This is a genomic window from Clostridium sp. AM27-31LB (assembly GCF_003480745.1).
Taxonomy (GTDB): Bacteria; Bacillota; Clostridia; order Lachnospirales; family Lachnospiraceae; genus Butyribacter; species Butyribacter intestini.
This window is the reverse complement of record NZ_QUJS01000001.1, coordinates 692,059-749,729: the sequence shown is the minus strand read 5'-3', so window position 1 is coordinate 749,729 and position 57,671 is coordinate 692,059. Positions and strand designations below refer to the sequence as shown.

General features: G+C 37.6%; 48 protein-coding genes and 1 CRISPR repeat array (2 of these 49 only partly in view). Of the genes, 3 read left to right on the top strand and 45 right to left on the bottom strand.

Going from position 1 to position 57,671, the window contains the following annotated elements:
- From hisIE to mraZ, 36 genes are all read right to left on the bottom strand, one after another.
- Window positions 1–1,234, bottom strand: the 5' portion of a protein-coding gene (gene hisIE / locus DW721_RS16575) for a bifunctional phosphoribosyl-AMP cyclohydrolase/phosphoribosyl-ATP diphosphatase HisIE (protein ID WP_082440698.1). It extends 38 nt beyond the left edge of the window; the window shows 1,234 of its 1,272 coding nt (coding positions 1–1,234); it begins with the start codon at window positions 1,232–1,234; its stop codon lies beyond the left edge, outside the window.
- 5 nt (window positions 1,235–1,239) lie between these two features.
- A complete protein-coding gene (gene hisB / locus DW721_RS02970) occupies window positions 1,240–1,848 on the bottom strand; it encodes an imidazoleglycerol-phosphate dehydratase HisB (RefSeq protein WP_118744845.1) in 609 nt (202 codons plus the stop codon).
- Between the two features lie 163 nt (window positions 1,849–2,011).
- On the bottom strand, window positions 2,012–3,307 hold the full coding sequence (gene hisD / locus DW721_RS02965; RefSeq protein WP_022014601.1) for a histidinol dehydrogenase: 1,296 nt from the start codon (window positions 3,305–3,307) through the stop codon (window positions 2,012–2,014).
- Between the two features lie 118 nt (window positions 3,308–3,425).
- Window positions 3,426–4,070, bottom strand: coding sequence for an ATP phosphoribosyltransferase (gene hisG, locus DW721_RS02960; protein ID WP_055943344.1), 645 nt, complete (start codon window positions 4,068–4,070; stop codon window positions 3,426–3,428).
- 10 nt (window positions 4,071–4,080) lie between these two features.
- On the bottom strand, window positions 4,081–5,331 hold the full coding sequence (gene hisZ / locus DW721_RS02955; RefSeq protein ID WP_022014599.1) for an ATP phosphoribosyltransferase regulatory subunit: 1,251 nt from the start codon (window positions 5,329–5,331) through the stop codon (window positions 4,081–4,083).
- A gap of 201 nt (window positions 5,332–5,532) precedes the next feature.
- Complete coding sequence (gene ilvA, locus DW721_RS02950; protein WP_022014598.1) at window positions 5,533–6,753, bottom strand: threonine ammonia-lyase; 1,221 nt, start codon at window positions 6,751–6,753, stop codon at window positions 5,533–5,535.
- 116 nt (window positions 6,754–6,869) lie between these two features.
- Window positions 6,870–7,841, bottom strand: coding sequence for a signal recognition particle-docking protein FtsY (gene ftsY / locus DW721_RS02945; protein ID WP_055945550.1), 972 nt, complete (start codon window positions 7,839–7,841; stop codon window positions 6,870–6,872).
- Between the two features lie 645 nt (window positions 7,842–8,486).
- On the bottom strand, window positions 8,487–12,050 hold the full coding sequence (smc, locus tag DW721_RS02940; RefSeq protein ID WP_118744735.1) for a chromosome segregation protein SMC: 3,564 nt from the start codon (window positions 12,048–12,050) through the stop codon (window positions 8,487–8,489).
- A gap of 16 nt (window positions 12,051–12,066) precedes the next feature.
- Window positions 12,067–12,753 (bottom strand): ribonuclease III, encoded by a 687-nt coding sequence (gene rnc / locus DW721_RS02935; RefSeq protein ID WP_118498414.1) that lies wholly within the window; start codon window positions 12,751–12,753, stop codon window positions 12,067–12,069.
- Window positions 12,754–12,876: 123 nt separating this feature from the next.
- Window positions 12,877–13,095 carry an acyl carrier protein gene (locus DW721_RS02930; RefSeq protein ID WP_022014594.1) on the bottom strand — a complete coding sequence of 73 codons (219 nt, stop codon included), beginning with the start codon at window positions 13,093–13,095 and terminating at the stop codon, window positions 12,877–12,879.
- Between the two features lie 11 nt (window positions 13,096–13,106).
- Window positions 13,107–14,114, bottom strand: a complete 1,008-nt coding sequence (plsX, locus tag DW721_RS02925; protein ID WP_022014593.1) for a phosphate acyltransferase PlsX — start codon at window positions 14,112–14,114, stop codon at window positions 13,107–13,109.
- A gap of 355 nt (window positions 14,115–14,469) precedes the next feature.
- Complete coding sequence (locus DW721_RS02920; protein WP_118744734.1) at window positions 14,470–15,252, bottom strand: protein-glutamate O-methyltransferase CheR; 783 nt, start codon at window positions 15,250–15,252, stop codon at window positions 14,470–14,472.
- A 76-nt stretch (window positions 15,253–15,328) separates the two neighbouring features.
- On the bottom strand, window positions 15,329–16,420 hold the full coding sequence (rpsA, locus tag DW721_RS02915; protein ID WP_055943358.1) for a 30S ribosomal protein S1: 1,092 nt from the start codon (window positions 16,418–16,420) through the stop codon (window positions 15,329–15,331).
- Window positions 16,404–17,252 (bottom strand): 4-hydroxy-3-methylbut-2-enyl diphosphate reductase, encoded by an 849-nt coding sequence (gene ispH, locus DW721_RS02910; protein ID WP_022014590.1) that lies wholly within the window; start codon window positions 17,250–17,252, stop codon window positions 16,404–16,406. Before ispH ends, rpsA begins: the two co-directional genes overlap by 17 nt.
- Window positions 17,253–17,460: 208 nt before the next feature.
- Window positions 17,461–18,135 carry a (d)CMP kinase gene (cmk, locus tag DW721_RS02905; protein WP_022014589.1) on the bottom strand — a complete coding sequence of 225 codons (675 nt, stop codon included), beginning with the start codon at window positions 18,133–18,135 and terminating at the stop codon, window positions 17,461–17,463.
- Window positions 18,136–18,188: 53 nt separating this feature from the next.
- Complete coding sequence (locus DW721_RS02900) at window positions 18,189–19,418, bottom strand: NAD(P)/FAD-dependent oxidoreductase (RefSeq protein WP_118744733.1); 1,230 nt, start codon at window positions 19,416–19,418, stop codon at window positions 18,189–18,191.
- A 20-nt stretch (window positions 19,419–19,438) separates the two neighbouring features.
- Window positions 19,439–19,987, bottom strand: a complete 549-nt coding sequence (gene pgsA / locus DW721_RS02895) for a CDP-diacylglycerol--glycerol-3-phosphate 3-phosphatidyltransferase (protein WP_118744732.1) — start codon at window positions 19,985–19,987, stop codon at window positions 19,439–19,441.
- Between the two features lie 12 nt (window positions 19,988–19,999).
- Window positions 20,000–21,325 carry a 30S ribosomal protein S12 methylthiotransferase RimO gene (gene rimO / locus DW721_RS02890; protein WP_022014586.1) on the bottom strand — a complete coding sequence of 442 codons (1,326 nt, stop codon included), beginning with the start codon at window positions 21,323–21,325 and terminating at the stop codon, window positions 20,000–20,002.
- Window positions 21,326–21,345: 20 nt separating this feature from the next.
- Window positions 21,346–22,185: a bifunctional methylenetetrahydrofolate dehydrogenase/methenyltetrahydrofolate cyclohydrolase FolD gene (folD, locus tag DW721_RS02885; protein WP_118744731.1), complete on the bottom strand. Its 840-nt coding sequence runs from the start codon at window positions 22,183–22,185 to the stop codon at window positions 21,346–21,348.
- 28 nt (window positions 22,186–22,213) lie between these two features.
- Entirely contained in the window at window positions 22,214–23,866 is a 1,653-nt protein-coding gene (locus DW721_RS02880; protein WP_118744844.1) for a nucleoside kinase, read from the bottom strand.
- Window positions 23,867–23,901: 35 nt separating this feature from the next.
- On the bottom strand, window positions 23,902–24,675 hold the full coding sequence (locus DW721_RS02875; protein ID WP_055943370.1) for a class I SAM-dependent methyltransferase: 774 nt from the start codon (window positions 24,673–24,675) through the stop codon (window positions 23,902–23,904).
- Entirely contained in the window at window positions 24,668–25,798 is a 1,131-nt protein-coding gene (gene rpoD, locus DW721_RS02870) for an RNA polymerase sigma factor RpoD (protein WP_055945552.1), read from the bottom strand. The genes DW721_RS02875 and rpoD overlap by 8 nt, the downstream gene beginning before the upstream one ends.
- A 139-nt stretch (window positions 25,799–25,937) precedes the next feature.
- Window positions 25,938–27,719: a DNA primase gene (gene dnaG, locus DW721_RS02865; protein WP_118744730.1), complete on the bottom strand. Its 1,782-nt coding sequence runs from the start codon at window positions 27,717–27,719 to the stop codon at window positions 25,938–25,940.
- 151 nt (window positions 27,720–27,870) lie between these two features.
- Entirely contained in the window at window positions 27,871–29,337 is a 1,467-nt protein-coding gene (gene miaB, locus DW721_RS02860) for a tRNA (N6-isopentenyl adenosine(37)-C2)-methylthiotransferase MiaB (protein WP_118744729.1), read from the bottom strand.
- A gap of 48 nt (window positions 29,338–29,385) precedes the next feature.
- The gene (locus tag DW721_RS02855; RefSeq protein ID WP_118744728.1) at window positions 29,386–30,744 is read right to left on the bottom strand and encodes an alpha-amylase family glycosyl hydrolase; all 1,359 of its coding nucleotides are present in this window, start codon (window positions 30,742–30,744) and stop codon (window positions 29,386–29,388) included.
- Between the two features lie 42 nt (window positions 30,745–30,786).
- Window positions 30,787–31,653 (bottom strand): type II CAAX endopeptidase family protein, encoded by an 867-nt coding sequence (locus DW721_RS02850; protein ID WP_182431412.1) that lies wholly within the window; start codon window positions 31,651–31,653, stop codon window positions 30,787–30,789.
- 89 nt (window positions 31,654–31,742) lie between these two features.
- Window positions 31,743–32,957, bottom strand: coding sequence for a cell division protein FtsZ (gene ftsZ, locus DW721_RS02845; protein ID WP_118744727.1), 1,215 nt, complete (start codon window positions 32,955–32,957; stop codon window positions 31,743–31,745).
- A 133-nt stretch (window positions 32,958–33,090) separates the two neighbouring features.
- Window positions 33,091–33,798 carry a cell division protein FtsQ/DivIB gene (locus DW721_RS02840; RefSeq protein WP_118498401.1) on the bottom strand — a complete coding sequence of 236 codons (708 nt, stop codon included), beginning with the start codon at window positions 33,796–33,798 and terminating at the stop codon, window positions 33,091–33,093.
- Window positions 33,795–34,961: an FtsW/RodA/SpoVE family cell cycle protein gene (locus DW721_RS02835; protein WP_022014575.1), complete on the bottom strand. Its 1,167-nt coding sequence runs from the start codon at window positions 34,959–34,961 to the stop codon at window positions 33,795–33,797. The genes DW721_RS02840 and DW721_RS02835 overlap by 4 nt, the downstream gene beginning before the upstream one ends.
- Window positions 34,942–36,300 (bottom strand): UDP-N-acetylmuramoyl-L-alanine--D-glutamate ligase, encoded by a 1,359-nt coding sequence (gene murD, locus DW721_RS02830; protein WP_118744726.1) that lies wholly within the window; start codon window positions 36,298–36,300, stop codon window positions 34,942–34,944. Before murD ends, DW721_RS02835 begins: the two co-directional genes overlap by 20 nt.
- A gap of 33 nt (window positions 36,301–36,333) precedes the next feature.
- Window positions 36,334–37,305 (bottom strand): phospho-N-acetylmuramoyl-pentapeptide-transferase, encoded by a 972-nt coding sequence (mraY, locus tag DW721_RS02825; protein WP_022014573.1) that lies wholly within the window; start codon window positions 37,303–37,305, stop codon window positions 36,334–36,336.
- Between the two features lie 96 nt (window positions 37,306–37,401).
- Window positions 37,402–39,141 (bottom strand): penicillin-binding transpeptidase domain-containing protein, encoded by a 1,740-nt coding sequence (locus DW721_RS02820; RefSeq protein ID WP_118744725.1) that lies wholly within the window; start codon window positions 39,139–39,141, stop codon window positions 37,402–37,404.
- Window positions 39,142–39,215: 74 nt separating this feature from the next.
- Window positions 39,216–41,201, bottom strand: coding sequence for a penicillin-binding transpeptidase domain-containing protein (locus tag DW721_RS02815; RefSeq protein WP_118744724.1), 1,986 nt, complete (start codon window positions 41,199–41,201; stop codon window positions 39,216–39,218).
- Window positions 41,202–41,273: 72 nt separating this feature from the next.
- On the bottom strand, window positions 41,274–41,801 hold the full coding sequence (locus DW721_RS02810; protein WP_055943399.1) for a hypothetical protein: 528 nt from the start codon (window positions 41,799–41,801) through the stop codon (window positions 41,274–41,276).
- Between the two features lie 22 nt (window positions 41,802–41,823).
- Window positions 41,824–42,759: a 16S rRNA (cytosine(1402)-N(4))-methyltransferase RsmH gene (gene rsmH / locus DW721_RS02805; RefSeq protein WP_055943402.1), complete on the bottom strand. Its 936-nt coding sequence runs from the start codon at window positions 42,757–42,759 to the stop codon at window positions 41,824–41,826.
- A 32-nt stretch (window positions 42,760–42,791) separates the two neighbouring features.
- Window positions 42,792–43,274 (bottom strand): division/cell wall cluster transcriptional repressor MraZ, encoded by a 483-nt coding sequence (gene mraZ / locus DW721_RS02800; protein ID WP_347560346.1) that lies wholly within the window; start codon window positions 43,272–43,274, stop codon window positions 42,792–42,794.
- A gap of 162 nt (window positions 43,275–43,436) precedes the next feature.
- Between mraZ and DW721_RS02795 the strand changes: the two genes are divergently transcribed.
- Together DW721_RS02795 and DW721_RS02790 are read left to right on the top strand one after the other, a co-directional pair.
- Window positions 43,437–43,919: a MarR family transcriptional regulator gene (locus DW721_RS02795; RefSeq protein ID WP_118744723.1), complete on the top strand. Its 483-nt coding sequence runs from the start codon at window positions 43,437–43,439 to the stop codon at window positions 43,917–43,919.
- An 86-nt stretch (window positions 43,920–44,005) separates the two neighbouring features.
- Window positions 44,006–45,337, top strand: a complete 1,332-nt coding sequence (locus tag DW721_RS02790) for an MATE family efflux transporter (protein ID WP_118744722.1) — start codon at window positions 44,006–44,008, stop codon at window positions 45,335–45,337.
- A 236-nt stretch (window positions 45,338–45,573) separates the two neighbouring features.
- On the opposite strand, the gene lgt is transcribed toward DW721_RS02790, so the two are convergent.
- The 5 genes from lgt to DW721_RS02765 all read right to left on the bottom strand — a co-directional run bounded on the left by lgt (window position 45,574) and on the right by DW721_RS02765 (window position 50,781).
- Window positions 45,574–46,437 (bottom strand): prolipoprotein diacylglyceryl transferase, encoded by an 864-nt coding sequence (lgt, locus tag DW721_RS02785; protein WP_118744721.1) that lies wholly within the window; start codon window positions 46,435–46,437, stop codon window positions 45,574–45,576.
- Window positions 46,438–46,463: 26 nt separating this feature from the next.
- Entirely contained in the window at window positions 46,464–47,564 is a 1,101-nt protein-coding gene (gene ychF, locus DW721_RS02780) for a redox-regulated ATPase YchF (RefSeq protein WP_022014564.1), read from the bottom strand.
- Between the two features lie 252 nt (window positions 47,565–47,816).
- Complete coding sequence (locus tag DW721_RS02775; protein WP_118744720.1) at window positions 47,817–49,943, bottom strand: SulP family inorganic anion transporter; 2,127 nt, start codon at window positions 49,941–49,943, stop codon at window positions 47,817–47,819.
- A 19-nt stretch (window positions 49,944–49,962) separates the two neighbouring features.
- Window positions 49,963–50,238: a hypothetical protein gene (locus DW721_RS02770; protein WP_118744719.1), complete on the bottom strand. Its 276-nt coding sequence runs from the start codon at window positions 50,236–50,238 to the stop codon at window positions 49,963–49,965.
- 15 nt (window positions 50,239–50,253) lie between these two features.
- Window positions 50,254–50,781: a nitroreductase gene (locus DW721_RS02765; RefSeq protein WP_118498382.1), complete on the bottom strand. Its 528-nt coding sequence runs from the start codon at window positions 50,779–50,781 to the stop codon at window positions 50,254–50,256.
- A gap of 403 nt (window positions 50,782–51,184) precedes the next feature.
- Here DW721_RS02765 and DW721_RS02760 point away from each other — a divergent pair, with 403 nt between their 5' ends.
- Window positions 51,185–51,979 carry a Cof-type HAD-IIB family hydrolase gene (locus DW721_RS02760; RefSeq protein ID WP_118744718.1) on the top strand — a complete coding sequence of 265 codons (795 nt, stop codon included), beginning with the start codon at window positions 51,185–51,187 and terminating at the stop codon, window positions 51,977–51,979.
- A gap of 253 nt (window positions 51,980–52,232) precedes the next feature.
- A CRISPR array of direct repeats spans window positions 52,233–52,469; the repeat unit is 37 nt; unit sequence AGTTGTGTTACCATTCAAAATTACATACACCTAAAAC.
- A 133-nt stretch (window positions 52,470–52,602) separates the two neighbouring features.
- Here the strand turns inward: DW721_RS02760 and csn2 are convergent.
- The 4 genes in view from csn2 to cas9 are tightly spaced (at most 11 nt apart) and all read right to left on the bottom strand, a layout consistent with a single transcriptional unit that may run on beyond the window.
- The gene (csn2, locus tag DW721_RS02755) at window positions 52,603–53,301 is read right to left on the bottom strand and encodes a type II-A CRISPR-associated protein Csn2 (RefSeq protein WP_118744717.1); all 699 of its coding nucleotides are present in this window, start codon (window positions 53,299–53,301) and stop codon (window positions 52,603–52,605) included.
- The gene (gene cas2, locus DW721_RS02750) at window positions 53,298–53,603 is read right to left on the bottom strand and encodes a CRISPR-associated endonuclease Cas2 (protein WP_118744716.1); all 306 of its coding nucleotides are present in this window, start codon (window positions 53,601–53,603) and stop codon (window positions 53,298–53,300) included. Before cas2 ends, csn2 begins: the two co-directional genes overlap by 4 nt.
- Before the next feature lie 11 nt (window positions 53,604–53,614).
- Window positions 53,615–54,484 (bottom strand): type II CRISPR-associated endonuclease Cas1, encoded by an 870-nt coding sequence (gene cas1 / locus DW721_RS02745; RefSeq protein WP_118744715.1) that lies wholly within the window; start codon window positions 54,482–54,484, stop codon window positions 53,615–53,617.
- A protein-coding gene (gene cas9, locus DW721_RS02740) for a type II CRISPR RNA-guided endonuclease Cas9 (protein WP_182436179.1) crosses the window boundary here: on the bottom strand, window positions 54,481–57,671 show its 3' portion. The gene runs 1,036 nt beyond the window's last position; the window shows 3,191 of its 4,227 coding nt (coding positions 1,037–4,227); its start codon lies beyond the right edge, outside the window; its stop codon occupies window positions 54,481–54,483. Before cas9 ends, cas1 begins: the two co-directional genes overlap by 4 nt.

The window sequence follows — 57,671 nt, the reverse complement described above, 5'->3', positions numbered from 1 at the left end:
AGTCAATATCACACTCTGCCATAAGAACCATCATGTGATAAAGGAAATCGGCAATCTCATACTTAAGCTCTTCCGAATCGGGATTTTTGGCAGCGATAACAATTTCTGTTGCCTCCTCGCCACATTTCTTCAAAATCTTATCTATCCCCTTATCAAAAAGATAATTTGTATAAGAGCCTTCCTTTGGATTTACTTTTCTATCCATGATAATTTTATAGTCTTCAAGCAATACTGTCAATGGGTTTGTTTCAATATACTCTTTTTGGGCAAGTTCCTTAAAGAAGCAGCTTCTGCTTCCAGTATGGCAGGCAGCTCCGACCTGACGAACTTTTGCAAGAATTGTATCATTGTCACAGTCGAGCATAAGTTTCTTTACATACTGATAATGACCTGATGTATCTCCTTTAAGCCACAATTCCTGTCTGCTTCTACTGTAGTAAGTCATTTTGCCACACTCGATAGTCTTTCCATATGACTCCTCATTCATGTAAGCAACCATGAGAACTTCGTTTGTGCGGTAATCCTGAACTACTACCGGGATAAGACCATTGTCCATAAGTTTAAAGTCTGAAAAATCAATAAGACTTTCAAACACTTCTACATCTATTCCTTTTTCTTTTAAGGCTCTTTTTGCCCTGTATATATCTCTGTCCTCGGTATCTTCAAAATAATTTGTTGATACGGCATCTGTTTTTTCAAATGATAAAAGCTCTGCAAGGTCATTTCTTATAAGACCATCCCTTATCATAATATCCATTTTTGTACTATTTATGGCATCAGTAAAACTCTTTGTGCAGTCGATATGTTTAAGCATCGCCGAACCTATTCCCATATCATAATATCTGTCAAGTGCTTCTGCATTCATAAAAGCGGCTTTCATGTCAACTTCAAGCATAAGCTTGTCCTTGTCAAACCTGGCTGTTATCTCGTCTATCACTTTCTGTTCCGGCAGAAGTGCATTTCTAAGCACAAGTTTGTATGCTCCGGTATAAAGTGCTTTTTTTGCATCTTCAAAACGCTCAACATACATTCCTATCATAAACGGAATGTCTATCTGTTTTTCAATCACTCTTGCCGTGCTTAAAAATTCATCTCTCGACGCCTCATCCCCGGTATAATTGTAGATAAACAATTCATCTGCACCCTTACACGCATATTCATCCGCAAGTTTTATAATGTTTTCCGGATATTCATTTTCCGCATTTATAAATGGGATTATTTTCTTCTTTTTCATATATCCTATTCTCCTAAACTTCCTTTTGTTGAGAGTACATCACTTATTCTCTCATCATACATAACTGCCCTGTCAAGTGCCTTTGCAAATGATTTAAACGCAGCTTCTATTATATGATGATTATTTGAACCGTCAAGCATCTTTAAATGCAGGTTCATACCTGCAGAATAGCTTACGGCATAGAAAAATTCATGTACCATCTCTGTGTCAAATTCGCCTACCTTAGATACGCTAAACTCCATATTTTCTACAAGATAAGGTCGGCCTGAAAGGTCAAGTGCACAAAGCATAAGAGTCTCATCCATAGGAAGAATACACTCACCAAATCTCTTAATACCTTTCTTGTCCCCGACAGCCTCCTTTATAGCCTGACCGAGAACGATACCTGTATCCTCAATAGAATGGTGGCAGTCAACCTCTAAATCTCCCTTAACCTTAACCGTAAGGTCAAAAAGGCCATGTCGTGCAAAACTGTTCAGCATATGGTCGAAAAAACCAATGCCTGTATCTATATCAGCTTTGCCACTGCCATCAAGATTTAACTTAACTAAAATATCAGTTTCTCCGGTCACCCTTGAAACCTCGGCCATTCTTGCTTTTACATTTTCATTCATAATAAAAACCAACCCTTTCCAATGCAGTTTCCTGCCCGTTTTTAGCAAAGCGGACATTCGCACTCCGCCTTTGCTGCCTTTCAGTAAAAGCTTACTCCCACTGACATAAGCATCCCATTTATACACCGCTTAGTGCTCTATACACCATAAGCTTTTGAAATGCTTATTTTTGTTCAAATCTGACAGCGATTGAGTTTGCGTGTGCCGTAAGTTTTTCGGCCTTTGCAAAGTCCTCAATATCCGTATGGATAAGTTTAAGTGCCTCCTCAGAGTATGAGATTATGCTTGATTTCTTTATGAAATCATCAACTGAAAGAGGTGAGAAGAACTTTGCCGTACCATTCGTAGGAAGTACATGGTTAGGTCCTGCAAAATAATCACCGAGCGGCTCACTGCTGTACTCTCCGAGGAATATTGCTCCTGCATTTTTTATTCTTGTCATAGTGTCAAAAGGATTTTTTGTCACTATCTCAAGATGCTCTGATGCTATCTCGTTTGCCGTGTCGATTGCTTCTTTCATATCATTTGCCACAAGTATATAACCGTATGAATCAAGCGACTTCTGTATTATCTCTTTTCTTGAAAGGACTTTTACAAATCCGTCAACTTCCTCTGATACTTTCTTTGCAAGTTCCTCACTTGTCGTTACAAGGATAGCTGATGCCATCTCATCATGCTCTGCCTGTGATAAAAGGTCTGCTGCCACATATCTTGGATTTGCCGTTTCGTCGGCAAGTACAAGTATCTCACTTGGTCCCGCGATAGAGTCAATGCTGACATGACCATAAACAGCTTTTTTTGCAAGTGCAACAAAAATATTTCCGGGTCCTACTATCTTGTCAACTTTCTTAATGCTCTCTGTACCAAATGCAAGTGCCGCAACAGCCTGTGCTCCGCCGACCTTATAAATCTCATCTACACCTGCTTCATGTGCTGCCACAAGCGTTATAGGATATACCTTTCCGTCTTTTCCGGGTGGTGTTGTCATAACTATCTTCTCAACACCTGCAACCTTTGCCGGTACGATGTTCATAAGCACTGATGACGGATATACCGCTTTTCCGCCCGGCACATAAACGCCTACTCTTGCGAGCGGTGTTATCTTCTGTCCGAGAAGTGTTCCGTCAGTCTTGCTGTCAAACCAACTGTAACGAACCTGTTTCTGGTGATAGTCCCTGATATTTACAAGAGCTTTTCTTATTATCTCAATAAGACGCTCATCCACCTTAGTGTAGGCTTCTTCTATCTCCTCATCAGTTACCTTGAATGTCTCCTCAGTAATCTTTACACCGTCAAATTTTTCAGTGTATTCAAATAATGCCTTGTCCTTGTTTGCTCTGACATTCTCTATAATGTCATTTACTGTATCTTCAAATTTACTGTACTGGTTCGGACTTCTCTTTAAAAGGTTTTCCAGTATATTATTTTTCTCTTTTTCTGTAAGTTTAACTATTCTCATAGCTGCCTCCCTTTTTATCACTAACCGGGTATTTGCGAAACCATTATAATATACTTTTATCACGGTATAATCAAAACAGTATATAATCGGCTCCTCAATCTCCTATTGTCATTTATTTCTAGTCATCAGGTATAACTTTCTTAAGGTCACGGATAAGTTTTGTTATCCTTTCATGCTGCATTTTCATGCTCACCTCATTTACGACTACTCTCGCCGATAAAGGACATATCTCCTCTAAAACTTCAAGACCGTTTTCTCTTAATGTAGAACCGGTTTCTACTATATCAACGATAACTTCTGAAAGTCCTACGATAGGTGCAAGTTCTACCGAGCCGTTAAGTTTGATTATCTCTACTGTCTGGTGCTTTTTATTATAGAAATAATCTTTTGCTATTCCCGGATATTTGCTTGCAACTCTTATAAGCGAGCCGTCATTTAACTTTTCTCTCGCACTCGCCGGTCCTGCCACACACATACGGCATTTTCCGCAATTTAAGTCTAATACTTCGTAGAGTTTTCTTCCGGCTTCAAGTATCGTATCTTTGCCAACAACTCCTATATCTGCTGCTCCAAGTTCAACATATGTAGGGACATCCGATGCTTTTGAGAGGAAAAACTTAAATCCCAGTTCCTCATTTACAAATATGAGTTTTCTTGTCTTTTCATCTTTCATTTCCTCACAGGTGATTCCTATCTTTTCCAAAAGACTTAATGTGTGTTTCGCAAGTCTTCCTTTTGCCAGTGCAAATGTTATATATTCCATCATGTCCCTCCTACTTGAATGTTATTTCTTCAACTACAGTCTTATCTTTTAAATACAAGAGTTTTTCCTTATTCATTCTCTTTGCATAATCTTTATACAAATCAATATCTTTCTGCGATGATTTGCGTACAAGCTGCACATTCTCACCCGATTTTCTGAGTGCGGCAGCTTTGTTTAATGCCTCTTCCCTAAGTTCTTTAGGATAGAGAAGAATACATCCTGATACAAGCTTCTCATCGAGAATATTCTGTCTTGTAAGTGCAAGCATAAGCTGGTCTAAAACAATGGCAAGACCGATGGCAGGCGTATCTTTTCCAAACTGCCCCACAAGTCCGTCATAACGACCTCCTGTTGCCACAGCTTCGCCCGTACCGTATGTATATGCCCTGAATATAATTCCTGTATAATAACTGTAATGGCTTAACATACTGAGGTCTATCGTAACATAATCTGTAAATCCATATATTTTTAATATGTTATCAAGTTTTGCAAGTCTGTCAAGAGCCTTTAAAACCCTTTCATTTTGGCAGCGTTCCTTTACAAACTTAGCAGCTTCATCAAAGTCATCTAAAAGGTCAGGAAGTTTTAAGATTACCTCCTTAAGTCCCTCTGATACTGTCAGATTGTCGAGAAGATCCTCAACACCAAAAAAATTCTTACTCTCAATAAGTTCATGAAGTTTTTCTGTTTCCTCAGGTGTAAAACCTGCCTCCTCAACTATTCCCCTGAACAAATCTGCATGACCTACCTCAAGCTGAAATCTCTTAAGACCACTGCTTAAAAGACTCTCGACCGTAAGTGCTATCATCTCTGCGTCTGCATCTGAACTTGCATCACCAAAAAGCTCTGCACCTACCTGTGTCACTTCCTGAAGTTTTCCCTTATAAGGATCTGTATTTACAAATGTGTTTGCCGTATAGCAAAGACGAACCTGCATCTGTTCCTCTCTGTAATACTTTGCAACGCATCTTGCTATCGGAGGTGTCATATCCGGTCTTAATACAAGTGTATTATTTCCCCTGTCAAAGAACTTAAACATCTCTTTTGAAGAAGCTGTTCCTCTCTCTTTGCTGAATATGTCAAAATATTCAAATGCAGGGGTCTGAATGTCATCAAAACCATAAGATTTCATAACATCATGGACTTTTCCCGCCACATTTAATTTATTTTCACACTCTACACCGTAAGTATCTCTCACTCCGCCCGGTGTATGGAGTAACTCGCTCCCTATATAACCTGTTGTATTTTTAAACTGACTCATCCTAAACCTCCACTTCTTAATTTATTTTTTCATTTGAAAAAACACACTTACACTTTTACAGTAACAGTTCAGCCTTTCATTTCTTACATTCATAAACCTGCCAGCGAGCTGTCAGCCGCTGCTTTGCAGCTTTTGTTGATATAGTCATTCCTGTGCAGTCAGACAGATTTTCATGGTACTCTCTGCTACCTGCTCATTGCATTATTCATATAATCCTGTCGGGCTTTCCTCTTTTGGATCATATCCATGTTTTTTCAATGCTTCGATAATCTCTTTCTTATGCTCATGTCCAAATGCCTCAAGCGTTATCCTGAGCTCAACAGCGGCATTTCTGTTTATGCTTACAAACTGATTGTGCTCAAGTCTGATTACATTTCCCTTAAGTTTTGCAATAACATTTGCCACATTTACAAGTTCACCCGGTCTGTCAGGAAGCTGCACCGATACCGTAAATACTCGTCCCCTCTCGATAAGACCATGCTGTACAACTGATGAAAGCGTTATTACATCCATGTTTCCACCGCTTAAGATAGAAACTATCTTTTTACCCTTGCAGTCAAGATGCTTAAGTGCAGCAACAGTAAGCAGACCTGAGTTTTCAACGAGCATCTTATGATTTTCCATCATGTCGAGGAAGTTTACGATAAGTTCCTGATCTTCTACTGCTATTATCTCATCAATGTTTTTCTGTATATACGGAAATACAATGTCTCCCGGTGTCTTTACTGCCGTACCGTCTGCTATGGTATTCACATCAGGAAGAGTAATTACCTTTCCTGCATCTAATGATGCTTTCATACAGCTTGCTCCTGCCGGCTCAACACCTATTACTTTTATATTAGGATTTAAAAGTTTTGCAAGTGTTGAAACTCCTGCTGCAAGTCCACCCCCTCCGATAGGTACAAGGATTATGTCAACAGTCGGAAGTTCCTTAAATATCTCCATTGCAATCGTACCCTGTCCCGTTGCTACAACTTCATCATTGAAAGGATGAACAAATGTTGCCCCCTCTTTTTTTGCAAGTTCAAGTGCGTACTGGCAGGCTTCATCATATACAGAACCGTGAAGAACTACTTTTGCTCCATAACCCTTTGTTCTGTTTACCTTGATAAGCGGAGTAGTTGTAGGCATGACTACCGTTGCAGGCACACCGTAAAGTTTTGCCGCATAGGCAACTCCCTGTGCATGATTTCCTGCTGATGCAGTTACAAGACCTTTCTCTCTTTCTTCCTCTGAGAGAGTGCTTATCTTATAATAAGCGCCTCTTACTTTGTAAGCTCCGGTGTACTGCATATTTTCAGGTTTAAAATAAACCTTATTTCCCGTCTGCTCTGAAAAATACTCACTATAGATAAGGTTTGTAGGCAGCACAACCTCCTTCACCTTTTCTGATGCTTCTTCAAATTTCTCTAATGTCAACATTTTTATATGCTCCTTTCAAGTTACTCTTAATTTAGGTATTTGCGAAACTATCATAAATCTTGATTAAATTGTGCACAGGTTTCTTTGGCATAATGTGAAATATGATATATTTCACACTACTCAGCTTTTGTCTCAAACAATGCATCTACAAACGCATCTGCATCAAATTTCTGCAAATCCTCGATATGCTCACCGATACCTATATATTTAACCGGAATGTTCATTTCCGACTGAATAGCTATGGCAATGCCACCTTTAGCTGTTCCGTCAAGTTTTGTGAGGATTATTCCCGTAATATCAGCAACCTGACTGAACTGTTTTGCCTGTGCGAGTGCATTCTGACCTGTCGTTCCGTCAAGTACGACAAATGTTTCTCTGTATGCGTCAGGATATTCTCTCTCAACTATCCTGTTTATCTTTTTTAACTCCTCCATAAGATTTTTCTTATTGTGGAGTCGTCCTGCCGTGTCACATATAAGTATATCAGCATTTCTTGCCTTTGCCGCATTAACTGCATCAAATACGACTGCCGCCGGGTCTCCGCCCTCCTGACCTGCGATAAGCTCAACTCCTGCTCTGTTCGACCATTCGGTAAGCTGTTCAATAGCTGCTGCTCTAAAGGTATCTGCTGCCGCAAGAATAACTTTCTTGCCGTCCGCCTTAAACTGTGACGCAAGTTTTCCAACAGACGTTGTCTTTCCGACACCGTTTACTCCTATAAGCATAACAACCGATTTTTTATTTTCAAAATCATATGCATCATCATGCACACGCATCTGTTCCTTTATTGAATCAATAAGAAGCTGTCTGCAAACTGCAACCTCTTTAATCTTATTTTCCTTAACCTTAGCCTGAAGATTTTCAATTATCTTCTCAGTTGTGGCAACACCTATATCCGCCATAATAAGGACTTCCTCAAGTTCCTCATAAAAATCGTCATCAATCTCAGAAAATCCACTGAAAACATTTTCAAGACCGGAAACAAAGCTGTCCCTTGTCTTAGTCAGACCATCGATAAGCTTTCCAAAAAATCCTTTTTTCTTAGGCTTTTTGGCAGACTCCTCCGCCTTATCTTCCTCCTCTGAAATAACTTCAGAAATCTGCTCAGCCTCCTCTGCCGTCTTGATTTCGCCATCATCAACATTCTGCGAATTATCCGCTGCTTCATTTGAAACATTTTCATTATCTGGAATGTTATTTTCACTTGAAATGGCTTCATTATCAGAACCATTGTTTTCATTTGATGCTTTTGCAGCCTCATCATGCGACAAATTTTCTGCCGCTTTATTTGAAACATTCTCGTCAGCCGAACTGTTACATTCATCAGCCGTATTTGTCACAGTACCGTAAGCCTTATCATCATCCTGTGTAACTTCGCCACTCTGTAAAGACTCAGTTTCGGAATGGATGTTTTTCTCGCTCTGTAAACTACTCTCCATATCAGAATTGGCATTTGTCTCCCCACTCTGTAAAGAGGCTTCAGCTTCCGAATTTGTTACTTCCTCATTCTGTAAGTTTTCCGTTTCAATTTTCTGTTCTTCCTCAATATGTTTATTTCTCCTAAACTTATTCTTAATACTTTCCCACATAATTCCTCCAAATTCTTTATTTAATTTATCTACACTTTACCATACCATACAAAATCATATGATAATATATATTCTTTTAATTTCATACTTCGCATACTATCTTATCTTTATTAAATATATCAATACAGCTTAAATCAAATCTCTTTAATTCGCAATCTCTTTCTCATCCAGCAGATTGACCGATACAAGTGTCGAAACACCTTTTTCCTGCATCGTTATTCCGTAGAGAATATCCGCAGCATTCATTGTTCCACGCCTATGAGTGATGACAATAAACTGTGTATCTTTCGTCAGTTTATGCAGATACTCCGCATACCTGTCTACATTTGAGTCATCGAGTGCCGCCTCAATCTCATCGAGCAGACAGAACGGTGACGGCTTCAAGCTCTGTATTGCAAACAGTAATGCAATAGCTGTAAGTGCCTTTTCTCCACCTGAAAGCTGCATCATATTCTGGAGTTTCTTTCCCGGCGGCTGTGCGATTATCTTTATCCCTGCCGTAAGAATATCCTCATCTTCCATAAGTTCGAGCGTTCCACGACCACCGCCAAACAATTCCTTAAACACTTTGTCAAAACGGCTTCTTATCTCTGCAAACTGCTCCTCAAACTGTTTTCGCATATCATTGTCAAGATTTTCTATTATCTCCTCCAAAACCTTTGCAGCCTCAATAAGATCATCATGCTGTGTCGTTAGGAGTTCGTATCTCTCTGATACTTCCTTATACTGCTCTATGGCATTTACATTTACCGAGCCTAACGATTTTATCTGTTTCTTTATCTCTGCTATCTTGGCTTTCATTCCTGAAACGGTAAGCTCTGTCTGCGTTTTAAGTGCCAGTGCACTGTGATATGTAAGTTCATACTGTTCCCACATATAATTTGTATAATTGTCAATACTCTCCGTCAGCTTTTCTTTTCTTCCGGCAAGTCTGAAACTTTCCATTTCAAGTTCATTTATATTTTTTGACAATTCCTCTCTCTTGTCAAGGAAAGTCTTGTTTTTTTCAGAAAGTTCCTCTTTTTCCAGATTTTGCTTTTTAATCTCAAGCTCTGAATTTTCTATTTCTTCTTTTGTTGTTTTGATGATATTTCTGGTTTTTATTATCTCATCCTGTTTTTGTTTAATCTGACCACCAATATTTCTACTGTCCTCGATAGTCTGTGCAAGCTGCTTGGATACGGTATCTTTACCCTCACTTGCACGGAGCATATTTTCATTTATAAAGCCCTCGCTTTGTGCAAGTGATGTTATCTTAAGCGTAAACTCAGAATCTTTTTGCTCCAACAAATTAAGTTCTTCTCTTACTTTGTCAAGTTTTTCCTGATACCTGCTTATCTTTTCATCAAAATCCCTTGTCTCGTCTTCGCTCTCCGAAATCCTACGGCCAATGCCGTCCATAACACCCTTTAACTTGTCCTTATCCTCCTCTATCCTCATTCCTTCGATTCTGATAAGCTCAAGCTGCTCCTCGCTCTTCTTAAGATCTGAAACCGCACGCTCATAACCAATTTTTTCCGTATTCTGTTTAACTATAAGCTCCTGTCTTAGTCTGTTGTTGGCACCGATTTTTTCACGCAGCTCTTTTATCTCTTTTTCTCCCTGCTCTATCTGTGCCGCATACTCTGTTAATTTGGTTTTGAATTTTTCAACATCTTCCTCAAGCTGTTTTATCTGTCTTCGTCTGCCTAAAAGATTATTGTTGTTTTTAAATGCACCACCTGACATCGAACCGCCCGGATTTAAAAGTTCTCCCTCGGTCGTTACTATCCTGAGTGTGTGATGATATTTTGCCGCAAGTGCAATGGCATTGTCTATATTATCGACAACGACAAACCTTCCAAGAAGATAATTCACGAGGTCATTATACTTTTCATCTGCCGACACAAGCTCTGATGCCATCCCGATTACACCTTTTTCAGCCATAACATTGCGGGCATTATTTGCCGCTTTTTTATGAATATTTGTAAGAGGTAAAAATGTAGCTCGTCCATATCTGTTTTTTTTCAGATATTCTATCATCTTTTTTGCCGTCTGCTCATTGTCGGTTACAATATTTTGTATGCTTCCGCCAAGTGCCGTCTCAACCGCTATCTCATATTCTTTTTTAACTCTTATGATATCGGCAACTACACCTATGATTCCCGGTGTATCCTCTTTTCTCTCCATGACACGCTTTATACTCTGACCGAATCCCTCATACCTCTCAGTCATGTTTTTAAGAGAATTAAGCCTTGAATTTTCCATATGGAATTTCTGCTGTGTATCACTGTGCTCTCTTCGTCTGTTCTGATTTTCTTCGTTTATACCATTAAACTTTTCCTGCATTACTGCATTTGAATCATCTATCGCTTTTATCTTTTCAGTTATCTCATCATAAACTTTTTTATGTGACGAGATTGTCTCTGTAAGAACAGATGCCTCAGACTTATTTGCAAGCACTCTTTTGTTTAACTCGGCTCTCTTAATATTGTTCTGCTCAAGCAAAGTCTTATATTTTAACTCTTCACTTTTTATATCAGCCGCCGCATTTATTCCGGCAAGCTTCATATCCTGAACGGACTTTATGTCATTTTCTATTTCAAAAGCTGTCTCTTTTTTATTTGCAATAAGTTTTTCATTCTCTTTTGCTAAAGACTTTATCTCTTCTGTCTTTTTGCTGTTTTCTTCTTTTTGGACGGCATACTGTTTATGTTCATCCTCAAAATTTTTAATACGCTCTTTATAGCTCTCTATAGCTTCCCTATAATGATTTTCACTCTGTCTGATACCGTTTATCTGCTCGTTTAAAAGTCTTATATCACCCTCACAGTTGTTTAACATGACACGCGACTGATTCAGTCTGTCTTTTTTTAATTCTATGCTCTTTATCTTTTCATCAAGCTCTGACTGTACTCTCTCATACTCACGCTTGCTTTTTTCATATTCCTGATTGGCATTTTTAAGATCATTATCAGCGATTGCCTGTTTTCCCTCAAACTCCTTTATTTCCTCATGAATACGGTCATACTCAATAAGGAACATATTTACATCCTGAACCCTCAGCTCATCACGAAACGCAAGATACTGTTTTGCCTTTGCTGCCTGCTTTTCAAGAGGCTCTACCTGTTTTTCTATCTCGGAGAGAATATCTTCAATTCTTTCAAGATTATGCTTTTCCTCTTCAAGATTTTTTTGTGCAGCAGCTTTTCTTCTCTTATATTTAACGATTCCTGCCGCCTCATCAAAAAGTTCTCGTCTCTCCTCAGGTTTTCCGCTAAGTATCTTATCTATCTGTCCCTGTCCGATAATCGAATATCCTTCTTTACCGATACCTGTATCAAACAAAAGTTCCTGAACATCCTTAAGCCTGCAAGCCGTGCCATTTAATAGATATTCACTCTCTCCTGACCTGTAAACTCTTCTTGCTATCTTTACTTCCTCATAGGGAACATTTAATTTATGATCTTCATTGCTTATGGTAATGGCTACATATGCAAATCCAAGCGGCTTTCTCATCTGAGTTCCTGCAAAAATAACATCCTCCATTTTTGCACCGCGAAGCTGCTTTGCACTCTGCTCTCCAAGCACCCACCTTACAGCATCGGCAACATTGCTCTTACCGCTGCCGTTTGGCCCTACGATAGCCGTTATGCCGTCGTGAAATTCAAATATCAATTTATTGGCAAATGATTTAAAACCATGTACCTCTAAGCTTTTTAAATACATCTGATGTTTCTCCTACTTATGATTTATGAAGTTTAAGTATAGCCTGATAAGCTGCTGACTGTTCTGCTTTTTTCTTTGTTCTTCCTGTTGCAGTCGTAAGTCTCTCTCCATTTATGTTTACGGCAACCGTAAATGATTTGTTATGGTCAGGTCCTTCTTCTTTAAGCAGCTCATATTCCATCTCAAGATGCTCTCCCTGAACAATTTCCTGTAAAATAGTCTTGCTGTCGTAAAACAGCTTTTTATTTTCTATATCTTTTAATATATGTCTGTCAATATATTCTTTCGCCTTTTCAAATCCACCATCAAGGTAGACTGCACCTATAGTCGCCTCAAGTGTATCAGACAAAATAGAGTCTCTCTCTCTACCGCCTGTAAGATCTTCACCTCTTCCAAGCATCACATACTCACCGAGATCTATATCTCTTGCACAGAGTGCAAGCGTCGGCTCACATACCCAGCTCGCTCTCATTCTTGTCATGTCACCCTCAGGCTTTGTAGGATTATCCTTATATATCTGTTCACTTGAAACAAGCTCAAGTACGGCATCTCCCAAAAATTCAAGACGCTCATTACACATATATTTTTTTAATCTGTTTTCATTTGAATATGAACTGTGCGTAAGTGCTGTTATAAGCAGTTCTACATTTTTAAACTCATATCCTGTTTTTTTCTGAAACTCTAATAATTTTTCCTGTTTCATCAGGCACACTCCTAACCTTTTAAGCCCTATATGCCAACGGTTTTGTCAAGCTGATATTCATAGGTCTGCTCTACTATCTGCTCATACTATCTGCCGCTAAAGCAGCCTGCCTATATGTCATATTTAACATATAAGCTCCAGCAAATCTCCAACCGTGTCAACATCTTTCAGACTTTCTTCGTCTATTGATATATCGAATTCCTGTTCAACTCCCATAAGAATCTGAAAAAGTTCCAACGAATCAGCACCGAGGTCATCCACAAAACTCATTTCTTGAAATATTTCCATATCTCCAATACCTAAAACTTCTGCAATAATCTTTTGAAGCTTTTTAAATTCCATACGAGCACCACCTATTCAATAATAAGATTTTCTTTTATTTTTTCATTTATCTTTTCTTCATTGAACTGTATGCACTGTCTTATAGCCTGAGTTATCTCAACACTTGTTGAACTTCCGTGGGCTTTCACTACAAGCCCGTTTAAACCGAGCAAAGGTGCTCCTCCCTGGTCTGATGTATCAAACTGCTTAAGTGTTGATTTAAGTGCAGGTTTGATAAGAAGTGCTCCTATTTTACTTCTGAGGCTTGACATAAGTCCCTCTTTTACTTTTCCAAGAAGTGTTGCTGCAAGACCTTCATATAATTTAAGGATTACATTTCCAACAAATGCCTCACATACTATAACATCTGCATCTCCCTTTGGTATATCCCTTGCCTCTATACTTCCAACAAAATTTATATCTTTACATTCTTTGAGTAATGGATATGTCTCTTTTACGAGCATATTTCCTTTTTCTTCCTCAGCACCAATGTTTACAATGGCAACACGGGGGTTTTTTATGCCGACTATCCTCTCCATATATATTGAGCCCATCTTTGCAAACTGAACAAGATGAGATGCTCTGGCATCCACATTTGCTCCACAGTCAATAAGAAGTGCTGGACCTTTTGCTGTAGGAATAAGCGGTGCGAGAGGCGAACGCTCTACGCCTTTGATTCTACCCACAACAAACTGACCACCAACAAGTATTGCACCTGTACTTCCGGCTGATACGAAAGCATCCGCTTCGCCATGTTTTACAAGGTTCATACCGACAACAATAGATGACTGTTTCTTTTTTCTTATAGCCATTACCGGTGGTTCATCAAATCCTATAATATCCTCTGCATGAACTATAGTTATACGCTCTTTATCATAAGTATATTTAGCAAGCTCTGATTTAATGTCATCAGTTCTTCCCACCAGTACAACATTTATCTTTTCATTTTCATTAACAGCATCAACGGCACCTTTTATCGGTGCTTCAGGTGCATTGTCACCACCCATGGCATCAACTACTACTTTAATAATATCACTCATATTTCACCTCATACTGTATTTTTTATAATCAGATTTTTATACACAATTTTCATTTTACTAAAAAACTTAAAATAGTGCAAGTTAAAACAGCAAAACCGACAAAAAGCCGTAACAGTTCAGCCAAAAAAAAGATAAGTCAATAATACACGAGCTTGCTCGATGTATTATTGGCTTGTTTTTTGGGGGGGAATAGCCTTTCATTTATAAATGAAATAAACATAAGCTGCGTAGCAGCGGCTGACAGCTTGCTGGCAGGTTTATGAATTTATTAAATGCAAGGCTGAACTGTTACAAAAAGCCTGTCAACTATCTTCACTGACCGCATACAAAAACAAACATAACAAAAAGCAGCCTGCTACCTGGCTGCCTTTTTATAGAAAAATGATTTATATGTAGAAAAGCCTGAATCTCCAGGTGATATTATCTGCTCTGTACTTCCAACAAACAATATGCCGTCACTTTTTAGAGACGCATTAAACTTTTTATATATTTCCGCCTTAGCTTCCTCCGTAAAATAAATCATCACATTTCTGCAGATTATCATATTGCAATCTGAAGGATATGTATCCTTTAAAAGGTTGTGTTGTTTAAATTCTACGCATTTCTTTATATCATCCGAAATCTGATAACTTTTTGTACCGACTTTAGTAAAATATTTCGTGATATATTCTTTTGGAAGTCCCTTAAGACTCTTTTCATCATACAATCCAATATGAGCTTTTTCAAGAACAACCCTGTCAAGATCGGTTGCTATGACCTTTATTTTATTTAAAGGTATAAATTTTGAGAGAAGCATTACAAGCGTATATGGTTCATCTCCCGTTGAACACGCCGCACTCCATATCTTGAGATTATTTCCAAAACGCTCGAAAAGGTATGGAAGTATCTCGTTTTCAAGAAGTTTCCACTGCTCAGGATTACGATAAAACTCTGATACATTTATCGTAAGATAGGTAACAAAATCATCGAGCATTTTTTTATCTGATTTGATAGCTTCTATATATTCATCATAACTTTTTATCTTATTTTTTGTTATCAACGAATCAATACGCCTTTTCATCTGTCTTTCTTTGTAACTGCTAAGATCAATCTTCGTAAGCTGATATACTTTTTCTTTAAACTTTTCATAATCGCCCATTCTCTCGTCCCTCCTTAATCAAAAACGCCAATCCGAACAAACGGACTGGCGCTTCCAAGAACATCCTGTGTTCTGATTACTCAGTTACTTCCTCTTCTTCCTGATCATTGTCATTTAAAAGAGCTTTTATACTTAAGCTGATCTTATGGTCTTCTGAATTAAAGTCAACAACCTTTGCTTCTACTTCCTGACCAACCTTTAATACATCTGAAGGCTTATCTACATGCTCTCTTGAAATCTGTGAAACATGGAGTAATGCATCAACTCCCGGCTCAAGCTCAACAAAAGCACCGAAATCAGCCATTCTTGCAACTTTGCCTTTCACAACAGAACCTACGCTGTACTTATCAGCAGCGTTTAACCAAGGGTTCTGATCCTCAAACTTAAGGCTGAGTGCAATCTTATCATCCTTGATGTCTTTGATAAGAACTTTTGTCTTGTCTCCGACATTAAATACTTTTCTAGGATTCTCAACACGACCCCATGACATTTCTGAGATATGGAGAAGTCCGTCTGCTCCGCCTAAATCAATAAATGCACCAAAGTCTGTAAGATTCTTAACTGTTCCTTCTACAACATCTCCAACATGGATTCTTGCGAATAATTCTTCCTGAAGTTTCTTCTTTTCTGCAACTAAAAGCTGCTTTCTGTCACCGATGATTCTTCTCTTCTTAGGATTGAACTCACTGATAACAAACTCTATTTCCTGTCCTGCATACTTTGAAAGATCTTTCTCGTATGTGTCTGATACAAGACTTGCAGGGATAAATACCTTTGTCTCTTCAACAACAACACTTAATCCACCTGTTAATACATCTGTTACAGTTGCCTTTAATACAGTGTGGTTCTCGAAAGCTTCTCTGATGTGCTCATTACTCTGCTCCATAGCTAAACGCTTGTATGTGAGAAGAACCTGTCCCTCACCGTCGTTTACTTTAAGAACTTTAGCTTTCATCTTGTCGCCCTCTTTAACAACTTCTCTAAGGTCGATGCCTGACTGATTGCTGTATTCATTTCTTGTAATGATACCGTCAGCCTTATAACCGATATTTAAGATGATCTCATCTTCCTTAACGCTGATAACTGTCCCTTCTACAATCTCTCCATTGTGGATTGTTACTAATGATTCTTCCAATAATTGTTCAAATTCATTATTCATTTCTGACATATGATTGAACCTCCTTAATAATATTATTTGGGGTTGAAGCCCCGGCAGTAATACCCACGCTACGAAAAGATTGAAATTGCTTCAAATCCAGGTCATCAAGTGTCTGTATAAAATATGTGTTCTCACACTCTTTTCTACAAATTTCATAAAGTTTCTGGGTGTTTGAACTATGTTTTCCACCTATTACTAACATCGCGTCGGATTGCCTCGCAATAGTACCCGCTTCTGTCTGACGCTCTTCGGTAGCGTTGCAAATTGTATTCATAACATCTATATCATAACTCTTTTTGGATAAAATATCAACTATATCTTTGAATTTCTTGTAATTAAATGTCGTTTGTGACACAATACACAATTTTTTGCCGCCGAAATTGTCTAGTTTTTCAGCCTCCGAAGCACTTTCTATAACTATCGGTTTGCTGACGCACCAGCCTTTTATCCCCTCTACTTCAGGATGATTATCACTTCCGACAATCACAACCGTTTTCCCATCCTCAGATGCCTGCTTTACTATTTTGTGTATCTTTGACACAAAAGGACAGGTCGCATCAACGATATTTACTTTTTTTTCTTTAAGTGCATTTATGACATTCTGCGGCACTCCGTGTGAACGTATTATTATAGTTGTATTTTCTTTTTCACTTATATCATTAACAGAATCTATGACTTTTACACCTTTTTTTTCTAAATCTTTTACTACCTGCTCATTGTGAATGATAGGTCCGAGTGTAAATACCCTGTTATCTTTCTTAGCCTCAGCATATACCATGTCAACGGCACGCCTGACTCCGAAACAAAATCCTGCACTCTTTGCAGTTGTAACTTCTCTCATATCGCTCCCTTTTATCCGTGACAATGGCTTTTCTTAACATAACCTGAAAGCACATTCTCCGATGATTTTATTTTGTAGCTTCAAAAGTTTACTGTTCACACCTACAGTGCGACCAGTAACGATTACAGCCCATTATAAATGCATCTTCGATGCATGGGGCTGTAATCCCATAAAATTCAGTCATTGGCGCATAGCTTGACAGCAAATGTCAAGCTTGCGAATGAGCTGTAGCTTCAAATGTTTCAATTATCGCATCAACCACCTGCTCAATGCTCATATCAGACGAGTCGATAAGCACGGCATCCTCAGCCTGCTTTAAAGGTGCTGTCTTCCTGTTCATATCCTGCTCGTCCCTTGCTATTATATCTTTCTCTATCTGGTCGATGTCACACTCTATTCCTCTTTCAACCTGCTCTTTATATCTTCTTCTCGCTCTCTCTTTCGCACTCGCCGTAAGGAATATCTTTGTCTTCGCATCAGGCAGTACACATGTTCCTATGTCCCTGCCGTCCATTATGACATTTTTCTGTGCAGCAAGCTGTCTCTGGAGATTTAAGAGTTTTTCTCTTACAGCAGGATATTTTGATATATTTGAAGTCATCATGCTGACCTGTTCTGTTCTGATAAAGTCATTTACATTTTCTCCGTTTAAGATAACCTGCTGTGCACCGTCAACATAATCTATCGAAACATCAATATCCACACATTTTTCACTTATTGTCTTTTCATCCTCGGCTTTCACACCGGCTCTTATAAAATAAAGTGCTATTGCCCTATACATAGCTCCCGTGTCAACATAGATAAAATCAAGTTTTTTTGCCGCCTTTTTTGCTATCGTACTTTTTCCGGCTCCTGCCGGTCCGTCTATTGCTATATTATACATATTTCCCTCCGTTGTCCTGTTATGTGCTCTCGAAATCTTCTAAACGAAGAATTTCAGTTCATTCCTGCAAGATACCCTGTTGACCATGCTATCTGAAGATTGTATCCTCCCGTGACCGCATCGAGATCAAGAACCTCTCCGGCAAAGAAAAGACCCTTAACTTTCTTTGATTCCATAGTCCCCGGATTTATCTCCTTAACCGACACACCGCCTTTTGTTATTATGGCTTCATTAAATCCACGCAGACTGTCTATTTTAAATGTCACTCCCTTTAAAAGACTGACTAGCTTATGTCTTTCTTCTTTTGTTATGTTATTTACCTGTTTCTGCTCATCAATACCTGAAAGTTCCACTATCACCGGAATCAGTTTTGACGGCAGAAGTCTTGACAGACTGTTCTTAAAATAACTGTTTTTATTTTCGGAAAAATCTCTGAGTATCCTCTCATCAAGCTGTTCATTTGACAAAGCAGGTTTTAAGTCTATACTTATCTTTACATCAGACATATCCTTACCTGCAACAAGTGTACTCGCACTAAGTACAAGTGGTCCGCTCACGCCAAAATGCGTAAACAGCATCTCGCCAAGTTCCTCATATACAGCCCTGCCTTTATCGGTAATCGTCATTTTCACATTTCTAAGTGAAAGCCCTTGCAATCTCTTTGGTATATCAGAGTCAATATTAAACGGCACAAGTGACGGATAACATTTTGTCACCTTTATGTCTGCATCTTTTGCAAATTTATAGCCGTCCCCGGTCGAGCCTGTTGACTGGTAAGAACAGCCGCCTGTCGCAACTATAACTTTATCAGCCGTATAATTTTCACTCCTGCTGCCCGACTGTACTTCTACACCTTTGCATATACCGTCTTTAATATCTATTTTATTTACCTTTGTATTTAAAAGTATCTTTACTTTTCTTTTTTCAAGTGCTTTTTTCAGTGTCCTTATCACATCAGATGACTTATCAGACTCCGGAAAAACCCTGTTTCCGCGTTCAGTCTTTATCTTAAGTCCTTCGCTTTCTAAAAAGTCCATCATGCGGTAACTGTCAAATGTATAAAAAGCACTGTATAAAAACTTTGGATTTGACCTTACATTTTTCAGCAGATTTTCAACATCGCTGTCATTTGTTATATTACATCTTCCCTTGCCGGTGATATAAACTTTTTTTCCAAGTTTTTCGTTCTTTTCGATAAGAAGCACACTATCTCCCGACTCTGCGGCAGATATAGCAGCCATAATTCCTGCTGCTCCTCCTCCGACAACTATTACTTTATCCATCTTTTGTCAGCCTTTCTGTATCACATTTTTCCGTCGTCAAGAACTTTCCAGTTCTTAATGAGATAATCCACAAGTGATATTACCGTCAGAGCGATAGCCGCATAGATAAATATATTTTCGATAATATCTATCACTTCACCGTCAAAATTCACAATAAGGAGCACTGACATCACCATCTGGACAGTGGTCTTAATCTTGCCCCACCAGCTTGCAGCGAGCACAATGCCCTCATTTGCGGCAACAAGTCTGAAACCACTTATGATAAACTCTCTGCTTATGATAACAATAACTCCCCATACCGGCATAGGATTATCAGGTATAGATACAAAACATATGAGTGCCGTGCTGACAAGCAGTTTATCTGCAAGCGGGTCCATAAACTTTCCGAAGTTTGACACAAGATTGTATTTCCTTGCGATAAATCCGTCAAGCGTATCCGTAAGTGATGCTATGATAAAGATTGCAACGGCAATATACTTAGAATTTCCGACAACATCCGTAAGCATAAAAAATGCAAAGAACGGTATCATTATAACTCTCAACATTGTTATTTTATTTGGTAGATTCATACTGTGATCCTCTCATTCTATTATTTCGGCTATAAGGTCATACTCATCTGATCTTGTTACCTCGACCTTAACAAAATCGCCTGAATCAAGATTGTAATCTGACTGAATGAAAACATATCCGTCAACATCCGGAGCATCCATATATGTTCTCGCAATATATACTCCTTCGTCTGGAAGTCTTCCCTCTATCATTACCTCGTATATTTCTCCCACTCTTGAATTACTCTTGTCAAAAGCAATATCCTGCTGTATCTGCATTATCTCGTCACGCCTTGCTTCTTTGACTTCCTCGTCTATCTGACCGTCCATCTCAGCCGCAGGTGTGTCTTCTTCTCTTGAATAAGTAAATACGCCGAGCCTGTCAAACTCCATTTTCTTTACAAACTCTTTTACCTGCTCAAAATCATCTTCCGTTTCACCCGGAAATCCCGTTATAAGAGTTGTCCTAAGTGCAATGTCAGGGATTTCCTCTCTGAGTTTTGCAACAGTTTTTTCTATCTGCTCCCTGTTCGTCCATCTTCCCATTCTCCTAAGCACATCATCTGAACCGTGCTGGATAGGCATATCAAGATAATGGCAGACTTTCGGAAGATTTTTTATCGCAGATATTAGCTCATCCGTAATCTCCTCAGGATAACAATATAATATCCTTATCCATTTAAGCTCATCAATCTTAGAAAGTTCCTCTAAAAGCTTTGGCAGACTCTTTTCGCCATAAATATCCTTACCGTAAAGGGTAGTCTCCTGTGCGACAAGGATAAGTTCCTTTGCTCCGTTTGCAACAAGATGTTTTGCCTGTGCGATAAGATTATCCATTGGAACACTTCTGTAATGACCTCTGACTTTTGGAATAACGCAGTAGGTACAGCACTTGTCACATCCCTCAGCAATCTTTAAGTACGCATAGTAACCGCCTGACATACTGTCTCTGTCGGTAAGCGGTGTCGGAAGATAATCAATGTCCTTTAAAGACTCTAAAACTCCTTTGCCGCCTAAAGCTTCATTTATCTTTTCTGATAAATCCTCATATCCCATCGTTCCGACAATAAGGTCAACTTCAGGAATATCCTCCTTAATCTCATTGTGGTACCTCTGTGCAAGGCAGCCCGCTGCAACCAGAAGTTTGCATCTTCCCTCCTTGTAACCACCCATCTCAATAAGCGTGTTGATGCTCTCCTCTTTTGCATCACCTATAAAACAACAGGTATTTACAACAATAACATCCGCATCCTCAATATCATCCGTAAGGACAAAACCGTTTTTTCTAAGAGATGTAATCATCATCTCACTATCCACAAGGTTCTTATCACATCCCAATGATACAAAAAATATATTCACTGTATTCCTCTTTTCTATAATTATTCTTCAACTGAGCTTACACAGTTATGCATAAGCATTGCGATAGTCATAGGACCTACTCCACCCGGAACAGGTGTTATCGCACCGGCCTTTGGCTCTACATCTGCATAATCAACATCTCCACAGAGTTTCCCGTTCTCATCTCTGTCCATTCCAACATCAATAACAACAGCCCCCTCTTTGATATAATCGGCAGTTACAAATTTTGTCTTACCTATCGCAACGATAAGTATATCCGCACGTTTTGTAACTTTTTTTAAATCCTTTGTATGTGAATGGCAGATGGTAACAGTTCCGTTTTCCCTAAGCAAAAGCATAGACATAGGTTTCCCTACGATATTGCTTCTTCCTATGATAACGCACTCTTTACCGTCAATCTCTATATCAGAACGCTTCAAAAGCTGAATGATACCTGCCGGTGTACATGAAACAAAACCTTTCTGTCCTATGCTAAGTCTTCCGACACTCTCAGGATGGAAACCGTCCACATCTTTTTCAGGTGCGATAGTCTTAATAACCTTATCCTCATCAATATGATTAGGAAGTGGAAGCTGAACCAAAATTCCATTAACTGAGTCATCTTTATTTAACTTCTCTACAAGTTCAAGAAGCTCTGCTTCCGTAGTCTCCTCCGGAAGTTCATACGCAAGTGATCTTATGCCAACATAAGCACAAGCCTTTTTCTTATTGCCAACATAAACAGTTGAAGCCGGGTTATTACCAACCTGAATAACCGCAAGAGTAACCTCAACACCCTTTTCCTTAAGAGCAGCCACTCTCTCCTTGAGTTCATCCTTAATCTCCTGTGAAATCTTCTTACCATCAATTATCTTTGCCATATTATGTCGTTTCCTTTCTGTCATTTATCTAAACATTAAAAACACTTCCACCCACAAACTCACGCATAAGCGAATTTTTAGGTATTCCCTCACTGCTTATCGCAAGGAAATAATCAAGGAATTTAAGCAGCCTTTTTGCTTCTATATACTCCGGTGCATCCTTTGGTATTCCAAAGAGTATCGCTTCGGCATATGGTTTTAATACCGCAAGCTCATATATGAGTGCCGAATTGAACATCACATCTGCTTCCTCCTGGAACGGGAATATATATTTGTCCTCCCCCCTCCTTACCGACGGCCACATTGAGATGGTTTTTGCTGCCGATGAACCTCTCGTTCTCGCATCTCTTACCATTCGTCTTATAAGTCTGCCGTCAGTTGTCGATATTCTATTGTGCTCATCAATATTTAACTGGGTAAGTGCACTTATATATATCTTAAACTTACTTTCTTTCGGGAGTGAATATGAAAGTTTGTCATTTAAGCCGTGAATACCCTCAAGCACAAGTATATCATCCTTTCCAAGTTTTAGAAAATCACCTTTGTATTCCCTATGTCCCGTAAGAAAGTTAAATACCGGCATCTGAACGGTCTCTCCGGCTAAAAGTGCAGTCATATCCTTGTTGAACTGCTCCACATCTATAGCTTCAAGACATTCAAAATCATAGTTTCCGTTTTCATCTATCGGCGTATCTTCCCTATTTTTGAAATAATTGTCGAGCGAGATAGGATGCGGTGTTATGCCAAATGTCCTAAGCTGAATGGATAATCTGTGCGAAAATGATGTTTTTCCTGATGATGACGGTCCGGCTATCATCACAAACTTTTTACTCGCATCCCCGGCTATCTTTTCCGCTATCTGTGCGATTTTCTTTTCCTGTAATGCCTCCTGCACAAGAATAAGGTTTGATGCCCCTCCATTTGCAACAATTTCATTTAACGCTCCTACAGTTCTTACATTAACCACTTTCCCCCAGTTTCCGGCTTCCTGAAGTGTCTTAAACAGCTTCGGACTCGGAACATGATTTTTCACTTCCGTAGGAGTTTTCTGGTTTGGCATATTCACCATAAAACCATTATCATACTTTTCTATCGTGAAATATTTAAGTAATCCGCTGCCTGATGGCATATAGCCGTAATAGTAATCCTCAAAACCGTCAAGTGAATAGATATTTGCCGTTGACACTCTCCTATACTCAAACAGTTTCTTTTTATCATACATCTTGTGTTTTTCAAAAATATCCGATGCTTCCTGAGTGCTTACTACACGCTTTTCAAAAGGTATATCCTTTTTAACAAGCTCGTGCATCTTTTCCTCGACTTTTTTTAAAATTTCATCCGTTATTTCAATGCCCTCTGCTTCACAGTAGCAACTGTCACCTATCATATATTTTATAAATACATTTTTGAGCGGCATATCCTTACACACTTCGTAAAAAGCATCCAGCAACAGCAGATTTACGCCTCTGACATATGTTTTGTGACCGTTTGGGTCCGAAATATCTAAAAATTCTATCTCACAATCAGTTTTTATCTTTTTATTTAACTCGATAAGCTTTGCACCCTGTTTTGCCAAAATTATGTCATATTTGCAATTATCTTTAAAATCTTTTGAAACTTCTCCATATGTAATCCCGGTCTCATATTCCTTTGTTACGCCGGAAACTGTCACTTTAACCATATCCACACTATCCCTTTCCGCTCACAAAATTTTATTTACTGCATCCTGCATATTGTCTTTAACAATAAATCATATTCAGCAATTATCTTTTGTTTACTTATTTCTTCATCGGACATACCGCTTTTTTTTAGTGAAGCCATCACTTTTTCCATGCGTTCTTTTTCCTTAGCCAGAAATTCAGCAAAGACATCATTCTTTGCAGCTATCAGGTATTTCCCATATACATAATCAGCTTCATCGTATGTCTCATCAATATTTTTTATACTTCCGGAATGATTTATTTCCGCAACTTCTTTATTATGCTGTCCTAAACATTCCATCATGTCTTTTCTTACGGCCCTTATTACAACATAGTATTTTCCCATGTCAAAAACCATCTTTTCCATATCTATGAAAAAACCGAGTTCATGAAGACATCTTCTGACAAGATATATTTCTGACTGCGGTGATAAAACAAGTTCACCTGCACTAATCGTCTTGTCTTTCTCTTTCATAAGAATATCTCTTATCAAAGCACCTCCCATACCGCTTATAAGTATGGTATCAGCTTCGCCGCTTTCAAGTTTATCAAGACCGTTTGAAAGTCTCGTCTCTATCTTATCCGTAAGTCCCGCTTGTCTTATATGGCTTTTTGCCTTTTCTAACGGACCTTTATTTATATCCATGGCAATCCCGCATCTTGCCATTTTATTTTCAATAAGATAAATAGAAGTAAAACCGTGGTCACATCCTATATCCGCAACAGTTCCTCCCGTGCTTACACATGATGCGACCGTTTCAAGCCTTTTAGAAAGTTTTGTCTTACTCAAGATAATCCTTTAATTTACGGCTGCGGCTAGGATGTCTTAATTTTCTAAGTGCTTTTGCTTCAATCTGACGGATACGCTCTCTTGTTACCTTGAACTCTTTTCCTACTTCCTCAAGTGTTCTCGCTCTGCCGTCCTCAAGACCAAAACGAAGTTTAAGAACTTTCTGTTCTCTCTCCGTAAGAGTTCCAAGCACCTCATCAAGCTGTTCTCTAAGTAGTGTAAACGCTGCGGCTTCTGCCGGTACAGGTACATTGTCATCCTGGATAAAGTCACCAAGATGGCTGTCCTCCTCCTCACCGATAGGAGTTTCAAGTGAAACCGGTTCAAGCGATATTTTCTGAATTTCCCTTACCCTGTCAACAGGCATATTCATATGTTTCGCTATCTCCTCAGGCTGTGGCTCTCTGCCGAGTTCCTGAAGAAGCTGTCTTTGCACTCTCACATATTTGTTTATCGTCTCAACCATGTGAACCGGAATACGGATTGTTCTCGCCTGGTCTGCAATGGCTCTTGTTATGGCCTGGCGAATCCACCATGTAGCATATGTGCTGAACTTATATCCTTTTTTATAATCAAATTTTTCAACTGCCTTTATAAGACCTAAGTTACCCTCCTGAATAAGGTCAAGGAACAACATTCCTCTGCCGACATAACGCTTTGCGATACTTACTACAAGTCTTAAGTTTGCTTCTGCAAGTTTTTTCTTTGCCTCTATGTCACCATTTTCCATACGCTTTGCAAGCTCTACTTCCTCATCAGCAGAAAGAAGCGGAACTTTTCCTATCTCTTTAAGATACATACGAACAGGATCGTCAATACTTACTCCGTCAGGCACCGAGAGGTCGATATTTTCAATCTCGTCCTCGTCAGGCACTTCGCCGCTCTCCTCAAGTTCAAGGATAAGTGCATCATCGTCGGCATCGTCCTTGTCATCTGAAATTCTCAGTACATCAACACCGCTTGCCTCAAGCAGATCGATAACCTTTTCCGTCTTTTCTTCATCAAGCTGAACATCAGCCAGGAAATTGTTGATTTCTCCAAGCTCCAGCACATTTTTCTTGCTCTTTGCAAGCTCTTTCAAAGCAATAAGCTTCTGTTGAAATTTTTTCTTTTCTTCTTCGATATTCTTTTCTTCTGCTTTCTTAGCTGCAGATTTTTTCCCTGTGCTTCTAGCCGGTTTCTTCTCTGTTGCCATATTGTTCCATCCTTTCTTTTATGTAACAAACTTCATCATCTACCGTATAAATGACTTCGTTTATACTCTAACCATCTTTTAGAGAAATATGCATTTTATCTCTGTTCTGAATTTTATTTTTTTCAATCATTAGCGACTGAAGTTTTGTTATATCTGTCAGATTTTTTAATTTTTTATCAATACTGTATTCTTTTATCTTAAACACCAGCTCATTGAGTGCTCTCTCTTTCTCATCGCTGTTCATATTGACCTTAAAGGTTGTCTGAAAAATATCCGCTATCTCTTTCTGCTCGTCTGCTTCCTCAAAATGATTTACTATCCTTGCCGGAATAACCTCACCCTTTTCAAACTGTTCATATAAGAGTTCTGCCGCCTTTTTATACGGTTCTTCCTCAAAATCTTCTCTGCCAACGATATCGCTTACTTTCCCAAAAAGCTCAGGGCTGTCTACAAGCCATGAAAGCAGTAATTTATATGAATATTCTATTCCTTTTTCCTTAGTTTTCCTGCCGTTTTTCTGATATTCATCACTCTGGCTAAATGTTTTCTTTGTCCTGCTTGAAGCCATATTCGCATTTTTTATGACAAGCCCTCGCAAATCTTCTTTTTTTATTGAATATTTTGCTGATAATGTCTCGATATAATTGTCTCTCTGAACCTTATCTTCAAACACGAGAAGTTTTCTTGCCATCTCGTGGTCGAACTTTGTTTTTTGTTCAGGATCAGTTATATCATAGTTTTTTCTGAGAACCTCTATCTCAAACAAAAATGCGTTCTGTGCATCATTTATCCGCTTCTCAAACTCCTCATTTCCAAGAGCTTTTATAAACTCATCCGGGTCTTTATACGGGTCCATATGGATAACTCTGGCGTTTATTCCTGCATCCCTGAGCATCGGTATCGCTCTCAATGCTGCTTTGATACCTGCCGCATCGCTGTCATATGTAAGAAGCACCTCATCGGTATATCTTTTAAGTATGACTGCCTGCTCTGAAGTAAATGCCGTTCCCAACGATGCCACCGCATTTGTAAAGCCTGCCTGATGCAGTGCTATAACATCCATATATCCCTCGCAGAGAATGATATTTTTTCTTTTTCCAAGTTTTGCGTAATTCAGACCAAATAAATTTTTACTTTTATTGAACAAAATAGTTTCCGGCGAGTTCAGATATTTTGGTTTTGCATCACCCATGACCCTGCCGCCAAAGCCGATGACTCTGTTGTTTATATCCATTATGGGAAACATTACCCTGTTCCAGAATTTGTCATAAGCACCATGCTCGTCTATCTTAAAAAGCCCTGTCTCACTTAGCTCTCTGTCAGAATAACCCTGATTTTTAAGATAGCCATAAAGCTCTCTGCCGCCCTGACCTGAATATCCAAGTCCAAAATGCATTATCGTCTCATCACTGAGTCCCCTGTTTTTAAAATAGTCATACCCCTGTTTTCCGCCCGGAGACTTTAACTTTGCATAATAATATGCTGCCGCTTTTGCATTTATCTGTACAAGTGTACTCCTGAGATTTTTCTGTCTTTTCTGTTCAGGTGTCAGTTCCGTCTTTGGAAGTTCTATACCCGCCTGTTCAGCCAGAAATTGCATCGCTTCGGGAAATGTATAATTTTCATATTCCATAACAAATGTGATGACACTTCCTGCCACTCCGCATCCAAAACATTTATACATCTGCCTTGCGGGATTTACACTGAACGACGGTGTTTTTTCACTGTGAAACGGGCACAGTCCGACATAACCGCTGCCCGAACGCTTCAGATTTACATATCTTCCTATAATCTGAACGATGTCACTTCCGGAACGAACTTTTTCAATCTGTTCCTCTGTGTAATACATATGCTCTCTGAAACCTCCTATCAACAAAATAACTAACATAAAACGCACACGCACAAATCTTGTGTCATGTTACCCTCTATGTTAGTTATTCGACATTAATTTTAAATTTCCTTTTTTAATCTGAATTTTTTAATTTAAAATTACAAAACCATCACGCAAGTTCTCCGATATAGTAAAATCCTTTGCTCTCGCAGAGTTTTACATCTACTATACTTCCTATAAGTGACTTGTCCCCCTTAAAATGAACAAGATAATTTTTGCTTGTTCTTCCGGTCACAAGTGTGGCATCGTGGTCGTTTATCTCCTCGACAAGAACTTCCTCCACTTTTCCAACATCCTCTGCTGCTTTCTTTGCCGCTATCTCCTGAACCTTTGCGAGAAGTCTGTCAAATCTTTCCTTTACAACAGCCTCATCAACCTGTTCTTCCATTGCGGCAGCAGGTGTTCCCGTTCTCTTGCTGTAAATAAAAGTGAACGCACTGTCGTACTCCACTTTTTTGACTACATCCATAGTCTGTGCAAAATCTTCTTCTGTTTCTCCCGGAAAACCTACTATTATATCGGTAGAGAGTGCTATATCAGGAACGGCTTTTCTTATCTTTCTCACAAGTTCAAGATAGCCCTCTTTTGTATAATGACGGTTCATTTTCTGTAAAAGCCTGTCACTTCCTGACTGTAACGGAAGATGCATCTGCTTACATACTTTCTTTGACTCACCGAGATACTCTATAAGTTCATCTGAAAGATCCTTTGGATGGGAAGTCATAAATCTAATCCTCTTAAGTCCCTCTATCTTTTCAACTCTCCTCAAAAGTTCTGTGAAAGAAATAGGATTTTCAAGATTTTTACCGTATGAATTTACATTCTGACCGAGAAGCATAACCTCTACAACGCCGTCTTTTACAAGACACTCTATCTCGGCGATTATATCCTCAGGCTCTCTGCTCCGCTCCCTGCCCCTCACATATGGCACTATACAATAGCTGCAGAAGTTGTTGCAGCCAAACATAATATTTACACCACTCTTAAAATGATATTTTCTCTCAACAGGAAGTTCTTCCACTATCTCTGTCGTGTCTTTCCACACATCTATTATCATTTTTTTTGACTCTGCCCGGTCAAGCACTTTCATCGAAAGAAGTTCTGCAAATTTGAATATATTGTGTGTTCCAAAGATAATGTCCACATTTCTGTAACTTTTCTTTATCTTCTCGACAACACTCTCCTCCTGCATCATGCAGCCACAGAGCATAGTTATCATTTCAGGATTTTTATTTTTAATCTTTTTTAACTGACCGAGTCTGCCATAAACCTTGAGATTTGCATTTTCCCTTACGGTACAGGTATTAAATATTACAAGGTCTGCGTCCTCATCCTCAACGACCTTATATCCTATCGTCATCAGGATACCGATTATCTTCTCTGAATCCCTCGCATTCATCTGGCATCCGAATGTATTTACACAGCAGGTAAGTTCTCTGCCTTTTTCTTCTTTTTTAAGTTCCATCCAATGTTGCAATTTCCTTATGAAATAATACTGTCTTTCCGGTTCTTCCTGCGGTGGCGGCAATGTAATGTCAATATCTTTTATTTCTTCTTTTATCGTATCATAATTCATCTGTCGTTTACCTCAGCTTTCATTTTTGTATCATTGTTTTTGTCGTTGTCAGGATAATTCTATTATCGTTCCGTAATTTGCAGGAAGTTTAACTATAATATTTCCATTTTCTGCCTTCGCCTCAACTTCCTCATTTTTTGCCTTATTGTTTCCGTCAAGGATAATCTTTGCACCCATGCACTCAGTGCGTGGATTTATCGTAAGAACTGCTTCGTTATCGTCATTATTTAAAGCCACGATAACAGTCTTTTTATCAATACTTCTCGAATAAGCAAACTGTCTGTTCGTAAGCAGAAGTTCCTCATATTTACCTGCACTCAACACCTCGTAATCTTTCTTAAGTTTTCCAAGCTTCGCACACAGGGCTGTTATCTCATTATTTTCATATGCACCCTTAAAATCATCAAGTTCAAGGCATGGACGCAGATTCCAGTCAGAACCGTTTTCTTTCTTTCCCTCAATAGCAAACTCCGAGCCATAATATACCGATGGAATACCGTAAAGAGTGTATAATAATATATAAATATTGTAAAGATGTTCTTTATTGTTTACTTTTGAATAAATCCTCTCCACATCATGATTATCAACAAATGTATATAATCTCGTGTCACCACATATGCCTAAAAGCCTCTTTACAGAATGTGCTATTTCAAAATAATTATGGTCATTGTGTCCCGAATAAAGACCTTTATGCAGCTCATAATTTGTAACACTATCAAGCATATCACCGTTTGCCCATCTGCTGTAATCACCGTGTATAACTTCTCCCATAAGCCAGAAATCTTCTTTTAATCCCGATGTGAAACCTCTTAATTCTCTCATAAAATCAAAGTCGAGTACATCTGCCGCATCTAGTCTTATACCATCTATGTCAAATTCATCAACCCAGAATTTTATCGCTTCAAAAAGATACGACTTTACTTCAGGATTTCTCTGGTTTAACTTGACTAATAGATTATAGCCTCCCCAGTTTTCATAGGAAAATCCGTCATTGTACTCATTGTTTCCGCCAAAATTCACATTGCAAAACCAGTCTTTATATGCTGAATTTTCACGGTTTTTGAGCAAATCCTGAAAAGCCGGAAATGTCCTTCCGACATGATTAAAAACTCCGTCAACTATAATGTGCATACCTTTTTCATGGCAATGTGCAACATACTTTTTGAAATCGTCATTTGTGCCCAGCCGGCAGTCTACCTGTTTATAGTCCCTTGTCTCATATCCGTGTCCCTCCGACTCAAACAAAGGTCCGATATATATTGCCGTAAATCCAAGTTCTGCCGCATGGTCTGACCACTGTGTCAGTTTGTCAAAATGCTGTTCCTTTTCTCCGTTGTTCTCTTTTTTACATCCGCAAAGTCCGAGCGGATATATATGATAAAAAACTGCTTTATCGTACCACTTCATATTCTGCCTCCTGTTGTTTATTTTAATCTTTGTTATTTATTGTCAGTTATTATGTGACACTGCACCTGTAAATGTCTTTATCCCAAAAATCCCAAGAACTGCTATGACAAACAATACAAACATAACCGCTATATTTATGATATTATTGCCGCTGCCAAGCACTATCGGCAGGATATAACTCGTCCCATTGAAAATTATATGTGTAAGCATTGAGCAGAGTATGCTCCCTGTTGCCTTTACGATAACCCCTAATACTATTCCAAGACAGAACGCATATAATCCCTGCACGAGATTCATATGGTAAAGACCAAACAATGCCGCCTGTAATATATTTGCCACCCAGTAGTCAAAACCGATATAAAATCTGTCAAATATTGCTCCCCTGAAAATCATTTCCTCAGATACCGGACCTATAAAGACTGCATAGGCAAGTGTCACTGCCATGTTTCCTGTCTCAAAATTTGACATAAGCTTTGTATAATTTTTAAATACTCCCGGCATAAGTGCGGTCAGACCGCTCAAAAGAAAAGTAAGTATTATGCAGCATCCTGCGGCTGTAAAAAATATCATCATTATATTTTTTACTGAAAATACTTTCCTGTAATCCATACTATCGGCTCGAAATCCTGATTTCTTATATAATATGGCACACCATATAAATGACAGTATCGCACTAACTGCCGATATTGTAAGCATCAGATTTGTACTCTTGGTTGTGTTTAATATTGTAATCTCTGCAAGTGCCCTTGCATATCCGATTCCCTGAGCAATCCCAAATACCGTATATCCAAGCACACATAACATATACGCAATAAGCTGCATAAGTATTATGCCGATAAATATAAACAATGCCTTTGTCACCATTGTGACCCTAAGTCTTTTTAACTCTATCTTCTCTTTATTATCCAAATCTTTTCCTTTCAATACATAAACGCATACTGACGAAAAAATCCGAACAAGCATGATGTCCGGATTTTTCTTTTATGTTACAACTGCAATTATCTCTTTCGCTGTAAAAATTCTGGTATCTTAATTCCACCATCTTCACTGCCCCTTGAATATGTAGGCTGCGGCTGTGGAACAACAGTTGGTCTTACCGTTGACTGTGCACTGCCCTGAACACCTGAAGCAGTCTGCTTAACCTGTTTAGGTGCCGGTGTCACCGGTCTTACAGGTGTGGCAATCTGTCCTTCTCTTGTAGGAAAGTTTGTCTTTGGTGTCTGTTGCTTTATAAATGAAGCTGCCTGCTTAGGCTGTTCTGTGTTATCTTCATCAAGCCCTGTTGCAATAACAGTTATCTTAACCGTGTCATCGCCTGCCCCGTCACTTACACCAAATATAATGTTACTGTTTTCGCCTGTAAGTTCCTCTATATATGAAGCTGCTTCTCCGGCTTCCTGAAGACCTACATCTCCGGCAATATTTATGATGACATCTGAAGCACCCTCTATAGTAGTCTCGAGAAGCGGACTTGATATTGCCTGTTTTACCGCATCAAGACATTTGTCATCACCGGTACCTGTTCCAATACCGATATGTGCTACTCCCTTATCTTTCATAACTGTCTGCACATCTGCAAAGTCAAGATTGATAAGTCCCGGTACATTGATAAGATCCGTAATACCCTGAACACCCTGCTGTAATACTTCATCAGCTTTGCTTAACGCATCCTGCATAGATGTTCTTCTGTCAACTATCTCAAGAAGTTTGTCGTTTGGTATAACGATAAGTGTATCTACATTATTTTTAAGATTTTCTATACCTGCAAGTGCATTGTTCATACGGCTTCTTGCCTCAAACTTAAATGGCTTTGTAACAATACCTACAGTAAGGATACCAAGTTCCTTTGATATTTCTGCGACCGCCGGTGCTGCTCCTGTTCCGGTACCACCGCCCATACCACATGTTACAAATACCATATCTGCACCTTTTATCATCTCTGTTATATCTTCACGGTTTTCCTCGGCAGCAGCTTTTCCAACTTCGGGATTTGCCCCTGCTCCAAGACCCTTAGTAAGTTTTTCTCCAATCTGGAGACATGTTGCAGAATTGCAATTCATAAGATGCTGCTTATCTGTATTTATACATATAAACTCAACACCTTTTATCCCCTCTTGTATCATTCTATTTACGGCATTATTTCCGCCACCGCCAACACCAACTACGATTATTTTAGCGGTTATTTCTGAATCATTTGTTTTTATCTCTAACAACGCTGCTCCTCCTTAATCTGCTCACAAATTTCCCTAAGATATATAATACTAATTAACTTTTGAATAATCAAGAGAAAATTTGTTCTTTTAATTGTTTTTTATTATAAATTTTGTCAATTTCTACATTCTTCTACTAATTATTTGTCTTTAAAATGATTTTGTCTCCAGAATGATAGTCAGACATATCAATACTTCCTTTTAAATTTCTCTTTGCTGTAGTCTTTAACACATCCGACAAAGCGGCAAGCTCATCATCATACATATCTTTTTTTCCAAGAAACACCCTTACCTTTCCCGAATAAAGCATTATACCGTCAGAGCTTGAATGTATCCTTGAAACATTTATCTTATAATGGCTTATAAGCTGCGATATATTCATTATCTTTGAAAAAAGTTTTTCATCCTTTACGCTGAATGCTTTACCTATGGAAAATTTTCCAAACTTTATGCCTGTTACCATCGGCACATCTTTTTTATGTTCTGAAAGACTTTGAAGAACTATTCCATCTTTATCGAAATATACATACTGCCCCATATATTTTATGCATCCGCTTATCTTTTTATCATAGATATGAAGCACAACAGTATCATGGCTTTCATATTTTACATCAATATCCTCGACAAAAGGCAGTTTATTTATGCCATACAATTTGTTATACACTCTGAACACCAGTGCATTGTCGGAAAATTTTCTGCAAAAAACACTTTTTTCTATTTCGCTGTCAGAATATACACTTCCACCCTCTATCTTAACCGTGTCTATATGAAACCAAAAATATAATACAAAAATGATTACAATTACGACGCAAAGCGTTGCAAAGAAACGTTTTAGTATCCTCATAAGCTGTTTAACCTCTTTTCTCTTTTTGAAACACCGAGTACGATTCCCATCTCCGCCATCATTATCATCGCAGATGTTCCACCGTAACTTATAAACGGAAGCGGTATTCCCGTTGACGGTATCGAGTTTGTCACAACGGCAACATTTATAACTACCTGTATCGACAACTGCAGCATTACCCCGGCACACAGCATCGTGCCAAATATATCCTTAGCCTTATAACCTATCTGAATAACTTTAAAGAATAGTATTATAAATGCGATAATGACACCCGCCGCACCTACAACACCAAGTTCCTCACAGATTACCGAAAATATCATATCATTGTACGCCTCAGGTATATATCCGAGCTTCTGCACGCTGTTTCCTATGCCGTTGCCAAACAATCCGCCTGTAGCAATGGCATATAATCCCTGCTTTATCTGATGTGCATTTTCATTTGTCTCTACATGAAGCCATATCTGTATCCTCTCCATACGGAAAGGATCACCGAAAATTATATAAAGAGCTGCCGCCATCATCATAACTACTATACATACAACAAAATATCCGTTTTTATTGCTTGCTATAAAACACATTCCAACACTTATCCCTGCCACTACTATAGCAGAACTTAAGTTTTCTTTAGCAATCACTGCTATAAGCGGAGTTGTAAATGCCATTACTTTCAAAAAACCTGAGAAGGTGTCAAAGATACTTCTGTTTATGTATGCCACATACGATATAAATATTATGACAACTATCTTTGTTATCTCCGATGGCTGAAACTGGACTGGACCAAATTTCAGCCATCTTCTCGCACCATTATAATCAACACCGATAAAAAGCACGGCAATCTGCATAACAAGTGCAATAACATATAAAATATGCACTACTCTTATTTTCTTGTTTTTAGAAAAAATCTTTCTAATAAAAATATGGTAATCAAAACCTGCAACAAAAAGCATCATTGCACAGCCTGCCAAAAGCCCTGCCGCCTGTGACTTCACAAATCTAAGCTCTGAGCCGAGCAGCATGGCATTGTAAACTCCGGCACTTCTTATCATAACTATACCAAAGACTGCTATTCCTATAGTCAGTGCAATGAGTACATAGTCATATTTAGAGTAAATTTTTTCTTTTCTCGGTCCGGTTGTCTTTTCTTTACTCCAGGCTGTTGACATACTCCTTAAATAACTTACCTCGCTCCTCAAAGTTTTTAAACATTCCCCAGCTTGCACAGGCAGGTGATAATAATACCGCATCCCCTGATACCGCCTGTTTACTGCTTACTTTCACGGCTTCTTCTAATGAATCTGTCATTATGACATTCTCAAAACCTGCTTTTTTAGCAGCAGCAGCTATCTTATCCCTTGTCTGTCCAAGAAGCACAAGTGCTTTTACTTTATCTCCAAACGAAGCTATCCATTCATCATATGATGAATCCTTATCATAGCCTCCACCTATGACAACGGTAGGTCTTACCATAGCTTCAACTGCTTTTATCGCCGCATCAGGGTTTGTTCCCTTTGAATCATTATAATATTTAACACCGTTTACTTCTTTTACATACTCTATCCTGTGCTCTACGGCATTAAACTCTTTTACGGCTTTTCTTATGCAGTCAAGTGGCACGCCTGCGTGCATTGCTATTGCAACGGCAGCCATAACATTCTCATAATTATGTTTTCCTAAAAGTTTCATATCATGGATGGTACAGATTTCTATCGTCTCTGAACCATCATTATACATAATCTTTTCACCATCAAGCCATATGCCATGTTCAAGTATATGCTCACTGCTAAACCAAAATACCTTTGCAGGTATATCTTTTGCTATCTTTTTAAGGTATTCATCCTCATAATTTAAAACACATATCTCATCTTTATTTTGATTTTTGGCAATCCTTGCTTTTGTTTCGACATAACATTCCATAGTATGATGTCTGTTTAAATGATCAGGTGTGATGTTAAGTATCGCACTTATCTGAGGATGAAACTTATTTATAGTTTCAAGCTGGAAACTGCTGACCTCTGCAACTGTCACTGACTCGTCTTTCATCTCTGCGGCATATTCCGTATATGGAAGTCCTATATTTCCGACAACAAACACACTCTTAAAATATGTTTTCATAATCTCACCCGTAAGTGCCGTCGTTGTTGTCTTACCATTTGTGCCGGTTATCGCAAACAGTTTTCCTTTTCCGCAAAGATATGCGAGTTCTATCTCTCCCCAAACCGGTATATTGTTTTCCTGAAGTTTTACCACAAACGGGAGGTCAGTCGGAACTCCAGGACTAAGTATTACAAAATCAATACTGTTTATTTTCTGTTCCGGCAGTTCTCCTATTATGAGGTCAAATTCCGCTTCTTTTGGAAATCTTTTCATTATTTCTTCTGACGAAAGCGAAGCATTTCCCTCAAGCAGGGTTACCTGTGCACCCACATGATTTAATAAATTTACAGCGGCGACTCCGCTTTTTCCTGTACCTACAACTAAAGCTCTCTTATTTGTAAATTTCATAATTATCCTCTTTTCTTCATTCTCTTATCAGTTTTAATCCAATATGGCAGCTATACACATAACTGTCGTAACTATTGAAAACAATGCCACAACCGTTGTCTCCCGCCAGCCGCATTGTTCAAAATGGTGATGCAGAGGTGCCATTCTAAACAGTCTTTTTCCACCGCTTAGTTTAAAATAGACAACCTGCAATATTACTGACAAAACCTCTGCCAAATAAATTATCCCTACTATTGCTATATATAAAGGCATTTTCAACTCCACAGCCATAGCGGCAACAAAACCTCCAAGTGCCAGCGAACCGGTATCTCCCATAAAAACGAGTGCCGGATAAACATTGAACAGCAAAAATCCCATCAATGCTCCCGCAACACAACCGCCTGACAAAACAAGACTGCTGCCGCTTTTTAATGCTGCAATAGAAAAAAACACCACTATAAGTAATGTCACACTTGACGCAAGTCCGTCAAGCCCATCGGTCAGATTTACACCATTGACCGTCCCTATCATTATGATATAAATGAAAATAAAAAACAACCATTTAGGCATCGTAAGATAAATGCCATCTCTTATTCCTCCGGTAAATGGCACAAGCATCTCACATTCATCCGAAATCCTTACCATATAATAATAACAGAACAATAATGCCACAACACCTTGCAAAACAAGTTTCTGAATAACCGTAAGACCAAGAGACCTTTTCAAAACAACTTTTATATAGTCATCTAAAAAGCCTATCGCACCAAATCCTAAAAAAGCAAATAAAAGCAGACTCATCTGACGGTTCATACTTATTTCAAAAATATTTATTATAACCGCACTTATCAGTATTACAAGCCCACCCATTGTAGGTACTCCTGCTTTCTTAAGATGCCCTCTGGGGCCATCGGCTCTTATCTGCTGATTCACATTAAAAAACTTAAGAACATAAATCATAACCGGACAAAGCAGTGTACTTACCAAAAAAGCTGCAAATATCGAAAAAAACACAGATACATATGTCATATAATTCTCCATTCTTACGCCTATTTGCACATGGCGTGATTATTTAGGTTTCCGGTCACCCCTAAATTGTAAGCTGCAGACATTCTTTAGCACGCTCTAATTTCCACTGTAACCGTAATCCTCTTTTCCATCAACATAAGGCAGTATATCATCAAGCAGCTTTGAAATAACAGGTGCCGCAATAGTTCCCCCATAATAAATCCCGGATGGTTCATCTATCAGCACCAAAGCTATGACTTTCGGATTTTGTGCAGGGGCAAATCCCATGCATGATGCAATATATTTTCCGCTTCTTCTTGGAAGTTTTTCCGAAGTTCCTGTCTTTGCACCAACTTTATACCCCTCTATTGCCGCTTTCTTTCCACCGCCCTCTGACACAACGGTCTCCAGTACATTCTTCATAACATCTGATGTTTCTTTTGATATGACATTCTTTTTTGAAGTATATCTGATATTTGTTTTTTTCTGAGTTTCGGTGTCCGATATGCTCACTCCAAAATGTGGAGTTATCATCGTACCCCCGTTTATAACGGCACTTATCGTGGTAAGTATCCTTATTGGAGACAACTGAAACGACTGTCCAAAAGACATGGTCGCAAGCTCAACCTCACCGACATTTTTTTGTTTATGCATTATCGTACCCGCTTCCCCCGGAACATCTATTCCTGTCTTATCGAGTATGCAAAACTTTTTTAGATACTTAAACATATTAGAAACACCAAGCCTTTGTCCGATTTCCATAAAAACCGGATTGCAGGAATTCTGGACTCCCTGCACAAAAGTTTCTGTTCCATGCCCCGTTGTTTTATGACACCTTATTCTCCTGTCTGCCACTAATTTATAACCGGGACAATTAAAAGTATCCGTAAGCTTGACAACTCCCTGCTCATATGCGGCTGTAGCCGTAAAAACCTTAAACACGGAACCCGGCTCATATGTATCGCATATACAGCCGTTTCTCCACATCTCATTCAATTTCTTATTCAGCTCTTTTATATTTTTGGTCTTATTCTTTCCACTGAGTTTATACGGTTCATTAAGATTAAATTCAGGCACATTTACCATGGAATAAATCTCACCGTTATTCGGATTCATAACAAGTATCTTTACATTTTTTGCATCTTTGGCTTCCATTACATTGAGTGCTGCCTGCATGGCAAACTTCTGTATATTTATATCGATACTTGTGTAAAGATCTTTGCCCGCCTTTGGCTCTATCCTCTCTTCTGCCCTCTTGTCGATTTCAATGCCGCGTGCATTTGTAGTCGTAAGTATATACCCGGCTTCTCCTTTCAAATAATCGTCATACTTTACTTCAAGCCCGACAATCCCCTGATTATCTGCACCCGTAAAACCTATAACTTTAGATGCAATATTGTTAAAGGGATATGTTCTTTTATAATCCTCATCAACCATAACACCATCAAGTTCAAGATTTCTTACCCTGTCGGATATTTCCTTGTCAACATTTGACTTTATCTTTTCTCTTGAAGAAACCTTTTCAACCTTTTTTCTTATCTCACCTTCATCAATATCAAGAATTTCTGATAGTTTTTTTATCACCTTCTCCGGCTGTTTAATCTGATTATGTATCACTGAGATAGTCGAAACAGATTTATTTCCGGCAAGAACAATCCCGTTCCTGTCCAATATCCTGCCCCTGCTTCCCTTGATACTTCTCTCCCTCTGCTGAACTGCTTTTGCCTTTTTTCCATAATAATCAGCACGGTATATCATAAGATAAACAAGTCTGCCAATAAGCAAAAATGAGCAGAAACATATTACAGCAAATACAAATAACAGGCGTTGCTTTTGTGGTGTCTTGCAATACTTCATAGTCAGTCCTCTTTTTGAATATGGCTATTAAGTATTGTATTACAGGTATAGATTTTTATGCACCAAAAAACGAATTATCCGTTATTTTTTTTACTTTTTGCAACTTTATAAGTGCTTGAAGAAAATCCTCCCTTTGGAACTTCAAGAAGCTGATTTCCTTTTTTTGTTGACGGCAGTGTGATTTTTTTCGCACTGTCGGATTTGCCTGTCTGTTTATATATACCCAACATCGGAAGAACATCTTTAAGAACTTCACTCGCAAACTCAGTAGCATATGTACTATGTGCCTGGTCTGAAACATGAGGTTCATCAATAACAACATATATCATAAGTTCCGGCTTATCCGTCGGTGTAAAGCCTGCAAATGAAACAAGATATTTTCCTTCATTTCTCGGCCATTTCTCAGCCGTACCCGTTTTTCCGCCTATAACATACCCTTTTACTCTTGCAGGGCCTGCCGTACCCTCGTCATCCTCAACAGTCTTTTCAAGATATTTTCTTATAAGTTTGCTCGCATCTTCCGAGACAACTCTCTTTACAAGTGTGTTATCATTGGATGAAACAACTGCTCCACTCTCTGAATTTATCTCCTTAACAACATGAGGCTGATAATAATTTCCGCCGTTTATAACTGCACTAAATGCTGATGCAAGCTGAATCATCGTAACAGTCTGACCCTGTCCAAAACTCGAAGTTGCAAGTTCGACCTGATGCAGTTTTTCTTTGCTGAATATACCGCCCTCAGCTTCGCCCGGCAGGTCTATACCAGTCTTTGAACCAAAGCCAAAACTTCTGACATATTTTGCAAACCTGGTTGCACCAAGATCCGCCGCCATATGCATCATCACATCATTACAAGATTTCATCAAAGCCTTACACGGATCTATATCTCCATGACCTCCGTTAGAATATGCCACACATTTTATATATGTAGGTCCTATCTTCTGACCTCCGTCACAACGATAATGTTTTCCGTCATATGTCACGCCCTCGTCAAGGCTTGCCGCAACCGTAACCGGTTTAAAAGTCGAACCCGGTTCGTACGCATCGGAGATACAGAAATTTCGCCATAATTTCTGTAATTCCTCACCCTTTTTCTTTGATGACATTTTTGCTATCTTAGACTTTGAAAATTTCACCGAAAGATTTCTAGGATCATTGAGATTATAACTTGGATAATCTGCCATCGCATATATCTCCCCATTTTGGGGATTCATAAGGATAACACCCATATTTTTTGAGCCGGTATCTTTCTGAAATTTTTTCATTTTCTTTTCCAGTACACCCTGCACATTTATATCTATAGTCGATACTATCTTATTTCCGTTTTTTGCTTCCTTTACTTTTTCTATAAGATTAAGATTTGAATCATAATAACCAAAGCTTTTGCCATTCACACCATTAAGGCTTGAATTATACCAGCTTTCAATACCTCCAAGTCCGTTACCGTCAGAAGAGCAAAAACCAAGCACCGTACTTGCTACCTCAGAATATGGATAAGTTCTTATATATTTTTCTTCAAACCACACACCCGTTATATCGCTGTCCTCATCTGCGAGTTTATTAAATTCTTCAACAATTTTTCTTTGAATTGATGTATATTTCTTCATCGGATAATACATAGAATTAGGTTTTTTTGACAAAATTGAATAAAATGTTTTTTCACTGATACCAAACACTTTTTTTAAAGCGGCTGCTGTTGCTTTTTTCGATGCATCAGCGTCCTTATCCGCTGCCTGTCTGTTTTCATCTGCCTCTATAACCTGCTTAGGCTCTAATATAAGATCATATACTTTGGTACTCTTAGCAAGGGTATTGCCATTTCTGTCGACAATATCCCCTCTTTTATAATGAATCACCTTATTTACATAACTTTGCTGAGACAAAACTTCTTTTTTATACTCTGTTCCTTTGTTTACATTTAAATAGATTACTCTGACACCTGCACCCATAATAAGTGCAAATATAAGCAGTATGGCTATAACCAGCTTTACTCTTGATTCCCGCCTTAATCTGTTTATATTTCTTCGTCTTATTTTTTTTAACATCGTTTTGTCCATTGCAACAAACCTCTACCAATCTGACAATCATCTGCCGCTCACATTTATTGTGCATCCGGCAATGATAATATTCTATTTATTCGTTGTTTCAGGCACTTTAGCGTACTGCTTAACCATGTCGCTCTTTTTGTTTTTATATTTAAACACCTGATTATTCTCTGCTCTTACCATGCCAAGTTTTCTTGTCGCCTTTTTATATATCTGCGACAAATCTACTCCATTTAATATTTCCTCATACTTCTCATCATTTGAAATCTTCTGCTCCTGAATTTCTGACTGAAGTGCGACCACCTCTTTTTTCAGTGCAACACTTCTGTTCTGTGCACTTATAAATGATGCAGTAACTCCTATAAGGATAATCGCAACACACATCATAAAAACTATATTAAACACTGAAACACCAGGTATTGCAATATTACCCGGATCAAGTTGTCTTCTTCTGCGTTTCTCACGCTCTATTCTCTCTTCTTCTCTTCTTTTTGGTACAGCTTCAAGCTGTCTGACTGTATTTCCCTCAACATATGTGTTTTTCCTGTAATTAGGAATGTGCCTTCTCTTATTATTTTCATATGTATAACCGTTTCTGGTATATTCTGACATTTGACTCCTCCTTGTTCTGCCACTAATTGTGCTCAAATATTCTCAGTTTTGCGCTTTTTGAACGCGGATTAACTTCCATTTCCTCTCCACTTGGAAGTATAGGTTTTCTCGTTATAACTCTCCCTTTTGGTTTTCTCCCACATACGCAAACTGGAAAATCAGACGGACAAACACAAGGGTTTTGTGCCGTTCTAAATGCATTCTTCACAATTCTGTCCTCAAGAGAATGAAATGTGATTATACAAAATCTTCCTCCCGGATTTAGTAAGTCTATCATGTCATTAAGATTTTTCTCCAAAACATCCAATTCATGATTTACTTCTATCCTTATTGCCTGAAATGTCCTTTTTGCCGGATGTCCTCCCTGCTTTTTCATCTTCATCGGTATCGCATGGTCGACTATTTCAGCCAATCTTTTAGTTGTAAGGATAGGACTTTCTTGTCTCTCCATCACAATATGTTTTGCAATATTCTTTGCAAATTTATCTTCGCCATAATTTTTTATAATATGGAAAAGTTCGCTTTCCGTGTACTCATTTACAACCGTTTCCGCTGATAACGGCTGTCTTGTATCCATACGCATATCAAGAGGTGCATCCATTCTGTAAGAAAAACCTCTCTCTGCCGTATCTAACTGAAATGATGATACTCCGAGGTCAAGTGTTATGCCGTCAACACCTGAAATACCAAGTTCATGAACAACATCCGGCATATCCGAATAGTTGCTCCTGACTATAGTTACCTTATCACCATATTTTTTCAATCTCTCCGTACTGACTTTGATAGCATCTTCATCCTGGTCTATACCAATAAATCTGCCATCCGTGCCAAGTCGTTCACACACATGACCGGCGTGCCCGGCACCTCCGAGTGTTCCATCAACATATGTGCCATTTTCCTTAATGTCAAGTCCCTCTATAACTTCATCAAGTAGAACCGACTTATGAACAAATTCCATAATAACCCTCACTTCTGCACTAATATTCTTACTTATAACGAAATACCAAGCTCGTCCATAGCCTCATCAAGACCCGCTGTCTCCTCTATTTTCTCCTCAGCTTTAAGTCTCTCCTTGTCCCATACTTCTATACGGTTCATCATACCAAGAAAAACAACATCTTTTTCCAAGCCTGCACTCTCCCTTAACAATCCGGGAATAAGTATCCTTCCCTGTTTATCAGTTGTAACTTCCATAGCCTTTGATAAAAACTGACGCTGTAATCTTCTTGTATTCTGGCTTGACGAAAGACCCATCAGCTTGTCTGCAAAATCTATCCACTCCTGCGACGGATAGATAAAAAGGCAGCCATCTAATCCTTTCGTTATAACGAATGTATCGCCCAATTCGTTTCGATATTTGGCAGGAATGATTATTCTGCCCTTGGTGTCAATAGTATGCTCATACTGACCCATAAACATAATAATCACCCACTTTCTACCACCTATATGCAATTTGTCCCCACTTTTAACCACTTATATCCCCTATAATATAACTTTTCCCCACTTTTTGCAAGTGGGTGACAAAAAAAAGTCATATTTTTCTCCTTAACCTGTTTTCTTGTTGACAAAAAAGCAAAATAACATTATAGTATTCTAAGTACGAAATCGGACTTAAGATAAGAAGCTGATATTATTATGAAAAATATACCTGTATATAAAGATATTCATTCTGATGAAAAACCGGTTATAAGTAAACCGCTTTTAGAATTTAATAAATTTTACAAAGAATTAAATGACCTTTATCACGAAACAGCCTTAAATGCAGGTCTTTCCGAAAGTTCCTTTGACATATTGTACTCGGTCTTTGAACTCGGTGACGGCTGCCTGCAAAGTGACATACAAAAAATTTCTTTTTTGCCAAAGCAGACTATCAATTCTTCGATACACAAACTCGAAAAAGAGGGATATATATCTTTTTCAGATGGAAAAGGCCGCTCAAAGCACATAAATCTGACACCGACAGGCAAACTACTTATACAGGAAAAGATATATCCCATAGTAAAGTGCGAAAACAATTCCTTTTCTTCATTAAACAAAGACGAACAGAAACTTTTACTTAGTATGTGCAAAAAATACATCATATCGCTGCACAATGAATTTAATAAGCTCAACGAATAACTACAAAAGAATAAAATTTAGATTACTTTTGTTTTTGACAATCACAATAAATTAATAAACTCAACAAATGACTGCGGAGGTAAATTATGGGTATCCAATTATCGGAACATTTTACATTTAAAAAACTTTTAAAATTTGTATATCCGTCAATAATAATGATGATATTTACATCAATATACAGTGTCGTTGACGGATTATTTGTATCAAACTTTGTTGGCAAGACGGCGCTCGCTGCTATCAATCTCATACTCCCTTTAATTATGGGACTAAGTGCTCTAGGCTTTATGATGGGAACAGGCGGAAGTGCCATAGTTGCAAAAACACTCGGTGAAAAGAAAAACAAAAAAGCAAACGAATATTTTTCATTGATAGTTTACACGACTATAATCGGCGGTTTATTTTTTGCCGTTCTCGGTGCCATCTTAGTCCGTCCCGTAAGCATCGCTTTAGGTGCAACCGGTGAACTTCTCGACAACTGTGTACTGTACGGACGAATAAGTTTTATATCTCTTATGCCGTTTATGCTCCAAAATGTCTTCCAAAGTTTCTTTGTTACTGCCGAAAAACCAAAACTCGGACTTATGGTAATCGTTGCCGCCGGTCTTACAAACATGGTGCTCGACTATGTTTTCATCGCCGTACTCGGCTTTGGTTTAAAAGGAGCTGCAATAGCAACCGTATGCGGCGAATGTGTAGGCGGTCTTTTACCACTTGCATATTTTGGCAGACACAACAAAAGTCCGCTTAAGCTTGGCAAAACACATTTTTACGGCAAAGTCCTTATACGCACCTGCTCTAACGGTTTATCAGAACTTATGACAAACCTGTCAAGTTCCATCGTAAACTCATTATACAATCTACAGCTCATGAAATTTGCAGGTGAAAACGGTGTTGCCGCCTACGGAACCATAATGTATGTAAACTTTATCTTTGTTGCAATATTCATCGGATATTCCATTGGAAGTGCACCTATAATAAGTTACCACTACGGTGCCCAAAACCACGATGAACTTAAAAACCTTTTCAGAAAAAGCCTTACTCTCATCTGCATATGGGCATTTGCACTTTTTGTACTCGCACAATTCCTCGCCGCACCGGTTTCTAAACTATTTGTAGGCTATGATCGTTCATTATATGAAATGACTGTCATGGGATTTAGAATATATTGCTTTGTATTCCTTATAAACGGCTGCAACATATTTGGCTCATCGTTCTTCACCGCATTAAACAACGGTCCCATATCCGCCGCAATATCATTTCTCCGGACTCTCGTATTCCAGTTGTCAGCAGTACTTCTGCTGCCGATGATATTAGGCATAAACGGTATATGGTCATCTGTCGCAGTCGCCGAACTCCTGACAATGTGCATCACCATAACTTTCTTTATAAAAAAGAGAAAATATTATCATTATGCGTGAACTCAGTAAGAGTATAGAACTAAAGTTATGCACCCATAAAGAAATTCAATTTAGCAACAAATGATTTTTATGCAAAGAATAGCCAAAATAGATTAAAAAAATAAAACGGCGGCCTTGATATTTAAAATCAAAGTCACCGTTTCTTGGTGCCTGCTTTTATGTCTGAATTAAATTTCTATCTGTTTTTAACCTTTACCATTATCTGTCTGTAACTTTCTTCTGACCGATTCATCACATTATTTGTCTGCAGCTTTTTTCTTTTTAAACATTACGATAAGTATAATCGCAGATACAATGGCAACTGCCAAAGATAATACCTGTGATACCGCAATATGTGTTCCCGGTATCAAAAGCTGGTCCGTGCGAAGCCCTTCAATCCAGAACCTGCCCAAGCCATAACCTAAAAGGTATATAAGAAACAACTGTCCGTCATATTTTTTCTTTTTGGTAAAGAAGATTATTATCAGTAAAACAACCACATTCCACAATGATTCATATAAAAATGTCGGGTGCACCTGAATGTACGAAACATTGTCTATATCAACAAGATGCTTTATCATGTCATGTGTGATATTTGACTGTGCCACATCGCTTCTCTTAAGCTGCATTGCAAAAAGTCCGTTTGTGTAACCACCAAATGCTTCTCTGTTGAAAAAGTTTCCCCAGCGTCCTATTATCTGTCCGATAAGAAGTCCTGCACATGCAGTATCCACAAGTTTCAAAAATGAGACTTTTCTAATCTTTGAGAATACAAATGTTGTTATAACTCCGGCTATCACTCCTCCATAGATAGCCATTCCGCCACCTCTTGTATTGATTATCTCTTTCAGATGCTTACTGTAATAATCCCAACTAAACACCACATAGTAAACTCTTGCACCTATAACGGCAAATATAATATCCCACAAAGCAAGGTCGAGATACATTTCCTTATCCTGCCCTGTTCTCTTTGCCTGCCATGCCGCAATAAGATAGCCACATACCATGCCAAAAGCAATAATGATGCCATAATACGCAATGGCAAAACCACCGATTGAAATGCTCTTGCCAAGTTTTTCAATCTCTATCCCTAAATGCGGAAATCTAACATCAGCTCCCATCAGTTTCCCCCTTAAATGCAATAGTATTAAACATTAAATCTAAAAAGAACTACATCTCCGTCCTGAACAACATAATCTTTTCCCTCAGAACGCACAAGACCTTTTTCTTTTGCTGCATTCATGCTGCCCTGCTCCACAAGATTGTCATAACTTACAACTTCAGCTCTGATGAAACCACGCTCAAAGTCAGTATGAATTTTGCCTGCCGCCTGAGGAGCCTTTGTGCCCTCTGTGATAGTCCATGCTCTTGTTTCATCTTCTCCCGTTGTAAGGAAACTTATCAATCCTAAAAGTTTATAGCTGGCTGCTATAAGTTTGTCAAGTCCTGACTCAGATAAACCAAGATCCTCTAAAAACTCTTTCTTCTCATCATCTTCTAACTCTGCAATTTCCTGCTCTATCTGTGCACAGATAACAAAAACTCCTGAGCCCTCTTTAGCAGCATATTCTCTTACTTTTGCAACATATTCATTGTTAGCTGCATCATCCGCCAAATCATCCTCTGAAACATTTGCTGCATATATTACAGGCTTATATGTCAAAAGATTAAAACTCTCTAACAGCTCTTCCTCATCCTCATCTTCCGGCTCATATGTCTTTGCAAGATTTCCATCCTCAAGATGCTTTTTTAACTTCTCAACAAGATTAAACTCTTTAACAAGTGTCTTGTCATTTTTGACACTCTTTGCAAGTTTTGCATATCTGCGGTCTAATATCTCAAGATCCGAAAATAAAAGCTCTAAGTTGATAGTTTCAATATCACGCAGCGGGTCAATGCTTCCATCTACATGAACGATATTTGTATCATCAAAACAGCGTACCACATGAACGATGGCATCAACCTCACGGATATTAGCAAGAAACTGGTTTCCAAGACCCTCGCCCTTTGATGCGCCCTTGACAAGTCCTGCAATATCGACAAACTCGATAACTGCATGAATAGTCTTTGCAGAATTGTGCATCTGCGTCAAAACATCAAGTCGCTTATCCGGCACCGGAACGACTCCTACATTAGGTTCAATCGTGCAGAACGGATAATTCGCTGCTTCTGCTGCTCCTGCTTTTGTAAGTGAATTAAATAATGTACTCTTTCCAACATTTGGAAGACCAACGATTCCTAGTTTCATTTTATCTTTTACCTATTCGGAAACACCTTGCTATATGGAATTTCCGCCTTTCTAAATAATCACGGACTACTACACTGTCCAGAACACTTATTCAGACTTTTAAATCTTTGTCCGCAAAAAAACTCTTTTAAAAGAAAAGAGCCTTGATACATTTCAATATATTACCATATCAAGGCTCAAAAGTCCATATTTTCAAATGGATTCTAAATAGATATCACTGTCACCATTAACTGCCACTACCTGACAGCTTTTTCATTGTTGTACTTTATCACGCATCCTGACAACAAGTTCATAAACCTCAGGTCTGCGTTCTTTTAAATGTTCATCAAGTATATGTCTTCTCTCTTTAAAACGCTTTGCAAGCTCCGGATGATGCTCGGAGATATGTTCGTAAACCTCTTTTCTGTGTTCTTCAAGCTTTATTGCGAGCGTCTTTTCATCTTTCCCTGAAATATTAACGATTTCTTTTAAATGTTCTTCAAGATGTTCAAGCCACTCATCCTGGTCAAGCTCCTCCATATGCGTCCATGCTCCGTGCATAAGCTTCTCAACATCAATTTCTCCTACATCTTTTTTAAGCTGCTTTATCTGATTTACTATCTGTTTTTCTATTTCTTTTTCCGTATGCTTTCCAAAAGCCCAGACAAACTCCTGCACACGATTATCCGCTCTTTTTCTTGAGCCGCTTATCTCCTCGTTGTCAACTCCTCCCTCCAACGGATACGGACGGTTTATCCCCATATCCTTAAGAGCGATATGTATTGTTCTTCTTGCACAGCCTGCCTCTACAAGATAGCCTATCCCAAGTTTTCTCATCTGTTCGTTAAGGTCTGCGATATGCTCAGTTATATAAAATCTTATGCCTTTTTCCTCAAGGCTCTTTTGCAAAATCACAAGTCGGTCCGCCGCCGTTATATCAATGCTTCCTACACCGCTCGCATCTATTATGACAGCTTTTGTGTCGGCTTTTAGACTATTTTCTATATCTTTTTGCAAAACCGAAACATTTGCAAAGAAAAGATTACTGCTAAATCTATAGATAACAACTCCCTTTACCTCGTGTATCTGTCTGCCCTCCTCAATATCACGGAAATGCCTGTGTCCCGGCTGTATTCCAAGAAAACATCTTGCCGGCTTTGAAGTCCTGATTATCATTTCTGAAAAAGATAAGATTATTCCTATAAGAACACCGTTTATCGTTCCAAGAAAAAGAACTCCCATAAACGCACCGACAAATATCAGACACTCAGTCCTGCTGACTTTCCAAAGCCTTGCTGCAAGTTCAAACTCTGTTGCACCTGCCAGTGCCGAGATAACTATAGCCGTAAGCACCGGCACAGGAAGATAACCTATAAAACCTGTTCCACACAACAGTAATGCCATCATTGAAATTCCTGCAACGATACCCATAAGCTGCGTTTTTCCCTGATACTGCTCACCCATTGCCGTTCGTGAGACAGAGCCATTTATAGGACAACATCCCGTAAGTGATGCGAGAAGATTTCCCACCGAAAAAGCGAGTATCTCCTGATTGTCGTCTATCTTGTAGCCATTCTTTTGTGCAAAATTATTTTCGGCAAGAAGTGTCTCGGCAAGTATCACGACCGCCACGGAAAGACTGACCGTTATAACATCCTTTAAAGGCACGACTGAAAAATCAGGCAACGCCCACTTCGGAAGCCACGTTTCCACTTTATCAAGCGTCTTTATGCCCCATGAACCGACCGGCAGAAAATATGTCATAACTGCTCCGGCACCCATCAGCAATACCGCCATCGGAAACTTAGGCATAACTTTTTTAGAAACAGTAAGTATTATAAGTGCCGAAACACCGAGTATAAGCGATGGTATATTTATACTCCCTATCGTTTCCGCAAGATGACTTAAAAGTTCGGGCAATTCCCCTGTTCCCGAAGTTCCTCCGAGTAGTTTTGGCACCTGCATCAATATTATAGTAGTGCATATCCCCGTTATAAACCCTCCCATAACGGGAGCTGATATATAATTTACAAGTTTTCCTGCTTTCATAAGATAAAACACAAAAAGCCAGAGTGCCACAAAAAATGTTATCAGAGGAACTGCTGTAAGTGCTTCCTTTGAACCGCTCTCTATCCCAAAACTGATAAGTGCCGAACCTACAAGTGCCGCCGGAGCCGCATCCACACCAAACACAAACTGTGGTGATGTAGACAGCAATGCAAATGCGATTATTGGAAACACCGAACCGTACAGTCCACAAACGGCTGGCAGCCCTGCTATCTGTGCATACCCCATCGAAATAGGAATTGAGACAGCCATAATGATTATTCCCGCAATCACATCTTTTATAATATTCTTTTTTTCATATCCTCGCATAGTCCCGGCAAATGTAACGCTCATATTTATCCTCATTTCTTTTTTAGTCAAGTCCGTCATTATAAACTTTATTAATGACTGCCTGTGCCGACTCCATCTCGTGTTTTTTACGAAATCTCTCACGGTCATCAAGTATAGCCAGCATCTCATCGATAAGCATTTCCTCACTCAGACTGCTGACCCGGTAAAGATACCCAAGCATCCTCGTCGCCGTATAGTCAGTATTCATATAGCGGTATGCTATCTCTTTGCAAAGTTCTTCATTAAAACCTTTTTTAAGCAGTTCATTATATAACACACCGCTTTTTTCTGATGTCATATTTTTAGCCTCACTTTATTTTACATAATAAACATAGTCATTTTTTCTTTCTGCTGCCTGTGGCAACGGCTCAGCCGCATAGCCTATGGCACAGTGACCTATACCCTCATAGTCACCCTCTATTCCTAAATCTTTTAAAATCTTCTTTCCAAAATCTGATTCAAACTCTTCCTTTGCTCTGTGAATCCAAATGCTGTTCACACCAAGACTCTCAGCAGCATTCATAAGATTACCCATGACGAGCGAACCGTCATATTTATATGTAGGCATAGATTTGTCTGCCAAAACCATAAGAATTGCAGGTGCACCGTAAAACGGATCAAAGCCCTCATTCCATCCCCCTATCTTACGGTTTTCCTCTGCAATTTTGTCACGAAGCTTCTTGTTCGTCACAGCGATTATTATAGGTGACTGCTTACCCATTCCTGTCGGTGCGTAAGTTCCGGCTTTGATAATTGCCTCTAACTTCTCGTTTTCAACAGGCTCACTTTTAAAATTTCTGCAGCTTCTTCTTGATTCTAATACTTTTAATGTCTCGTTCATGATAAGACCTCCTTAAATTTTCTTTAATTTTATATTGCTTTTGCATTTGCCAAGCTTAAATATATATGTGTTTGAATTTTGCTATTATATGTTAATTTTGCTATACCGGTTGCCCTTTGCATTATTAATTATAGTAAATTTTTAAAAATTGTAAAGTGTGGTAACTGTTCCGCCCCTCAAATATAGTCTGTACTACACGAGTTTGCTCTTTATATTGTAGATTTGAAACTGTTAAGAAGTCCAATCACTGTGTTATTGTTGCAGCCTGCTCATTATATTGCAGCTTCAGAACCGTTACAAAATATCGGCACTCTCCGTATAATATTTGCATAACTGAAATTTCTAATATATAATAATGAAACAAGATTTCAACTGAATTTAAAGAAATGAGGTTTTATTGTATATGATTAAATTGATTGCTACAGATATTGACGGTACTCTTGTCAAAGACGGTACTCTCATAATAGATCCTGAATATATGACTGTTATAAGCAAACTTATTGATAAGGGGATTATCTTCACCGTCTGCTCAGGCAGACAGTTTTCAAGTGAGCAGAAACTCTTTGCTCCCATCAAAGATAAACTGATGTATATAACTGACGGCGGTACTGTCGTGCGTACTCCTGACAGGATTTTAAAAACATATCCCATGTCAAATGAACTCTGGAAAGATATGTGCCGCATGGTAAGGGATGAACTTCCTGCTTGTGATTATTTTGCGGCAAGTCCTGACCTTTGCTATGCTGAAGACGGTGCAAGTCCAATTTTCCACAGACTCAGGGACTCTTATGGTTTTGAGATGCGTGAAATCGATGACCTGACAAAACTTGAAAATGATGATATTATAAAATTCACTGTTTACCATCCCGATTCCTGCGAAGAACTCTGCTCACCGCACTTCATACCTGCATGGAAAGACAAAGCTCATGTCACTTCCGCCGGAAAAGAATGGGTTGACTGTAATCACAGCGGCATAAGCAAATGGACTGCCGTTTCATTTTTAATGGACAAATACAATATCACACCTGATGAAGTCTGCTGTTTCGGTGATAATCTCAACGATACCGAGATGTTAAAAGGCGCAGGCGAAAGTTATGCCGTATCAAATGCAAGACCGGAGGTTATTGCGGCAGCAAAGCATACCTGTGCCCCTTATTGGGAAAATGGAGTGCTGGAGGTACTTAAGAGGTTTTTGTAGGCTGAATTTTTGGCAAATCCATAACGGCAGATATGCTTACCGCATATTATAGTATCGGTTGTAATTTATCAGAAATATATTGCTTATCGAAATTAATTATGATAAGAAAACCAAAATACACGAATGTAGGATTGAGAGTTTTAATTCGTGAGCAATCGCAAAATATGATTTATAAAAAAGGTCTGTATTATATGATTTGATAATACAGACCTTTTAATAGCGTAGAAAATGTGAATTATAGTTTATCACAGCACTATTTCCTACCATCCAAAATTACATACACCTAAAACCTCTGGGGATTCTTTTATTTAATAGCATTTAGTTGTGTTACCATTCAAAATTACATACACCTAAAACATACTTGTATAAATTCTGCAAAATTCATACAGTTGTGTTACCATTCAAAATTACATACACCTAAAACTGTTCATCCTTGCCTACTAACTGATTTTTAGTTGTGTTACCATTCAAAATTACATACACCTAAAACCTCAATTTTACATTTTTTATTACCATTCATTTTCCTTACAAAAATGAGATTTCAACCATATATTCTGAATTTATCAAAAATTCAATTTCAAACAGTAACATATCATTTATATAAATTCACCTCCACTTACATATTATTGTATAAAAAATTCATCAAAGTTCTCGTCAACAAAAAGTACTCTCTCTCTTTCCAAAGGAGAAACCTCTGAACCTCTTTCAAGTAATAGCAACTTTACATTATTATACACACAATACTTATAAAATTCAACTATTTCATCTGAATCTAAGTATTGTTTCACATTTACAAGGATTATCAATTTTGCCAAATCTAGGCACTGAACTAATTCAACTATTCTAAAAAGCTTTTCAATTATCTTTTCATCAACATTTGCCTTAATCCTAACGCCATATATTTTTAATATATCTAAAATAGAAATATCTTTTTTGCACAATATTTCAAACGGGAACTCCTCCATTATACTCATAAATTCAATATGTATCGAATCTTGTAGATTATTTATATTTGACAATATTTCTGGCTCTAATTTAATTATTTTATCTATGTATTGATACAAAACCGTCTGAATTCTCCTCTGATTAAAATCAAAGTTCAAAAAGTCTACTACAAAAAGAACATTTTTAGTAAAATCAACTATTTCATCTTGTTCTAGTAATGTAATCACCTCATCACACTCAACTGATAACCCTTTGCACATATTATTAAAACTACTCAACATCTTTGCAAATAATTTTTTATTTTGTATCTGCAATACATTTATATGATTTTTTGAAAAATCTATATCATTCTCAAAAGAAAAAATTTTTAATATCATATCACTATAAGCCTTTCATCTGTATCCAAAACAAAGTCACTCTTTCTCCCAACAATATACTCTATCCCACTAAACTGTTTTTCGGTTATGGTAAGCATTTCTACTAATCCATCAACCGGTGCGTTTTTCTTCACCTTATCTCTTACAAGCTTTGCTGATGAACCATTCAATACTAATTTTGTATATACTGATTCCTGCATCATTATAAAACCCTCATTAAGCAAAAACTTTCTAAATTTAAGATACTCTTTTCTATTTCCAACAGTTTTAGTAGGAAGATCAAATAAAACCATTATTCTCATAAATCTATACATCACTTAAATTCGTACAAAACTAATTCAGCCATTGTTAGCTTTTCTATAGTTTCAGTAACCTTTCTCACATATTTTTGTATTACATTTGTCAAATAAAATTCCTTACCTCCATAATCAACTCTTTTATTAAGAAGATTTACAAGTTTTAATTTATATTCATTATCAAAGGGTATTCCGATATTGTTATAAACAATCTCATCCACAATAACTCTGAATGGTTCCATAAAATCACATGAAAGATTAAACGAATTATATTCATTCGTATGCTTTATTCCTAATTCTGTCGAATATCCAATTGCAACCAATTCTCTATTGAAATTTGATAGTAAAATTGAATATCCATAATTTAATGCTGCATTAATATCATTCACATCATCTCTTGAAAAATCCTTTCCAAAAAGACTATTAAAATATACTTTCGCTGCATGACCTTCTCTGTTGGTGTTATCAAAATATTCTAATTCATCAGCATAAGTGACTAATTTCTCCTCCGTACAAAAGCCATATTTTTTAAGCATTAATGCCTGATTTAATATCTTTTGTTTTATAATTTTTGTCCATATTAACCTCGAATAATTTATATCCCATTTAATTTGCTGCATCAACTTTTTACTTGAATTATGACACCCATAATACCCTATCAATTCACTTATCGGATTTCTTTTTTCATCACAAAATACAACCTTTATCTTTTTCTTTATTAACTCACATAACAAAAAAGAATTTATTGACACTTGCATAGAGTCAACAATTAATGTATTAATTTCCGATAAGTGAATCAATCTTACATCATCAGTTCTTATAATCATACACCCATTCTTATAAGATAATTTAGCTCTACTCTGCACAACTACCGTTCTCCAACTCAAAGTTCTAACCTCCTCTCATATAAACCCGTAACAGACTGATCTATTAAAACTGTTCCCGGTTTTATCTTGTATCCTTGATATTTACTTCTTCCCTTTCTGTCTATCAGAGATGACGAGATTTTATTATACTTTTTATATTTTTTTAAATATGGATAATCTGATCCTATATTAGTCAATTTTAATATTTCCATTATAAAATCTCCCTTATCTTTAGCACTCTCTAATTTATAAAATACTTTCGTATCATAAATTTCTTCAGCTACAGAACTGCTCCTTCCAAACTCTTTTTGAATTTTACCAATTAAAAATTCATAAAAATCATCTAATCCCCTCTGTATATATTCAGGAGAATATCCATTGTATCTATTATCTTCAATTATATTTAATATACGATTAAATCTGACATTCTTACTTCCGAGTACAAGCTGTTTTGCATTTGCAAGTTCTTCCGCAGATACCAGATAATATCTACATCCATCTTCCTCTATCAACTGATATTTCATTATCTTTTTGCGGATTATATGTATATCATCTAACCCCATCTTGTCTTTAAGATAATTTTCAAGTGTTGTTTTTCCATCATAAATCTTTTTTGCTGTCATCACCGGAATTTTTACTAATTCAAGCTGTTGTTTTTTCTTTTCTACATATGATATCAGACAACAGTACGCAGCTTCGCCACCTTGATATCCACCATAACGCTCTACCGGAAGACCTTCTTTTATTGGTATCAATTTTTCACTTTTGTCATTTTTCGGCAATCTATTTTCATCATAAAAACTTCCCGTATTTTCTTCAAGTTTATGTGTTATGATACAATCCCTGTAATTTAAGATATTTTTCAAATATTTAATCTGCTCCACTCCATTCCAGACAATTTCTCCATCTCTTTCAAAAATCTTATCAAATTTTGATAAAATAAAATTAAATTTCTGTTTTCTATTTTTCTTACATTGTTCATTATAATATTTAATATACTTATTATAATTTATTTCATCTGCCATTTTAGGATATACCGTATTTAAATATTTTCCTATTATAGAAGCTAAATATGCGTCATGTGCATGATGAAAATCATTCAAAAATCTATTCTTAATAAAACAATCCCCATCATTTTTTTCAATGTAATTTCCATCACTTCCCTTAACAAGTTCAGAATATGTTTTCCTTATTTTTGTCGAAAATGCTGCTCTAACTGCCATTACATTAACTTTTCCACCATAATAATCAGTTATAAGATTAGCAACATTTTTTATCATCTGGCTCGTAACTGTCAATTGGCGTTTTATAAATCCGCTATTTATAATTTCTCCTATATTCTGCGTAGTTAATCTTTTATATTTTTTCTCACTCATCAAACCACACTTATATAATTTTTCCCACCATATTTTCATACTTTCCCAATTAACTTTATTTTTTTCTTTTATATAATCATAAGGTATTCTGTTTCCTTTTTCTTGATTTGCCCCCTTTAATACCAACACTTTATTATCTAAACTATCTTCGTCATATACGGACTGCGGAATTATATGGTCTATTTCACAATCTTTTAAATATCCATTCAGATTTAATTCCTGTTTTGTGTACATACATTGACCGTTTTGCAAAAAATATAAATAAACTTTTTCTTCATCAAGTTTTTCTTTATATTCACCCAACTCCTTTAAAACCTTTTCATTATACACATCTATTTCTTTTTTCAAAACTTTGTATGCAGCTTCTAATTTATTTTTTCGTTTTTTTGTTCTTTTTTTATCTTCTTCACTTCTGGCAAATTCTATATAAATATTTTTAGGAAGTACACCATTTTCAATCTCTATTACCTCCTCTACCAGTTTCATACTCTGCCATATTCCTCTCCGTACCTCAGGCGAACAGTGTATTTTATCAATAGCATCTTTAAGCACCTCTCCCTCATCCAGCTTAATTCTGTTTTTCTCTATTATTTCATTAAATCCAAACTCCTTTTTATTTATAATCTGCATTAAATTAGGCAATTTGTTATCTTCTTTTAAAACATCCATAATTGTTTTCTTTTCGCCATAATAATCTCCATATATCCCTGTTAAAAATTTTTTGGAAAATCTTCCCCAGCCGTCATATTTCAAATCAAGTATTCTTGATAATTGCTTTTCTGATAATTTATCACTATATTTTTGTATCATTTTACGTTTTACTATGCTTTTTTCTTCAAAAACAGTAAGCCAATACACTATTTCTTCAATCATATCCAAATTTCTAACATCAACACTTCCTAATATTTTTTTAAAATCAATATAGCTTCCCATAGAATTAGCAAATTGCTTATCACCCTGGTATCCTTCAATCTTATATTCTTCAATTACTTTTGCTCCCAGATAATTAATAGATAACAAATAGTTTTTTAATGTTTTTTCATTTATATTTTTTTGTTTCTTAAACACTCCCTCAATAATGTCATTTCTTGTTTTTATATCTAATCCTTTATCATTCACCTTTATTTTATTAAGTTCATTTAACACCTTGTATTCCTGATAAATCAAAGAATTTTTTGGTAATACTTTTTCTTCCGGTAAATATGTGCAAAATCCGGTCATATTATCAATAAAACGCTCGGCAGTTACATCAATATCTACAATTTCTTCTAAGTTCCACGGATTAACAGTTTCTGTCTCATGCCCCTCTTTCTTCTTTACCCACGCAAATTTATTATCATTTTTTCTTGGATTTACCGGTCCAATATAATATGGTATTCTAAATGTAAGTAATTTAATTATTTTTTCTCTATTTTCCAGCAATACAGGATAATATTTCCCCTGATTATCAATTATTTTTTCTAATTCAATGAGATTTATCTGATACGGAATATTTGAATTATTTACATCTTTTTGCTTTAACAAAAATTCATCATTATCCATTTCCTTTAAAATCAACTGATACTCCGCATCATTTTCAGCCATACCTTTAAATTTTCCTTTAATCTCCTTATAAAGATTTTCTCTTGCTGTCCCTTTTGTATTTGCACATCGCTTATTTCTTTTAATATAATTTACATAATTTATAATATATTTTTCCTTATTTTCATCTTTTTCTTTACCCTTTTCTTTTCTAAAAAATTCCAAATAATCATCCCTTGATAAATACTTTCTAAATAATCTTTTAAGCATATTTAATTGTTTATTATGTCTTTCATATTTATCAACCATTG

Excerpts from the sequence above, each read along its gene's own strand:
- dnaG (WP_118744730.1), bottom strand. The coding sequence starts at position 27,719 with ATGTATTACACAGAGGAACAGATTGAAAAAGTTCGTTCCGGAAGTGAC.
- DW721_RS02920 (WP_118744734.1), bottom strand. The coding sequence starts at position 15,252 with ATGGGCGATTATGAAAAGTTTAAAGAAAAAGTATATCAGCTTACGAAG.
- cas2 (WP_118744716.1), bottom strand. The coding sequence starts at position 53,603 with ATGAGAATAATGGTTTTATTTGATCTTCCTACTAAAACTGTTGGAAAT.
- mraY (WP_022014573.1), bottom strand. The coding sequence starts at position 37,305 with ATGACATATGTATCTGTGTTTTTTTCGATATTTGCAGCTTTTTTGGTA.
- rnc (WP_118498414.1), bottom strand. The coding sequence starts at position 12,753 with ATGAAACAGGAAAAATTATTAGAGTTTCAGAAAAAAACAGGATATGAG.
- rpsA (WP_055943358.1), bottom strand. The coding sequence starts at position 16,420 with ATGTCAGAAATGAATAATGAATTTGAACAATTATTGGAAGAATCATTA.
- hisG (WP_055943344.1), bottom strand. The coding sequence starts at position 4,070 with ATGGAATATATAACATTTGCACTGGCAAAAGGAAGACTTGCGAAACAC.
- DW721_RS02765 (WP_118498382.1), bottom strand. The coding sequence starts at position 50,781 with ATGAACGAGACATTAAAAGTATTAGAATCAAGAAGAAGCTGCAGAAAT.
- murD (WP_118744726.1), bottom strand. The coding sequence starts at position 36,300 with ATGAAATTTACAAATAAGAGAGCTTTAGTTGTAGGTACAGGAAAAAGC.
- DW721_RS02930 (WP_022014594.1), bottom strand. The coding sequence starts at position 13,095 with ATGGAATTTAAAAAGCTTCAAAAGATTATTGCAGAAGTTTTAGGTATT.
- hisZ (WP_022014599.1), bottom strand. The coding sequence starts at position 5,331 with ATGAGTCAGTTTAAAAATACAACAGGTTATATAGGGAGCGAGTTACTC.
- ilvA (WP_022014598.1), bottom strand. The coding sequence starts at position 6,753 with ATGTTGACATTAGAGAAATTTGAAGAAGCATCAGAAAAGGTGAAGGAG.
- DW721_RS02855 (WP_118744728.1), bottom strand. The coding sequence starts at position 30,744 with ATGAAGTGGTACGATAAAGCAGTTTTTTATCATATATATCCGCTCGGA.
- cmk (WP_022014589.1), bottom strand. The coding sequence starts at position 18,135 with ATGTATAATATAGCAATAGACGGACCGGCAGGAGCCGGAAAAAGTACG.
- DW721_RS02795 (WP_118744723.1), top strand. The coding sequence starts at position 43,437 with ATGAAAAATATACCTGTATATAAAGATATTCATTCTGATGAAAAACCG.
- lgt (WP_118744721.1), bottom strand. The coding sequence starts at position 46,437 with ATGGGAGCTGATGTTAGATTTCCGCATTTAGGGATAGAGATTGAAAAA.
- DW721_RS02770 (WP_118744719.1), bottom strand. The coding sequence starts at position 50,238 with ATGACATCAGAAAAAAGCGGTGTGTTATATAATGAACTGCTTAAAAAA.
- DW721_RS02880 (WP_118744844.1), bottom strand. The coding sequence starts at position 23,866 with ATGGTTAAAGTGACAGTTTCCGGCGTAACAAAGGAATATGAGACCGGG.
- DW721_RS02775 (WP_118744720.1), bottom strand. The coding sequence starts at position 49,943 with ATGAGCGTTACATTTGCCGGGACTATGCGAGGATATGAAAAAAAGAAT.
- DW721_RS02815 (WP_118744724.1), bottom strand. The coding sequence starts at position 41,201 with ATGGACAAAACGATGTTAAAAAAAATAAGACGAAGAAATATAAACAGA.
- DW721_RS02810 (WP_055943399.1), bottom strand. The coding sequence starts at position 41,801 with ATGTCAGAATATACCAGAAACGGTTATACATATGAAAATAATAAGAGA.
- folD (WP_118744731.1), bottom strand. The coding sequence starts at position 22,185 with ATGGCAAAGATAATTGATGGTAAGAAGATTTCACAGGAGATTAAGGAT.
- ispH (WP_022014590.1), bottom strand. The coding sequence starts at position 17,252 with ATGAGAGAAGTTACAACTGCAAAGAGTGCAGGATTTTGTTTCGGAGTC.
- DW721_RS02760 (WP_118744718.1), top strand. The coding sequence starts at position 51,185 with ATGATTAAATTGATTGCTACAGATATTGACGGTACTCTTGTCAAAGAC.
- ychF (WP_022014564.1), bottom strand. The coding sequence starts at position 47,564 with ATGAAACTAGGAATCGTTGGTCTTCCAAATGTTGGAAAGAGTACATTA.
- miaB (WP_118744729.1), bottom strand. The coding sequence starts at position 29,337 with ATGAATTATGATACGATAAAAGAAGAAATAAAAGATATTGACATTACA.
- DW721_RS02835 (WP_022014575.1), bottom strand. The coding sequence starts at position 34,961 with ATGTCAACAGCCTGGAGTAAAGAAAAGACAACCGGACCGAGAAAAGAA.
- pgsA (WP_118744732.1), bottom strand. The coding sequence starts at position 19,987 with ATGAATCTACCAAATAAAATAACAATGTTGAGAGTTATAATGATACCG.
- DW721_RS02790 (WP_118744722.1), top strand. The coding sequence starts at position 44,006 with ATGGGTATCCAATTATCGGAACATTTTACATTTAAAAAACTTTTAAAA.
- smc (WP_118744735.1), bottom strand. The coding sequence starts at position 12,050 with ATGTATTTAAAAAGCTTAGAGGTACATGGTTTTAAATCATTTGCCAAT.
- plsX (WP_022014593.1), bottom strand. The coding sequence starts at position 14,114 with ATGAGTGATATTATTAAAGTAGTAGTTGATGCCATGGGTGGTGACAAT.
- DW721_RS02820 (WP_118744725.1), bottom strand. The coding sequence starts at position 39,141 with ATGAAGTATTGCAAGACACCACAAAAGCAACGCCTGTTATTTGTATTT.
- DW721_RS02900 (WP_118744733.1), bottom strand. The coding sequence starts at position 19,418 with ATGGATAAAGTAATAGTTGTCGGAGGAGGAGCAGCAGGAATTATGGCT.
- csn2 (WP_118744717.1), bottom strand. The coding sequence starts at position 53,301 with ATGATATTAAAAATTTTTTCTTTTGAGAATGATATAGATTTTTCAAAA.
- rsmH (WP_055943402.1), bottom strand. The coding sequence starts at position 42,759 with ATGGAATTTGTTCATAAGTCGGTTCTACTTGATGAAGTTATAGAGGGA.
- hisD (WP_022014601.1), bottom strand. The coding sequence starts at position 3,307 with ATGAGAATAGTTAAACTTACAGAAAAAGAGAAAAATAATATACTGGAA.
- DW721_RS02840 (WP_118498401.1), bottom strand. The coding sequence starts at position 33,798 with ATGAGGATACTAAAACGTTTCTTTGCAACGCTTTGCGTCGTAATTGTA.
- hisB (WP_118744845.1), bottom strand. The coding sequence starts at position 1,848 with ATGAATGAAAATGTAAAAGCAAGAATGGCCGAGGTTTCAAGGGTGACC.